Origin of the sequence: Actinomadura harenae, assembly GCF_003696215.1 — a bacterium.
Classification (GTDB): Bacteria; Actinomycetota; Actinomycetes; order Streptosporangiales; family Streptosporangiaceae; genus Spirillospora; species Spirillospora harenae.
In genome coordinates, this window is sequence record NZ_RFFG01000019.1 from 1 (window position 1) to 57671 (window position 57671).

General features: G+C 73.5%; 35 protein-coding genes (1 of these 35 running past the window's edge). 18 read left to right on the top strand and 17 right to left on the bottom strand.

Translation table 11 applies throughout. The features are described 5' to 3' along the window. The 7 genes from EBO15_RS13055 to EBO15_RS13085 all read left to right on the top strand — a co-directional run. Nucleotides 1-1039, top strand: a 1039-nt coding sequence (locus EBO15_RS13055) for an AMP-binding protein (protein ID WP_122194631.1), incomplete at its 5' end; no start/stop codon positions are given. A 455-nt stretch (nt 1040-1494) separates the two neighbouring features. Then, on the top strand, nt 1495-12471 hold the full coding sequence (locus tag EBO15_RS13060) for a non-ribosomal peptide synthetase (RefSeq protein ID WP_122194632.1): 10977 nt from the start codon (nt 1495-1497) through the stop codon (nt 12469-12471). Then, complete coding sequence (locus tag EBO15_RS13065) at nt 12468-20129, top strand: non-ribosomal peptide synthetase (protein ID WP_122194633.1); 7662 nt, start codon at nt 12468-12470, stop codon at nt 20127-20129. Before EBO15_RS13060 ends, EBO15_RS13065 begins: the two co-directional genes overlap by 4 nt. Beyond that, nucleotides 20126-24094, top strand: coding sequence for a non-ribosomal peptide synthetase (locus EBO15_RS13070; protein ID WP_122194634.1), 3969 nt, complete (start codon nt 20126-20128; stop codon nt 24092-24094). The genes EBO15_RS13065 and EBO15_RS13070 overlap by 4 nt, the downstream gene beginning before the upstream one ends. Then, nucleotides 24091-24300 carry an MbtH family protein gene (locus EBO15_RS13075; protein WP_122194635.1) on the top strand — a complete coding sequence of 70 codons (210 nt, stop codon included), beginning with the start codon at nt 24091-24093 and terminating at the stop codon, nt 24298-24300. The genes EBO15_RS13070 and EBO15_RS13075 overlap by 4 nt, the downstream gene beginning before the upstream one ends. Beyond that, complete coding sequence (locus EBO15_RS13080) at nt 24293-24928, top strand: GNAT family N-acetyltransferase (protein WP_233616155.1); 636 nt, start codon at nt 24293-24295, stop codon at nt 24926-24928. Before EBO15_RS13075 ends, EBO15_RS13080 begins: the two co-directional genes overlap by 8 nt. Continuing rightward, nucleotides 24925-25668 (top strand): thioesterase II family protein, encoded by a 744-nt coding sequence (locus tag EBO15_RS13085; RefSeq protein ID WP_122194636.1) that lies wholly within the window; start codon nt 24925-24927, stop codon nt 25666-25668. The genes EBO15_RS13080 and EBO15_RS13085 overlap by 4 nt, the downstream gene beginning before the upstream one ends. Before the next feature lie 83 nt (nt 25669-25751). Here EBO15_RS13085 and EBO15_RS13090 read toward each other — a convergent pair whose 3' ends face one another. After that, nucleotides 25752-26816 carry a S1 family peptidase gene (locus EBO15_RS13090; protein ID WP_122194637.1) on the bottom strand — a complete coding sequence of 355 codons (1065 nt, stop codon included), beginning with the start codon at nt 26814-26816 and terminating at the stop codon, nt 25752-25754. Nucleotides 26817-27159: 343 nt separating this feature from the next. On the opposite strand from EBO15_RS13090, the gene EBO15_RS13095 reads away from it, so the two are divergent. From EBO15_RS13095 to EBO15_RS13105, 3 genes are all read left to right on the top strand, one after another. Next, nucleotides 27160-28152 (top strand): ABC transporter ATP-binding protein, encoded by a 993-nt coding sequence (locus EBO15_RS13095; protein WP_122194638.1) that lies wholly within the window; start codon nt 27160-27162, stop codon nt 28150-28152. A gap of 26 nt (nt 28153-28178) precedes the next feature. Then, entirely contained in the window at nt 28179-29132 is a 954-nt protein-coding gene (locus EBO15_RS13100) for an ornithine cyclodeaminase family protein (protein WP_122194639.1), read from the top strand. Nucleotides 29133-29194: 62 nt separating this feature from the next. After that, a complete protein-coding gene (locus tag EBO15_RS13105; RefSeq protein WP_122194640.1) occupies nt 29195-29989 on the top strand; it encodes a patatin-like phospholipase family protein in 795 nt (264 codons plus the stop codon). A 47-nt stretch (nt 29990-30036) separates the two neighbouring features. Here EBO15_RS13105 and EBO15_RS13110 read toward each other — a convergent pair whose 3' ends face one another. After that, nucleotides 30037-30246, bottom strand: a complete 210-nt coding sequence (locus EBO15_RS13110; RefSeq protein WP_122194641.1) for a hypothetical protein — start codon at nt 30244-30246, stop codon at nt 30037-30039. A gap of 142 nt (nt 30247-30388) precedes the next feature. Between EBO15_RS13110 and EBO15_RS13115 the strand changes: the two genes are divergently transcribed. Beyond that, the gene (locus EBO15_RS13115) at nt 30389-31210 is read left to right on the top strand and encodes an SDR family oxidoreductase (protein WP_122194642.1); all 822 of its coding nucleotides are present in this window, start codon (nt 30389-30391) and stop codon (nt 31208-31210) included. Further along, nucleotides 31207-32277, top strand: coding sequence for an NAD(P)H-dependent amine dehydrogenase family protein (locus tag EBO15_RS13120; RefSeq protein WP_122194643.1), 1071 nt, complete (start codon nt 31207-31209; stop codon nt 32275-32277). The genes EBO15_RS13115 and EBO15_RS13120 overlap by 4 nt, the downstream gene beginning before the upstream one ends. A gap of 171 nt (nt 32278-32448) precedes the next feature. On the opposite strand, the gene EBO15_RS47050 is transcribed toward EBO15_RS13120, so the two are convergent. Further along, nucleotides 32449-35415 (bottom strand): helix-turn-helix transcriptional regulator, encoded by a 2967-nt coding sequence (locus tag EBO15_RS47050; RefSeq protein WP_325051904.1) that lies wholly within the window; start codon nt 35413-35415, stop codon nt 32449-32451. A gap of 188 nt (nt 35416-35603) precedes the next feature. Then, complete coding sequence (locus EBO15_RS13130) at nt 35604-36884, bottom strand: glycosyltransferase (RefSeq protein ID WP_233616156.1); 1281 nt, start codon at nt 36882-36884, stop codon at nt 35604-35606. Between the two features lie 347 nt (nt 36885-37231). Here EBO15_RS13130 and EBO15_RS13135 point away from each other — a divergent pair, with 347 nt between their 5' ends. From EBO15_RS13135 to EBO15_RS13145, 3 genes are read left to right on the top strand one after another with little or no spacing between them, the layout of a single operon-like run. Next, nucleotides 37232-38479: a serpin family protein gene (locus EBO15_RS13135; RefSeq protein WP_122194646.1), complete on the top strand. Its 1248-nt coding sequence runs from the start codon at nt 37232-37234 to the stop codon at nt 38477-38479. Nucleotides 38480-38486: 7 nt separating this feature from the next. Then, a complete protein-coding gene (locus EBO15_RS13140; protein ID WP_122194647.1) occupies nt 38487-39068 on the top strand; it encodes a histone deacetylase in 582 nt (193 codons plus the stop codon). Next, the gene (locus EBO15_RS13145) at nt 39065-39514 is read left to right on the top strand and encodes a peroxiredoxin (protein WP_122194648.1); all 450 of its coding nucleotides are present in this window, start codon (nt 39065-39067) and stop codon (nt 39512-39514) included. Before EBO15_RS13140 ends, EBO15_RS13145 begins: the two co-directional genes overlap by 4 nt. 435 nt (nt 39515-39949) lie before the next feature. Here the strand turns inward: EBO15_RS13145 and EBO15_RS13150 are convergent, their stop codons facing one another. Next, nucleotides 39950-41587 (bottom strand): CocE/NonD family hydrolase, encoded by a 1638-nt coding sequence (locus tag EBO15_RS13150; RefSeq protein WP_325051905.1) that lies wholly within the window; start codon nt 41585-41587, stop codon nt 39950-39952. 152 nt (nt 41588-41739) lie between these two features. Between EBO15_RS13150 and EBO15_RS13155 the strand changes: the two genes are divergently transcribed. Then, complete coding sequence (locus EBO15_RS13155) at nt 41740-42801, top strand: mechanosensitive ion channel family protein (protein WP_122194650.1); 1062 nt, start codon at nt 41740-41742, stop codon at nt 42799-42801. 101 nt (nt 42802-42902) lie between these two features. On the opposite strand, the gene EBO15_RS13160 is transcribed toward EBO15_RS13155, so the two are convergent. Further along, on the bottom strand, nt 42903-43481 hold the full coding sequence (locus tag EBO15_RS13160) for a TetR/AcrR family transcriptional regulator (protein ID WP_158628213.1): 579 nt from the start codon (nt 43479-43481) through the stop codon (nt 42903-42905). 189 nt (nt 43482-43670) lie between these two features. Here EBO15_RS13160 and EBO15_RS13165 point away from each other — a divergent pair, with 189 nt between their 5' ends. Further along, nucleotides 43671-45128, top strand: a complete 1458-nt coding sequence (locus EBO15_RS13165) for an MFS transporter (protein WP_233616157.1) — start codon at nt 43671-43673, stop codon at nt 45126-45128. Nucleotides 45129-45430: 302 nt separating this feature from the next. Here the strand turns inward: EBO15_RS13165 and EBO15_RS13170 are convergent, their stop codons facing one another. From EBO15_RS13170 to EBO15_RS13210, 9 genes are all read right to left on the bottom strand, one after another. Next, nucleotides 45431-45931, bottom strand: coding sequence for an ATP-binding protein (locus tag EBO15_RS13170; protein ID WP_158628214.1), 501 nt, complete (start codon nt 45929-45931; stop codon nt 45431-45433). 153 nt (nt 45932-46084) lie between these two features. After that, on the bottom strand, nt 46085-46681 hold the full coding sequence (locus tag EBO15_RS13175; RefSeq protein ID WP_122194653.1) for a 3'-5' exonuclease: 597 nt from the start codon (nt 46679-46681) through the stop codon (nt 46085-46087). Between the two features lie 98 nt (nt 46682-46779). Continuing rightward, complete coding sequence (locus tag EBO15_RS13180) at nt 46780-47457, bottom strand: lysophospholipid acyltransferase family protein (protein ID WP_122194654.1); 678 nt, start codon at nt 47455-47457, stop codon at nt 46780-46782. Nucleotides 47458-47780: 323 nt separating this feature from the next. Next, entirely contained in the window at nt 47781-48413 is a 633-nt protein-coding gene (locus EBO15_RS13185) for a GOLPH3/VPS74 family protein (protein WP_122194655.1), read from the bottom strand. 12 nt (nt 48414-48425) lie between these two features. Further along, complete coding sequence (locus tag EBO15_RS13190) at nt 48426-48686, bottom strand: hypothetical protein (RefSeq protein ID WP_122194656.1); 261 nt, start codon at nt 48684-48686, stop codon at nt 48426-48428. Between the two features lie 3 nt (nt 48687-48689). Beyond that, nucleotides 48690-49595, bottom strand: a complete 906-nt coding sequence (locus EBO15_RS13195; protein WP_122194657.1) for an SPFH domain-containing protein — start codon at nt 49593-49595, stop codon at nt 48690-48692. Nucleotides 49596-49702: 107 nt separating this feature from the next. Continuing rightward, nucleotides 49703-51262: an MFS transporter gene (locus tag EBO15_RS13200; RefSeq protein WP_122194658.1), complete on the bottom strand. Its 1560-nt coding sequence runs from the start codon at nt 51260-51262 to the stop codon at nt 49703-49705. Nucleotides 51263-51352: 90 nt separating this feature from the next. Beyond that, nucleotides 51353-54499: a BTAD domain-containing putative transcriptional regulator gene (locus EBO15_RS13205; protein ID WP_122194659.1), complete on the bottom strand. Its 3147-nt coding sequence runs from the start codon at nt 54497-54499 to the stop codon at nt 51353-51355. 29 nt (nt 54500-54528) lie between these two features. Beyond that, a complete protein-coding gene (locus EBO15_RS13210) occupies nt 54529-55722 on the bottom strand; it encodes an MFS transporter (RefSeq protein ID WP_122194705.1) in 1194 nt (397 codons plus the stop codon). Between the two features lie 49 nt (nt 55723-55771). Between EBO15_RS13210 and EBO15_RS13215 the strand changes: the two genes are divergently transcribed. Next, nucleotides 55772-56128 (top strand): MerR family transcriptional regulator, encoded by a 357-nt coding sequence (locus tag EBO15_RS13215; protein WP_199744511.1) that lies wholly within the window; start codon nt 55772-55774, stop codon nt 56126-56128. A gap of 15 nt (nt 56129-56143) precedes the next feature. Here the strand turns inward: EBO15_RS13215 and EBO15_RS13220 are convergent, their stop codons facing one another. Together EBO15_RS13220 and EBO15_RS13225 are read right to left on the bottom strand one after the other, a co-directional pair. Further along, nucleotides 56144-56680 carry an aromatic-ring-hydroxylating dioxygenase subunit beta gene (locus EBO15_RS13220; RefSeq protein ID WP_122194660.1) on the bottom strand — a complete coding sequence of 179 codons (537 nt, stop codon included), beginning with the start codon at nt 56678-56680 and terminating at the stop codon, nt 56144-56146. After that, a protein-coding gene (locus EBO15_RS13225; protein ID WP_122194661.1) for an aromatic ring-hydroxylating oxygenase subunit alpha crosses the window boundary here: on the bottom strand, nt 56677-57671 show its 3' portion. 352 nt of this gene lie beyond the right edge of the window; 995 of the gene's 1347 nt are visible here — the last part of the coding sequence; the start codon falls outside the window, past its right edge — the gene reads right to left on this strand; its stop codon occupies nt 56677-56679. Before EBO15_RS13225 ends, EBO15_RS13220 begins: the two co-directional genes overlap by 4 nt.

The following is a 57671-nucleotide window of genomic DNA, read 5'->3' on the forward strand; positions in this document are numbered from 1 at the left end:
GCTGCGCGAGGGCGCCGAGGCCGCGGGCTGCCGCACCGTCCCGGCGGGCGGGGCGCGGGACTGCGCGCCGTGGCGGGGGGAGCCGCGGCTGGAGTCGCCCGACCAGCCCCGGTACGTCCTGTTCACCTCGGGGTCCACCGGCCGGCCCAAGGGGGCGGTCGTGGAGCACCGGGGGATGGTCAACCACCTCTGGGGCAAGATCGTCGACCTGGGCATGACCGGGGACGACGTGCTCGCGATGACCTCGCCGCTCGGCTTCGACATCTCGGTCTGGCAGATGGTCTGCCCGCTGCTGCTCGGCGGCCGGGCCGAGATCGTCCCGGACCGGGTGGCGCACGACCAGGTCGCCTTCGCCCGCGCCGTGGACGAGCGGGGCATCACGGTCGTCGAGCTCGTGCCGACCATGGTCCGGCACCTGCTGGACGACCTGCCCGACGCCCCCGCGGGCTCGCTCGGCGGCCTCCGCTGGATGATCGCGACCGGCGAGGAACTGCCCGCCGAGCTGTCCCGGCGCTGGCTGGAGGCGATGCCGCACGCCGGCCTGCTCAACGCCTACGGCCCGACCGAGTGCTCCGACGACGTCACCCACCACGCCGTCACGGCCCCTGACCTGGAACTCCTCCGGCTGCCGATCGGGTCGCCGATCGTGAACTCGCGGCTGTACGTGCTGCGCGCGACCGACGACGGCTCCTGGGCGGCGTGCGACGTCGACGAGGTCGGCGAGCTGTTCGTCGGCGGGATCTGCGTCGGGCGCGGCTACCTCGGCGACCCCGACCGCACCCGCGCCGCGTTCTTCCGCGACCCCTTCGAGAACTCGCCCACCGGGCGCCTCTACCGGACCGGCGACGCCGTCCGGCTGCTGCCCGCGGGCGCCGGCGGCGAGGACCGGCCCGTCCTGCAGTACCTCGGCCGGGTCGACCGGCAGGTCAAGATCGCCGGTGTGCGGATGGAACTGGGCGAGATCGAGGCGGTCCTGCAGCGGCATCCGGGGGTCGGCGCGGCGGCCGTCGTGGTCCACGAGTTCGACCACGCACGGTAACCGGACCGGCGCGCTGTGATCGGGCGGCGGTCCGCGCGTCCCGCCTCCCGGCGCTCGTGGAGCCGACGTTCAGGCCTGCGGATTTGTCACCTTCGTTAGTGATTGCTGAGGTCAAGTTCTACTTTCGGGGGGATTGCGGGGCATGTGGCGGGCTGGTTAACTGAGCCCCGCTACTACCCAGTAGAGGTGCGGGTCGAGGGAACCTCGGCATCGGGCGAAAGCAGCGGCCTCCCGTCTCGAGACGCGGCCGGGAACCCCCGGTGACGTGCGTGTCCCGCAACGGCCGGGCGCGCGGCCGGGCGAGACCTTATGAAGGGCTCGAAGAAAGGGGAACGGCGCAACCCGACGGTTTTCGTGTTCATGGCTTTTCGCATTTCGCGTGGCTTCCCGGCACGGGCGTGCGCCCGTGCCGCCCGGGGAGCGCCGACCCCCTTCGACCGGGAAAGTTCCACTTGATGTCGCCCACCGAGTTCGTCCCTCTTTCGGCCGCGCAGCGGAGCGTCTGGTACGCCCAGCAGCTCTACCCCGAAGTGCCGATCTGCATCGCGCAGTACATCGAGATCGAGGGGCCGCTCAGGCCGGAACTGTTCGACCGCATCGCGACGATCGCCAACCACGAGGTACCGAGCCTCCAGATCCGGCTCGTCGAACGCGACGGCGTTCCCTACCAGGGCCTCGGCGCCGTCCCCGACGCGCACATCCCCCTGCTCGACTTCTCGGGCGAAGCCGACCCGCGCGCCGCCGCCGACGCCTGGGTCCGCGCCGACATGGCCACCCCCATGGACATGTACGGCGACCGCCTCTACACGATGCGGGTCCTGCGCCTCGGCCCGGAACACCACCGCTGGTACCTGCGCGCGCACCACATCGCCGTCGACGGCTTCGCCGGGGCGATGTTCAACGCGGGCGTCGCCGAGCTCTACACCCGCCTCGCCGCGGGCGGCGAGTACGAGCCGCAGGAGCACGGCGACTTCCGGGCGCTGCTCGCCGAGGAGGCCGAGTACCGCGCGTCCGACCGGTTCGCGAAGGACCGCGCCTACTGGACCGAGCGGTTCGCCGACCTCCCCGAGGTCGTCACGTTCACCGCGCGGACCGTGCCGCCGACCATGGACTTCGTCCGGGCCTCCACCACGCTCGCGGCCCCGGACTCCGCCGGGCTGGCCGTCGCCGCCCGCCGCCTGCGCACCGCCACGCCCGGAATGGCGATCGCCGCGACCGCCGCCTACATGGCCCGCGTCACCGGCGCCGAGGAGGTCGTCCTCGGCCTCGCCGTCACCGGCCGCACCACCGAGCTGGCCCGCGAGACCCCGACGATGATGTCCAACATCGTCCCGCTGCGGGTCACCGTCGACCCGGACCTGAGCATCGAGGAACTGACCCGCGCGGTGTCCCGGGCGACCGTCCGCGCGCTGCGGCACCAGCGCTACCGCGTCGAGGACCTGCGCCGCGACCTCGGCCTGCTCACCGACGGGCGGCGGCTGTACGGCGCGATCGTCAACATCATGCCGTTCGACTACAGCGCGGACTTCGGCGGCTCCCCTGCCACCGCGCACGCCCTCGCCCTCGGCCTCACCGAGGACCTCGCGTTCAACATCTACGACGGCCTGGACGGCCGCGGCACCCGCATCGACCTGGACGGCCACCCCGCGCTGTACTCCGCCGAGGAGATCGCCGCGCACCATGAGCGGCACGTCCGGTTCCTGCGGGCGCTGGCCGCCGCCGACCCCTCGACCCGGGTCGGGGACCTGCCGCTCATGCCGGACGACGAGCGCGCCGACGTCCTGACCCGCTGGAACGGCGCCGAGTCCGGACGTCCCGCCGCGACCGTCACCGAGGTGTTCGCCCGGCACGTCGCCGCGACGCCGGACGCGCCCGCGCTGGAGACCGCCGACGGCGCGCTCCGCCTCACCTACGCCGAGCTGGACGCCCGCGCCGACCGGCTCGCCCACCGCCTCGCCGCCCTGGGCGCCGGCCCCGAGACGCCCGTCGCGACGCTGCTGGAGCGGTCGCCCGACATCGTCGTGACGTCCCTGGCGATCCTCAAGACCGGGGGACACTACGTCCCGGTCCACCACTCCTACCCGGCGGACCGGGTCGCCTGGCTGATGCGCGACGTCGGCGCGTCCGTGCTGGTCACCGACCGGGCGATGCTGGAGCGCAACCCCTGGCTCGCCGACGCGCCGCAGGGCGGGGTCGCCCTCCTCGTCGTGGACGAACCGGCCCCCGAAGCGGCCCACGACGCGGCGGCGGTCGCCTTCGCGCCGGTCCACCCGGAGCAGCTCGCGTACGGGATCTTCACCTCCGGGTCCACCGGCCTGCCCAAGGGCGTCGGCGTCGACCACCGGTCCGTGGTCGACTTCGCCACCGACTCCCGCACCCGCCTCGCGCCCGGCGACCGGATGCTGCTGCACTCGGCGCACGCGTTCGACGCGTCCACGCTGGAGCTGTGGCGGCCGCTGCTCGCGGGCGCGACCGTCGTCGTCGCCCCGCCCGGCCCGATCGACGCCGACCTCCTGGAACAGGCGGTCAAGGGCGCGGGCGTCACCCACATGTTCGCCACGACGTCCCTGTTCAACCTGGTCGCGGCCGACCGGCCGACCGTGTTCGCGCCGGTGCGCGTCCTCGACCTGGGCGGCGAGGCGGCCTCGGCGGCCGCGCTCGCGCGCGTCCTCGACGCCTGCCCGGACACCGACGTCCGCAACGCCTACGGCCCGACCGAGACCACCACCTACACGACGCTGTACTCGGCGCGCGGCCAGGTCACGGCGGACGACCCGTCCGTCCCGATCGGCTCGGCGCTCGACGACACCCGCCTGTACGTGCTGGACCGGGCGCTGCGTCCCGTCCCCGTCGGAGTGCCCGGCGAGCTGTACGTGGCGGGCGCGGGCGTCGCGCGCGGCTACCTGAACCGGCCCGGGCTGACCGCCGCCGCGTTCGTCGCCTGCCCGTTCGGGCCGCCCGGCGAGCGCATGTACCGCACCGGCGACCTGGTCCGGCTCCGTCCCGCCGGAGGCGAGGACGAGGCGGCGCGCGGCCAGCGGCACACCCTGGAGTACCTGGACCGCGTCGACCAGCAGGTCAAGATCCGCGGGTTCCGGATCGAGCTGGGCGAGGTCGAGGCCGCGCTGACCCGGCACCCGGACGTCGCGCACGCCGCCGTCGTCGCCCGCGAGGACCGGCCCGGTGTCAAGCGCCTGGTCGCCTACGTCGTCGCCGCGCCCGGGACCGCGCCCGACCCGGCCGGGCTGCGCCTGTTCCTCACGGGCGCGCTGCCCGAGTACATGGTCCCGTCCGCCGTCCTGGTGCTGCCGACGCTGCCGCTCACCGGCAGCGGCAAGCTCGACGTGCGCGCCCTGCCCGCGCCCGACCCGGCCACGGGCGACCGCCCGTTCCGGGCGCCGCGCACCGACGCCGAGGCCGTCCTCGCCGCGCTGTTCGCCGAGGTCCTGGAGGTGGAACGGGTCGGCCTGGACGACGGGTTCTTCGACCTCGGAGGCGACTCGATCATCGCGATGCGGCTGGTGTCGCGGGCCCGCGCCGCCGGGCTCGCGCTGTCCCCGCGCGACGTGTTCCAGCGGCCGACCGTGGAGGAGCTCGCCGCCGTCGCGGGCGTCGCCGACACCGCGGTGACCGAGGCCGCCGACCCGGTCGGCGACGTCCCGGCGACCCCGATCGTCCACTGGCTGCGGGACCTCGGCGGCCCGGTCTCCGGGTTCCACCAGAGCATCCTGCTGCGCACCCCGCCCCGGCTCGGCGCCGACGCCCTCACGCGCGCCCTCGGCGTCCTGCTCACCCGGCACGACGCGCTGCGGCTGACCCTCGGCGACGGCGGAGCCCTGGAGATCCCGGCCACCGGACCCGACCCCGCCGGCCTCGTCCTCCGCGTCGACGTCGAGGGCCGTGACCCGGACGAGACCGCCGCGACCGAGCTGACCGCCGCCCGCGACCGGCTCGACCCGGCGTCCGGCGTGAACGTCCAGCTGGTCTGGCTGGACGCCGGGGACGACCCCGGACGGCTCCTCGTCGTCGTCCACCACCTGGTCGTGGACGGCGTGTCCTGGCGCATCCTGCTGCCCGACCTCGTCGCCGCCTGGGCAGGGGCGGACCTCGACCCCATCGGGACGCCGTTCCGCGACTGGGCCCGCCGCCTCACCGCCGAGGCCTCCGCCCGCACCGGCGAGCTGCCCCTGTGGCGCGGCATCCTCGGCGGCCCGGACGTCCCGCTCGGCGCCCGCCCGCTCGACCCCGCCCGCGACACCCACGGCACCGCGCGCTCCCTCACCGTCGAGCTGGACGCGGCGACCACCCGCGCCGTCCTGACGACCGTGCCCGCCGCGATCCACGGCCGCCCGACCGACGTGCTGCTCACCGGGCTCGCCCGCGCCGTCGCCGCCTGGCGCGGCGACGCCAGCCCCGTCCTGGTCGACCTGGAGGGCCACGGCCGCGAGGACCTGTTCCCCGGCGTCGACCTGTCCCGCACGGTCGGCTGGTTCACCAGCAAGTACCCGGTGCGGCTCGACGCGGCCGCCGACCTGCGCGAGACCAAGGAGCGGCTGCGCGCGATCCCGGACAACGGCATCGGCTACGGCCTGCTCCGCCACCTGGACCCCGGCGCCGGGGCCGAGCTCGCCGCGCTGCCCGTCCCGGAGATCGTCTTCAACTACCTCGGCCGGATGGAGACCGGCGACGGCGACTGGAGCGTCTCGTCGGTGGCGGGCGGCGCCGACGACGCGATGCCGCTCGGCCACGCCCTGGCCATCGACGCCATCGTCCCCGCCGCGTTCGGCGCGCTGTCGGTCACCTGGACCTGGGCGGACGGCGTGCTCACCGAGGCCGACGTCCGCGAGCTCGCGGCCGCCTGGTTCACCGCCCTCCGCGACCTCGCCGCCGCCGGGGACGCCGGGCACACCCCGTCCGACTTCCCGCTCGTCGCCCTGGACCGCGCCGACGTCACCGACCTCGACCGGACCTTCCCCGACCTCACCGACGTCTGGCCGCTCGCGCCGCTCCAGCAGGGCCTGTACTTCCACGCGCTGCTCGGCGCGTCCGCGACCGACGTCTACACCGGCCAGCTCGTCCTCGACTTCGACGGCGACCTGGACGCGGCGGGACTGCGCGACGCCGCGTTCGAGCTGACCGCGCGGCACCCGTCGCTGCGGACCGCGTTCACCCAGACCGTCTCCGGGGACCCCGTCCAGGTCGTCCTCGGGGCGCCGCCCTGCGACGAGCTGTGGCATGAGATCCTCGCGGACGAGGACGCGCTGCCCGCGCTGATGACGGCCGAGCGGACCCGCCGGTTTGACCTCACCCGGCCGCCGTTCCTGCGGTTCCTGCTGGTCAGGGTGGGGGAGCGCCGGTACCGGCTGCTGCTCACCTTCCACCACATCGTCCTGGACGGCTGGTCGATGCCGTCCCTGGCCGGCGAGCTGCTCGCCCTGTACACCGGCCAGCTCCCGCCGCGCGCCCCCGACTACCGGGACCACCTCGGCTGGCTGTCCCGGCAGGACCGGGCCGAGGCCGAAGCAGCCTGGGGCGCGGCCCTCGCCGGGCTGCCCGCCGGGACGCTCGTCGCGCCCGGAGCCCCGGACGCGCCCCCCGGGCTGCCCGAGAAGATCCGCGTCCCGCTCGGTCCCGAACTCTCGGACGCCGTCGGGGCGACCGCCCGCCGCCTGGGCGTCACCGCGAACACCGTCGTCCAGGCCGCCTGGGGCCTGCTGCTCGCCCGCCTGCTCGGACGCGACGACGTGGTGTTCGGCGCGACCGTGTCGGGCCGCCCGATGGACCTGCCGGGCGTCGAGCGGATGGTCGGCCTGTTCATCAACACGCTGCCCGTCCGCGTCCGCCTGGACGCCGCCGAATCGGCGGCCGGACTCCTCACGCGGCTCCAGGCCGAGCAGGCCGAACTGATCCCCTTCCACCACCACGGGCTCGGTGACCTGCACAGACTCGCCGGACTGCCCGCGCTCTTCGACACCATGACGGTGTTCGAGAACTACCCGCTCGACGCGTCGCTGCTCGGCGCCGAGATCGGCGACGGGACCCGCCTCGCGGGCGCCGACCTGCTCGACTCCACGCACTACCCGCTCACGCTGGACGCCGTCCCGGGCGCCGAGCTCCAGCTCCGGCTCGGCTACCGCACCGACGTCCTCGACCGCGCGACCGCCGACCGGCTCGTCCGGGGGCTCGTCGCGTTCGTCCGGATGCTGACCGGGACGCCGGACGCGCCGGTCGCGGAGCTCGACCTGACCGGTGACGACGCGGGCCCGCTGCGCGCGGCGTTCGCGGCCCTCGCCGCGCAGGGACCGTCCCCGGCGCTCGCCGCCGCGTCCCGCTCGGCCGCCGCGCCCGTCAAGAAGCTCGTCGCCTACGTCGTGGCCGCGCCCGGCGCGATCCTCGACCCGGAGGAGCTGCGCGCGCACGTCCGCGAGCACCTGCCCGAGCAGATGGTCCCCACCGCCGTGGTGATCATGGACGAGCTGCCGCTCACCCCGAACGGCAAGGTCGACACCAAGGCGCTGCCCAGGCCCGTGCTGACCGTCCCGCTGCGCGAGTACCGCGCGCCGCGCGACGAGCGCGAGACCGCCGTCGCCGCGATCTACGCCGAGCTCCTCGGCGTGGACCGCGCCGGGATCGACGACGACTTCTTCGATCTCGGCGGCGACTCGCTGGTCGCGATGCGCGTCGTCAGCCGGGTGCGGCGGGCCCTCGGCGTCGAGCTGCCCGTCCGGGCGCTGTTCGAGGCCCCGGCCGTCGCGGCGCTCGCCGCCCGGATCGCCGTGCTGTCCGGCGTGGAGCCCGCCCGGCCCGTCCTCGCCCGCCGCGAGCGGCCCGCGGCCGTGCCGCTCTCCCACGGGCAGCGGCGGCTGTGGTTCCTGAACCGGTTCGAGGGGCCGTCCGCGACGTACAACATGCCGGTCGCGCTGCGGATCCGCGGCGCGCTCGACGAGCCGGCGCTGCGCGCCGCGATCGCCGACGTCTCCGCCCGGCACGAGTCGCTGCGGACCGTCCTGCCCGACGTCGACGGCGTCCCGCACCAGCGCGTCCTCTCCCCGGAGGACGCCGCGCCCGAACTGCTCGTCGCCGAGACGACCGAGGCCGAGCTGCCGCTGCGGCTGGCCATGGCCGCCGGGCACGCCTTCGACGTCTCCGCCGAGCCGCCGCTGCGGGCGTCCCTGTTCCGGCTCGCCGCCGACGAGCACGTGGTGCTGCTGCTGATGCACCACATCGCGGGCGACGGCTGGTCGATGGCGCCGCTCGCGCGCGACGTCCTGACCGCGTACATGGCGCGGGTCTCCGGTGACGCGCCCACGTGGACGCCGCTGCCCGTGCAGTACGCCGACTACACGCTCTGGACGCGGGAGCTTCTCGGCTCCGAGGACGACCCGTCGTCGCTGGTCTCCGAGCAGATCGCCTACTGGACGTCCGCGCTGGACGGGCTTCCGGAGGAGCTGGCGCTTCCCGTCGACCGTCCGCGTCCGGCGGAGGCGTCCTACCGGGGTGGCACGGCCCGCTTCACGCTGTCGCCCGCCACGCACGAGGCCCTCCTCGCGGTGGCCCGCGAAACCGGCGCGAGCCCGTTCATGGTCGCCCAGGCCGCGTTCGCCGCGTTGCTGACGCGTCTGGGCGCCGGGACGGACGTCCCGATCGGTTCGCCCATCGCGGGTCGTACCGATGAGGCCCTGGACGACCTCGTCGGCATGTTCGTCAACATGCTCGTCTTCCGGACCGACACGTCCGGGAACCCGACGTTCCGCGAGCTGGTCGCCCGCGTCCGCGAGACCGACCTCGCCGCGTACGCCCACCAGGACGTCCCCTTCGAGCGGCTCGTCGAGGTCCTGAACCCGCCGCGCCACCTCGGCCGCCATCCGCTGTTCCAGGTCGGCCTGACCTTCCAGAACAACCCGGAGGCCCGGCTCGACGTGCCCGGCTTCAGCGCCGAACCCGAGACGCTCGACGCCGGGGTCGCCCGGTTCGACCTGCTCATGGTGCTGACCGAACGCACCGGAGCGGACGGCTCCCCGGCCGGACTGGACGGCGAGCTGGAGTTCGCCCTCGACCTCTACGACCCGGCGACCGCCGCCGGCCTCGCCGCCCGCTTCGAACGGCTCCTCACCGCCGTCCTCGCCGCGCCGGACGCGCGCGTCGGCGAGATCGACGTGCTCGACCCGGCCGAACGCCGCACGATCCTGGACGACTGGTCGGGCGGCTCGGCCCCGGTGGTCGAGCGGACGACGATTCCGGCGTTGTTCGAGGCGCAGGTGGTGCTACGTCCGTCGGCGGTGGCGGTGTCGTTCGAGGGGCGTTCGTGGACGTATGCGGAGGTCAACGCGTCCGCGAACCGTCTCGCCCGTCACCTGGCCGCGCAGGGCGTCGGACCGGGGCGGAACGTCGGACTGCTGCTCCCGCGCTCGGCCGACATGGTGATCGCGGTCCTGGCCGTGCTGAAGACGGGCGCCGCGTACGTCCCGATGGACCCGGACTACCCGGCCGACCGCATCGCCTTCATGACCGAGGACGCCGCACCCGTCCTGACCCTGACGGACATCGAGTGCGACGACGACCACTCCTCCGAGAACCTCGACGTCGAGGTCTCCCCGGACGACCCGGCGTATGTCATCTACACGTCCGGGTCGACGGGGCGTCCGAAGGGCGTCGTCGTCCCGCACCAGAACGTGGTCCGCCTGCTGCGTTCCACGGACCCCTGGTTCTCCTTCGGCCCGGATGACGTCTGGACGCTGTTCCACTCTTACGCGTTCGACTTCTCCGTGTGGGAGTTGTGGGGTCCGCTGCTGAACGGCGGCCGTCTTGTGGTGGTCCCGTTCCTGACGTCGCGTTCGCCTGAGGAGTTCTTGAAGCTTCTGTCGGCGGAGCGGGTCACGGTTCTGAACCAGACGCCGTCGGCGTTCTACCAGCTCATGGCCGCCGACCGGGAGAACCCGGGCATCGACCTTGCGCTCCGGTACGTCGTTTTCGGTGGTGAGGCGCTTGAGCTCGGGCGTTTGGACGACTGGTACAGCCGTCACGCCGATGACGCTCCGACGCTGGTCAACATGTACGGGATCACCGAGACGACGGTCCATGTCTCGTATGTCGCGCTCGACCGGGCGTATGCGGCGACCGCGCCGGGCAGCATCATCGGTGTCGGGATCCCTGACCTGCGCGTCTACGTGCTGGACGAGCGGCTTCAGCCCGTTGCGGCGGGTGTGGTCGGTGAGTTGTACGTCGCGGGGGCGGGGCTTGCCCACGGCTACCTGAACCGGCCGGGTCTGACCGCCGAGCGGTTCGTGGCCGATCCGTTCGGCGGCAGGCCGGGTGCGCGCATGTACCGGACGGGCGACCTCGGCCGCTGGCTGGCCGATGGTCGGCTCGAATACCTCGGGCGTTCCGACCAGCAGGTTCAGCTGCGTGGTTTCCGGATCGAGCCGGGTGAGATCGAGTCCGCCCTCGTCCGTCACGAGACCGTGGCCGACGCGGCCGTGGTCCTCCGCGACGACAAACTGATCGCCTACGCCGTCCCCTCCACGCCCGGCACCGAGCTCGACGCCTCTGACCTGCGGCGATTCGTGAACTCGACGCTTCCCGACCACATGGTCCCGGCGGGCGTCGTCACGCTCGACGCGCTCCCGCTGACCGTCAACGGGAAGCTGGACCGCAAGGCGCTCCCCGCGCCCGACTTCCAGGCCAGGGCCGGCTCCCGCGCTCCCCGGACACCGGAGGAGGAGACCCTCGCCGGGCTGTACGCCGAGGTCCTCAACCTGGCGGATGTCGGCATCGACGACGGGTTCTTCGACCTCGGCGGCGACTCGATCATCGCGATCCAGCTCGTCTCCCGCGCCCGCCAGCACGGCCTCGTGATCTCCCCCCGCGACGTCTTCCAGCACCAGACCGTCGCGGAGCTGGCCGCCGTCGCCCAGGCGGCGGGCGAGGACGAGCGGGTCGAGATCGAGGAGCCCGGGACGGGCACCGGGCCGGTCCCGGTGACGCCGGTCGTCGGGTGGCTGCGCGAGCGGGTCGGCGGCGACGCCGGGCTGATCGCCGGGTTCCACCAGGCCACCCTGCTGATCACGCCGCCCGGTCTCGACCTCGCCGGGCTCACCCGCGCGGTCGGGCGCGTCCTGGACCACCACGACATGCTCCGCCTCACGCTCGACGTGGACGGCGGCGAGTGGCGTCCGGTCGTCCGGGACGCCGGGAGCGTCCCGGCGGACGGCCTGGTGTCCCGCGTGGACGTCGCGGGCCTGTCCGCCGACAAGCTGCGGCAGGTCGTCGCCGACCAGGTGACGGCCGCCCGCGCCGCCCTCGACCCGGTGCGCGGCGAGGTCGCGCGGGTCGTCTGGCTGGACGCGGGACAGGAGCGCGGACGGCTCCTGGTGGTCCTGCACCACCTGGTCGTGGACGGCGTGACCTGGCGTATCGTCCTGCCCGACCTCGTCGCGGCCTGGGCCGGCGCCGAACTCGAACCCGTCCCGACCTCCTTCCGGCGCTGGGCGCAGAAGCTCACCGGCGCGGCGTCCGACAAGGCCGTGACCGGCGACCTGGACGACTGGCTCGACATCGTCGACGGCCCGAAACAGGATCTCGCGGACCGCCCGCTCGACCCGCGCGTCGACATCGCCGCGCGCGTCGCGTCGGTCCGGCTCACGCTGCCCGCCGACGTGACGAAGCCGCTGCTCAGCGACGTCCCGGCCGCCTACCACGGGCGCGTGAACGACGTCCTGCTGACCGGCCTCGCGCTCGCCGTGACGCACTGGCGCAAGGGACGCGGCGGGCGCACGACCGGCGGCGTCCTCATCGACCTCGAAGGGCACGGGCGCGAGGACGTCGTCCCGGGCGTCGACCTGTCCCGGACGGCGGGCTGGTTCACCGCGATCCACCCCGTCCGGCTCGACCCGGGCACCACCGACTGGGCCGAGATCGAACGCGGCGGGCCGGTCGTCGGGACGGCGCTGAAGAGGGTGAAGGAGCAGCTCCGCGCGGTCCCCGGCGGCAGCGGACTCGGCTACGGCCTGCTGCGCCACGGCGGCGACGCGGACGCGGCCGCCGAACTCGCCGGGGTTCCGGCCGCGCAGATCGCGTTCAACTACCTGGGCCGGGTCGGCGCGGGCGGCGACGGCGACTGGGAGATCGCGCCCGAGGAGCTGCCCGCCGGGGAGGACCCGCGGATGCCGGTGGCGCACGTCCTGGAGGTCAACGCCGTGACCCGCGACCTGCCGTCCGGGCCGGAGCTGACCGCCGTGTGGTCGTTCCCGGACGGCCTGCTCGCCGAGGACGACGTCCGTGACCTCGCGACCGCGTGGTTCGCGGCGCTGCGCGGCCTGGTCGCGCACGCGGCGTCCGGCGAGGCGGGCGGGTTCACCGCGTCCGACCTGCTGGTGGAGCTGGACCAGAACGAGATCGACAGGCTGCAGGACGCGTGGAGGAACAGGCAGTGAACCGGGGGGACCTCGAGGACATCCTGCCGCTGTCACCGCTGCAGCAGGGGTTCTTCTTCCACGCCGTCTTCGACGACGCCGCCGCCGACGTGTACACGGCGCAGCTCGTCCTCGACCTGGACGGTCCGCTCGACGCGGCCGCGCTGCGCCGGTCCGCGGAGGCGCTGCTGCGCCGCCACGCGAACCTGCGGGCCGCGTTCTGGCACGAGGACCTGTCCAAGCCCGTCCAGGTGATCCCGCGCTCGGTCGCCCTGCCGTGGGAGGAGACGGACGCGGCGGACGACGCGGAGGCGGACGCGGTCGTCGCCCGTGAGCGGCTGCGGCCGTTCGCGCTGACCGAGCCGCCGCTGCTGCGGTTCGTCCTGGTGCGGCGCGGTCCGGAGCGGCACCGGCTGATCCTGACGAACCACCACATCCTGCTGGACGGCTGGTCCACGCCCGTCCTCGCGACCGAGCTGTTCCTGCTGTACACGCAGGGCGGCGACGACGCCGGGTTCCCGCGCGTCACCCCGTACAAGAACCACCTGGCCTGGCTCGCGAAGCAGGACCGCGGCGCCGCCGAGGTCGCCTGGCAGAAGGCCCTGTCCGGCCTGGACGAGCCGTGCCTCGTCGCGCCCGAGGCGGCCGGGCTCCGGCCCGTCCCGCCCGGCCGCGCCGTCACCGAGCTGGAGGAGCGCTTCACGCGGCGGCTGACGCGGGTCGCGCGCCGCCATGACGCCACGCTCAACACCGTCCTCCAGGCCGCGTGGGGTGTCGTCCTCGGCCGCCTGCTCGGACGCGACGACGTGGCGTTCGGCGCGACCGTCTCGGGCCGCCCGGCGGACCTTCCGGGCGTCGAGCAGATGATCGGCCTGTTCATCAACACGCTGCCCGTGCGCGTCCGGTTCCGCCAGGACGAGCCGTTCGGCGCGCTCGTCGAGCGGCTCCAGGAGGAGCAGACCGAGCTGCTCCCGCACCATCACCTCGGCCTCACCGACCTCCAGCGCGCGGCCGGGCACGGCGGCGCGCTCTTCGACACCATGACGGTGCTGGAGAACTACCCGTTCGACCCGGCGAGCATGGACGGGTCGCTGAACGGCGTCCGGATCACCGGCGCGGACTCCTACGACGCGACGCACTTCCCGCTGTCGCTCGTCGCCGCGCCCGGCCCGGACCGCATGGAGCTGCGCCTGCACCACCGTCCCGACGTGTACTCAGGGGAGGTCGCGGAGGCGCTGCTCGGGCGCGTCCGGCGCGTCCTGGAGCAGTTCGCGGACGACCCGGACCGCCCGATCGGCGCGCTCGCCCCCGCCGGGGACGACGAGCTGGCCCGGTTCGCCGCCTGGAACGACACGGCCGTGACGCCGCGCCCCGGCACGGTCGTCGACCTCTTCGAGGCCCGTGCCGCCCGCACCCCGGACGCGACCGCCCTGGTCAGCGAAGGGGAGACCCTCACCTACGCGGAGCTGAACGCCCGCGCGAACCGCCTCGCGCACGAGCTGATCGCCCGCGGTGTCGGCCCGGAGGACCGCGTCGCGCTCGTCCTGCCCCGGACGCCCGAGATCATCATCGCGATCCTCGGTGTCCTGAAGGCGGGCGCCGCGTACGTCCCGGTCGACCCCGAATACCCCGACGACCGCATCGCCTCCATGCTGGACGACGCGGACCCGATCCTCACCCTCACGCGCGCGCACGAGGCGTTCACCGCCGACCGCCCGTCGACCGACCCCGGACGGCCGGTCTCCCCGGCGAACGCCGCCTACGTCATCTACACCTCCGGTTCGACCGGCCGCCCCAAGGGCGTCGTCGTCCCGCACGAGGGCCTGCTGAACTACTACGACGCGCACCGCGTCCGGTTCTTCGAACCCGTGGAGGCCGAGACCGGCGGACGGCGGCTGCGGTTCGCGCACCTCGCGTCGTTCTCGTTCGACACGTCCTGGATGGGCCTGCTGTGGATGATCCACGGCCACGAGCTGCACCTGATCGGCGACGCCGTCCGGCGCGACGTGGAGGCGTTCGCGGCCCACATCGCGTCCCGGCGGATCGACCTGGTCAACACGACGCCCTCCCACTTCCAGGCCCTGCGCGAGGCCGGGCTGCTCACCTCCGATGAGCACCGGCTGACGCAGCTGCTCATCGGCGGCGAGGCGATCGGCGACGCCCTCTGGGACGACCTGCGCGCCCTCGACGGCGTGACCGTCCGGAACTTCTACGGGCCGACCGAGGCGACCATCGACACCATGAGCGTCGTCGTCGCGGACGCCGCCCGCCCCACCGTCGGCGGCCCGCACCCTGGCGCGCGCGCCCACGTGCTCGACGCCGCGCTCCAGCCCGCCCCCGTCGGCGTCCCGGGCGAGCTGTACCTCGCGGGCGTCCAGGTCGCGCGCGGCTACCTCGGCCGCGCGGCCCTCACCGCCGAGCGTTTCGTCGCCGACCCCTTCTCCACCGAACCCGGCGCGCGCATGTACCGGACCGGCGACCTCGCCCGCTGGACCACCGGCGGCACCCTGGAGTTCCTCGGCCGCGCCGACGACCAGGTGAAGATCCGCGGGTTCCGCGTGGAACCCGGCGAGATCGAGAACGTGCTGGCCCGCTTCGACGGCGTCGGCCAGGCCGTCGTGACCGTCCGCGAGGACGCCCGCGGCGAGAAGCGCCTCGCCGCGTACGTCGTGCCCGCGACCGTGGACCCCGCCGCCCTCCGCCGCCACGCCGCCGCGCACCTGCCGGACCACATGGTGCCGTCCGTGACCGTCCTCGACGTGCTCCCGCTGACCGTCAACGGCAAGGTCGACAAGCGCGCCCTGCCCGAACCCGACGCGGCCGCCCCCGGGGCCGGTCGCGCGCCGCGCTCGCCGCAGGAGGAGATCCTCTGCGGGCTGTTCGCCGAGGTCCTCGGCGTCGCCCGGATCGGCGTGGACGACGGGTTCTTCGAGCTCGGCGGCGACTCGCTCACCGCGACCCGCCTGGTCAGCCGCGTCCGGTCGGCGCTCGACGTCGAACTGCCCGTCCGGGCGCTGTTCGAGGCCCCGACCGTCGCCGGGCTGTCGGCGCGGCTCGCCTCGGCCGCCGGCGCGACGCGTCCCGCGCTCGTCCCCGCCGCCCGTCCGGGCGTCCTGCCGCTGTCGCACGCGCAGCAGCGCCTCTGGTTCCTCAACCGCTTCGACGGGCCGTCCGCGACGTTCAACCTGCCCGTCGCGCTGCGGCTGAACGGCCCGCTCGACCCGTCCGCGCTGGAGGCCGCGCTCGCCGACGTCGTCGCCCGGCACGAGTCCCTGCGCACGATCTTCCCGGACGTCTCGGGCACGCCCCGCCAGCTCGTCCTGGACCCGTCCGCCGCCCGCCCCCGCCTGCCGGTCACCGAGACCGGCGCGGACGCCCTGCCGCTCGCGGTCGCGTCCCTCGCCGGGCAGGGCTTCGACCTGTCGGCCGAGCCGCCGCTGCGCGCCGCCCTGTTCCGGCTCGCCGCCGACGAGCACGTGATCCTGCTGGTCATGCACCACATCGCGGGCGACGGCTGGTCGATGGCGCCGCTCGCGCGCGACGTCCTGACCGCGTACGTGGCCCGGGTCGCCGGGGACGCGCCGGCCTGGGCCCCGCTGCCGGTGCAGTACGCCGACTACACGCTCTGGCAGCGCTCCCTGCTCGGCTCCGAGGACGACCCGTCGTCGCTGGTCTCCGAGCAGATCGCCTACTGGACGTCCGCGCTCGACGGCCTCCCGGACGAACTCGCGCTTCCCGCCGACCGTCCGCGTCCGGCGGAGGCGTCCTACCGGGGCGGCACGTTCACGTTCGACCTCGACGCCGGACTTCACGCCGCGCTGCTCGGAATCGCCCGCGAATCCGGCGCGAGCCTGTTCATGGTCATGCAGGCCGCGTTCGCCGCGCTGCTGACGCGCCTGGGCGCCGGGACGGACATCCCGATCGGTTCGCCCATCGCGGGCCGTACCGATGAGGCCCTGGACGACCTCGTCGGCATGTTCGTCAACATGCTCGTACTGCGCACCGATACGTCAGGGAACCCGTCCTTCCGGGAACTCATCGCGCGCGTGCGCGAGGCCGACCTCGCCGCGTACGCCCACCAGGACGTCCCGTTCGAGCGCCTCGTGGAGGTGCTGAACCCGGCGCGCTCCATGGCCCGGCACCCGCTCTTCCAGGTCGCCCTGTCGTTCCAGAACAACCCCGAGGCCACCCTCGAACTCGACGGGCTCACCGGCGGCCCGGTGGACCTCCCGCACGGCACCGCCAAGTACGACCTCTCGCTTTACCTGCAAGAACGCGCCGACGACTCCGGTTCCCCGGCCGGGATATCGGCGGGGCTGGAGTACGCGCTCGACCTGTTCGACGCGGACACCGCCACCGGACTCGCCGCCCGTTTCGAGCGGTTCCTCCGCGAGGTCGTGGACGCCCCGGACGAGCCGGTCTCCACCGCCGAGATCCTCACCCGAGCGGAGCGCCGCACCCTGCTCCGCACCTGGGCGGGCGGCTCGGCCCCGGTGGTCGAGCGGACGACGATTCCGGCGTTGTTCGAGGCGCAGGTGGTGCTGCGTCCGTCGGCGGTGGCGGTGTCGTTCGAGGGGCGTTCGTGGACGTATGCGGAGGTCAACGCGTCCGCGAATCGTCTCGCCCGTCACCTGGCCGCGCAGGGCGCGGGCCCGGGGACCTTCGTCGCCTTGGAACTGCCCCGGTCGGCCGACCTGGTCATCGGGGTCCTCGCTGTCCTGAAGACCGGCGCCGCGTACGTCCCGATCGACCCGGACTACCCCGCCGACCGCATCGCCCACATGATCGGGGACGCCGCTCCCGTCCTCACCGTGACCAGCGTCGACGTGGACGCCACGTACTCCTCCGAGAACCTCGGCGTCGAGATCTCGCCGGACGCCGCGGCATACGTGATCTACACGTCGGGTTCGACGGGTCGTCCGAAGGGCGTCGTCGTCCCGCATCAGAACGTCGTGCGTCTGCTCCGCTCGACCGAGCAGTGGTTCTCCTTCGGCCCGGACGATGTCTGGACGCTGTTCCACTCTTACGCGTTCGACTTCTCCGTGTGGGAGCTGTGGGGCCCGCTGCTGAACGGCGGCCGTCTCGTGGTCGTCCCGTTCCTGACGTCGCGTTCGCCTGAGGAGTTCCTGAAGCTCCTGGCGGCGGAGCGGGTCACGGTCCTGAATCAGACGCCGTCGGCGTTCTACCAGCTCATGGCCGCCGACCGGGAGAACCCGGGCACGGATCTGTCCTTGCGTTATGTCATCTTCGGTGGCGAAGCCCTCGAACTCGGACGCCTCGATGGCTGGTACAGCCGTCACGCCGATGACGCTCCGACGCTGGTCAACATGTACGGCATCACCGAGACGACCGTTCACGTCTCCTACGTGGCGCTCGATCGGGCCTACGCCGCGACAGCCTCGGGCAGCGTCATCGGCGTCGGTATCCCTGACCTGCGCGTTTCCGTGCTGGACGAGCGACTCCAGCCCGTCCCGGCCGGTGTGGTCGGCGAGATGTACGTCGCGGGCGCGGGACTCGCTCGCGGCTACCTCAACCGGCCCGCCCTGACCGCTGACCGGTTCGTGGCGGACCCGTTCGGGGCGTCCGGCGAGCGCATGTACCGCACGGGTGACCTGGGGCGCTGGCGTAAGGACGGCACCCTCGAATACCTCGGGCGTTCCGACCAGCAGGTTCAGCTCCGTGGCTTCCGGATCGAGCCGGGCGAGATCGAGTCCGCGCTCGCCCGCCACGAGACCGTCGCGGACGCGGCGGTCGTGCTTCGTGACGAGAGGCTGATCGCCTACGCCGTCCCGGCCACGCCCGGAACCGAGCTCGATGCGTCCGACCTGCGGCGATTCGTCGGTGAGACGCTGCCGACCCACATGGTCCCCGCGACCGTCGTCACGCTCGACGTCCTGCCGCTGACCTCCAACGGGAAGCTCGACCGCAAGGCGCTCCCCGCACCGGACTTCCAGGCCAGGGCCGATTCCCGCGCGCCCCGGACGTCCGAGGAGGAGACCCTCGCCGGGCTGTACGCGGAGGTGCTCGGCCTGGAGAAGGCCGGGATCGACGACGGGTTCTTCGACTTGGGCGGCGACTCGATCATCGCGATCCAGCTCGTCTCCCGCGCCCGCCAGCAAGGGCTCGTGATCTCCCCCCGCGACGTCTTCCAGTTCCAGACCGTCGCGGAGCTGGCCGCCGTCGCCCGACCGGCCGGAGAAGCCGAGCAGGCCGAGCTCGAAGCGCCCGGCGCGGCGCTCGGGCCGATCCCGGCGACGCCGATCATGCGGTGGTTCGGCGGGCTGAACGGCCCGACCGGCGACTACAGCCAGCGGATGCTCCTGGTCACCCCGCCCGGCCTCGGCGTCGACCGGCTGGCGGCGGCGCTCCAGCGCGTCCTCGACCACCACGACATGCTCCGCCTCCGGAGCACCCCGGACGGCGGCTTCGAGGTGCCCGAACCCGGGTCCGTCGACGCGTCGCGGCTGCTCCTGCGCGTGGACGTCGCGGGGCTGGACGACGCCGCGCTCAGGAAGGTCCTCGGACAGGAGTCCCTGAACGCGCGCCGCAGGCTCGTCCCCGCGGACGGCGTCATGGTCCAGGCCGTCTGGTTCGACGCCGGGCCCGGCCGGCGCGGACGCCTCCTCGTCACGGCCCACCACCTGGTCGTGGACGGCGTGTCCTGGCGTATCGTCCTGCCGGACCTCGTCGCGGCCTGGGCCGGCGCCGAACTCGAACCCGTCCCGACCTCCTTCCGGCGCTGGGCGCAGAAGCTCACCGCCGAGGCCGCGGACCCGGAGCGCGCCGCCGAGGCGTCCCTCTGGCGGGAGATCGAGGACACGCCGGACCCGGCGCTGGCGTCCCGCGCGCTCGACCCGGCCGCCGACACGTTCGGCACCGCCCGCCACCTCACCGTCGAGCTGCCCGCCGACGTGACCGGGCCGCTGCTCACCGACGTGCCCGCCGCGTTCCACGCCCGGGTCAACGACGTGCTGCTCACCGCGCTCGCCGTCGCCGTCGCCGGCTGGCGCGGCGCCCCGGGCACGGCCGTCCTCGTCGACCTCGAAGGACACGGACGCGAGGAGATCGTGCCGGGCGTCGACCTGTCCCGGACGGTCGGCTGGTTCACCTCGGTCTTCCCCGTCGCGCTCGACGCGGGCGACGTCGCCCGAACCGAGGTCGAGACCGGCGGCGAGGCCGCGGGGACCGCGCTGAAGAAGGTCAAGGAGCAGCTGCGCCGCGTCCCGGACAACGGCATCGGCCACGGTCTCCTCACCGCCCCGGACGCGTCGCGCCGCACCCCGCAGATCGCCTTCAACTACCTCGGCCGCACGCCCGCCGCCGAGGACGCCGACTGGTCGCCCGCGGGCCCGGCCGACGACGCCGCGCTCGCCGGGGGCCAGGACGGCGCGCTCGGCCTCGTCCACGCGGTCGAGGTCAACGCGCACACCCGCGACCTGCCGTCCGGGCCGGTCCTGTCCGCGACCTGGACGTACGCGGGCGGCCTGTTCGAGGAGGACCGGATCCGCGCGCTGGCCGGCGCCTGGACCGCCGCGCTGCGCGGCCTGGTCGTCCATGTGACCGAGGGCGCGGGCGGCGGGTTCACCCCGTCCGACCTGGCCCTCGTCGAGATCGACCAGGACGAGATCGACGAGCTCGCCGCCGAATTCGACGACCTGTCCGACTGGGAGCTCGATTGACCACCGCCGCTGAGACCCCCCGCAAGGCGGAGCCGAGGAAGCCGTCGCAGCTCCAGGACGTCTGGCCGCTGTCGCCGCTCCAGCAGGGCCTGTTCTTCCACGCGCGCTACGCGGGGGCGTCCGCCGACGTGTACACCGCGCAGGCCGTGGTCGAACTGCGAGGGCCGCTCGACACCGCCGCGCTGAAGGCCGCCGCCGCGGCGCTGCTGCGGCGGCACGCGAACCTGCGGGCGGCGTTCCGGCAGCGCAAGGAGGGCACGCCCGTCCAGGTGATCGTCCGCGAGGTGCGGACGCCGTGGGAGGAGATCGACCTCTCCGCGCACCCGGACGCCGAGGCCGAGGCGGCGCGTGTCGCGGACCGCGAGCGCGCGCGCCCGTTCGACCTGGCCAAGCCGCCGCTGGTCCGGTTCGTCCTGCTCCGGATGGCGGACGACCGGCACCGCCTGGTCTTCACGAACCACCACATCCTGCTGGACGGCTGGTCCACCCCGATCCTCCAGACCGAGCTGTTCGCGCTGTACCTGACCAGGGGCGACGACAGCGGCCTGCCGCGCGTCACCCCGTACAAGAACTACCTGGCCTGGCTCGCGCAGCAGGACCGCGAGGCCGCCGAGACCGCCTGGCGCGACGCGCTGGCGGGAGTCGACGAGCCGACGCTCGTCGCGCCGGGCGCGCCCGAGCCGCCCGCCGACGCCGAACCCGGACGCGTCCGCCGCGAACTGGACGCCGGGCTGACGCGCGCGCTGACCGACCGGGCGCGCGCGCACAACGTCACGCTCAACACCGTCCTCCAGCTGGCGTGGGGCGTCCTGCTCGGACGGCTCACCGGACGCCGCGACGTCACATTCGGCGCGGCCGTGTCGGGCCGTCCGCCCGAGCTGCCGGGCGTCGAGCAGATGATCGGCCTGTTCATCAACACGCTCCCCGTCCGCGTCACGGCGCGCCCGGGGGACACGGTCGCCCAGGCGCTCACCGGCCTCCAGGGACGGCAGGCCGACCTGCTGCCGCACCACCACGTCGGCCTGACCGACATCCAGCGGATCTCCGGCGTCGGCACCCTCTTCGACACGATGACCGTCCTGGAGAACTACCCGTTCGACCCCGAGGCCGCCGGAGCCGACCTCGGCGGGCTGACGATGCGCGACGTCGGCGGCTACGACGCGTCCCACTACCCCCTGGCCCTCGCCGCCGTCCCGGGGGAGCGGCTGTTGCTGCGGCTCGACCACCGCACCGACCTGTTCACCGCCGCCCAGGCCGAGCGGATCATGGACCGGCTGGAACGCGTCCTCCACGCGATCGCGCACGAACCGGACGTCCCGCTGGCCCACGTCGACGTGCTCTCCGACGACGAACGCCGACGGCTCATCGAGGACTGGCAGGGCGAGACGGCCGGACGCGTTCCGGAGACGATCACCGCGCGTTTCGCGGCCGTCGCCGACGTGGACCCCGGCCGGGAAGCCCTCCGCACGCCCGACGGAAGTCTCACCTATGGCGAGCTGAACAAGCGCGCCAACCGGCTCGCCCACCTCCTGCGCGCGCGAGGCGTCGAGCGGGAGACCCGCGTCGCGATGCTCCTCGAACGGTCACCGGACGTCGTCGTCGCGACCCTCGGCATCCTCAAGGCGGGCGGAGCGTACGCGCCGATCCACCACGGCTACCCGCAGGAACGCGTCCGGTGGGCCGTCGCCGAGGTCGAGGCACCCGTCCTCCTCGTCGACCGGACCACGCACCATCGCGTCGCCGGCCTCGACCTCGACGCCGACATCATCGTCATCGACGAAGTCGAGACGGCCGCCGACGACACCGACCCCGGGACGGATGTCCACCCCGAGCAGCTCGCCTACGTCATGTTCACGTCCGGTTCGACCGGGCTGCCCAAGGGCGCGATGCTCACCCACCGGAACGTCGTCGACCTCGCCACCGACCCGGCCCTGCGGGACGGCGCGCACGACCGGGTGCTCGTCCACTCGCCGCACGCGTTCGACGCGTCCACCTACGAGCTGTGGGTTCCGCTGCTCGCGGGCGGCACCGCCGTGATCGCCCCGCCCGGACGCGTCGACGCCGCCGAGATCGAACGCCTCGTCGTGGACGGCGGGCTCACCGGCCTGTTCCTCACGACCGCCCTGTTCAACCTGGTCGCCGAGGAGCGGCCCGAGGCGTTCGCCGGGCTGCGCGAGGTCCTGACCGGCGGTGAGTCCGGCTCGGCGGTTGCCATGCGGAAGGTCCTCGCGGCCTGCCCGGACACCCGGCTCGGCCACGTCTACGGCCCGACCGAGGCCACCACCTACGCCACCGACGCCGACATGCGGACGGCCCTCGCGGACCCGTCCGAGACCACGCCCGTCCTGGGCCGTCCGATGGCCGATATGCGGGTGTACGTCCTGGACGAGGCGCTGCGTCCCGTCCCGGCCGGCGTCACGGGTGAGGCGTACATCGCCGGATCCGGCGTCGGGCGCGGCTACCTGAACCGGCCCGCGCTGACCGCCGAACGCTGGGTCGCCGACCCGTTCGGCCCGCCCGGCACCCGCATGTACCGCACGGGCGACCTGATGCGCCGCCGCGAGGACGGCGCCCTCGAGTACGTCGACCGCGCCGACTTCCAGGTGAAGATCCGCGGCTTCCGGATCGAGCTGGGCGAGATCGAGGCCGCCCTGGCCGCGCTGGACGGCGTCGCGCACGCCGCCGTCCTCGTCCACCGGGACGCCGCCGTGACGCGGCTGGTCGCCTACGCCGTTCCGTCCGCCGGGTCCGTCCTCGACACGGCGGCGCTGCGCGCTGCGCTCGCCCGGCGGCTGCCCGAGTACATGGTGCCGTCCGCGATCGTCGGGCTCGACGCCCTGCCGCTCGGCCCGACCGGCAAGGTCGACCGGCGGGCGCTGCCCGTCCCGGACCTCGCCGCGGCCGCCGCCGGACGCGCCCCCGAGAACCCCGGGGAGGAGGTCCTCTGCGCGGTGTTCGCCGAGGTCCTCGGCCTGGACGAGGTCGGCGCGGACGTGTCGTTCTTCGACCTCGGCGGCGACAGCGTCACCGCGCTCCGGCTGGCCGGCCGGGCCGCGCAGGCGGGCGTCGAGCTGACCCCGCGCGACGTGTTCACCCACCAGACCGTGGAGCGGCTCGTCCGGCGGACCGACGCCGACGCCGACCTCGGCCTCGAGCCGCTGCTGCGGATCCGCGACACCGGGACGCGCCCGCCGCTGTTCTTCGTCCACCCGGCGGGCGGCCTGGCCTGGGGCTACCTGCAGTTCCAGGCTCACCTTCCCGCCGACCAGCCCGTCTACGGGCTCCAGTCGCGCGTGTTCACCGGCGCGGAACCGGCCGCCGACGTCGCCTCGATGGCCGCCGACTACGTCGATCTGATCCGGACCGTCCGGCCGCACGGCCCCTACCACCTCGCGGGCTGGTCGCTCGGCGGGCTCATCGCCTACGAGATGGCCTGCCTGCTCCAGGCCGAGGGCGAGGAGGTCGGGCTGCTCGCGCTGATCGACTCCTACCACGGGCAGGACCTCGGTTCCGCCGAACGCGACGTCCTGCCCGAGGTGCTCGGCGCGATCGGCATGGACCCCGCCGAGGTCGCCCCGGGTGGCGAGCCCGACGTCCCGAAGATCATGGAGCGGCTCGCCGCGCGCGGCGACGGCCTGTCGACCCTGGACTCGGGCGACCTCGTCCGGGTGTTCCGCGCCTACCAGGCGGGCATCCGGCAGGCCGAGACCTACGTGCCCGGCGCCTACCGCGGGGACCTGCTCTACTTCACCGCGCTGCGGAACCGCCCCGCCGGCGCCCCCGTGCCCGCCGAGCACTGGGGCGCCGTCATGACCGGACGCGTCGCCGAGCATCCCGTGGACGCCGAGCACCACGCCCTGATGGAGCCCGGACCGGTCGCGGTGATGGGGCCGGTGCTGGCCACCGAGCTGGACAAACAACACGCTAATCTGACAAACCCCCAGGCCGGAAGGACCGCCCGATGACCAACCCGTTCGAGGACCCCGACGGCACGTTCCTCGTGCTGCGCAACGACGCGGGCCAGTACTCGCTCTGGCCGTCGTTCGCCGAGGTCCCCGCAGGCTGGACGGTCGCCAAGACCGCCGACACCCGGGCCGCGTGCGCCGAGTACGTCGAGACGCACTGGACCGACATGCGCCCGGCCGGCCTGGTGGAGGCCATGGGTGGCTGACCCGGTCGAGATCCCGGCGGTCACCGAGTGGACGATGGAGATGCGCGACCCCGCCGACCTCCGTCCCGCGCCGCTCCCGTCCGTCGAGATGACCTTCAGCCTCGCGCGGGTGCCGTCCCCGGACGTCAACCGCGCGCTCTACGCGGCGGTCGGCGCCCGCGTCTGCTGGACCGACCGGTTCACCTGGACGCACGCCGACTGGACGCGCTGGGTCGACCGCCCCGAGCTGTCCACCTGGATCGCCATGGCCGAGGGCACCCTCGCCGGCTACTTCGAGATCGAGGCGCAGCCCGGCGGCGACACCGAGATCCACCTCGTCGGCCTCACCCCGGCGTTCGTCGGCCGCCGCTACGGCGGCTACCTCGTCGAGCAGTGCACCCGCCGCGCCTGGCAGCGCGGCGGCCTGTGGGCCGACCTCGCGGGCCCGGCCACCCGCGTCTGGCTGCGCACCAGCTCCCTCGACCACCCCAACGCGATCGGCAACTACCGCCGCCGCGGCTTCACCGTCGCCGCCGAGTCCACCTCGCCCAAGCGCGTCCCGGACCCCAGCCTGGCCCCCTGGCCCCTCCCGACCGACCCCCGAACGACCCGCCCCGTCCACGAGGAAGTCGAGGATCTCGTCCTATGACCTGGTTCCGGTGCACGGTCGCGCGGCCCTGGGCCCCGCTGCGGATGTTCTGCTTCCCGCACGCGGGCGGGTCGGCGGTGTTCTTCCGCAGCTGGGCCGAGGCCGTCGGCCCGGCCGTCGAGGTGCACGCCGTCCAGTACCCCGGACGCGCGGACCGGATGCGGGAGGCGCTCGTCCCGGACGCGCGCGCCCTCGCGCGGCTCATCGCCGGGGCGATCGCGCAGCACGCGGACCGTCCGGCGGTCCTGTTCGGGCACAGCATGGGATCGGTGGTCGCCTACGAGACCGCCCGGATCATGCGGGAACGCGACCTGCCCGTGGCGCACCTGTTCGCGTCCGGCGCGCGGGCCCCGCACGACTGGGGCGAGCGGCGCCTCATCTCCCGGATGGACGACGACGGGGTGGTGGCCGAGCTGGACGCGCTCGGCGGCACGGACACCGCCGCGCTCAAGGACCCCGAGCTGCGCGAACTCGTCCTGCCGTACGTGCGGAACGACTTCGGGATCGTCGAGTCGTACGCGCCGGAGGACGGGCCCCGGCTGGACGTCCCGGTCACCGCGCTCGTCGGCGACGGGGACAGGGACGTGTCGGTGGAGCAGGCCGGACGGTGGCGCGACGCGACGTCCGCGGACTTCGCCCTGAAGGTGCTGCCCGGCGGCCACTTCTACCTGCAGGACCAGCGGGACGCCGTGATCCGCGAGGTGCTGGGACGGCTCCAGGTCCCCACGTCGGGGCACTGACCCCGGAAGCCCCCGGCCGGACGGTCGGACCGTCCGGCCGGGGGACCCCGACCGGGGGACGGGATCGGGGTGGGGGAGCGGGCCTAGTAGATGGACGCGCCGAACGCGCTCAGCGCCGCGGTGACGGGCTGGAAGAACGTCGTCCCGCCCGAGGAGCAGTCACCGCTGCCGCCCGAGGTCAGGCCCAGGGCCGTGCTGCCGGAGTAGAGGGATCCGCCGCTGTCGCCGGGCTCGGCGCAGACGGTCGTCCGGATCAGGCCCTTGACGGTGCCCTCGGCGTAGTTGACGGTCTGGTTGAGCGCGGTGACCGTCCCGGAGTGGACGTGCGTGGTGCTGCCGCTGCGGTACACGGTCTGCCCCACGGCCGGGGTGCCCGACGAGGTGATGTCGCGCGTGCCCGGATAGGTGTCGACGACGCCGGTCGTGTCGGACGGTGTCGACGAGTACTTCACGATGCCGTAGTCATGGCCCGGGAAGTTGCTGCCCGCCGTCGTCCCGAGCACGGACGTCTGGCCCGAGTTGGAGTACCAGGTGCTGCCGAGGTTCGTGCAGTGCCCGGCGGTGAGGAAGTAGTACGCGCCGCCCTTCTTCACGTTGAAGCCGAGGGAGCAGCGGTAGCCGCCGGTGTAGATCGCGTCCCCGCCCGCCGTGAGCACGCGGAACGCCCCGGAGACCCGCTCGGTGCGGACGGCCGCCCCGAGCCTCGCGGCGGCCTTGGTCACCTTGGCGAGCCTCGCGCCGGAGACGGTGCCGTCGACGGACAGGACGACCTGGTCGGTTCTCGGATCGGCCGCCCACGCGGTGCCGGGGACGGTCGCGTCGCGCTTCAGCGCGGCCATGACCCGGTCGAGGTCGGCGCCGGACCGGGCGACGGTGCGCGGCTGCGCGCCCGCCGCGCGGACGGTGCCGGCGCTCGCGGCGTCCGACACGGTCACGACGAGCCGGCCGGACGCGTCGACGTAGGATCCGGCGCTGCGGTCGCCGAGGGTGTGCGCGAGCGCGTCGGCGAGCCGGGCCTGCCGGTCCTGAACAGGGGCGGGGGACGGGGGCGCGGCATGGGCGGCGGGGGCGGACAGGGCGGCGGTGAGGAGCGCGGCGGCCGAGCCGACGAGGGCGGCGCGGCCGATCCGCGGGTGCGGGGTACGCACGGGGAGCCTCCAGGGGAACACGGGCGTCCGGATGACGCACCGGAGGTTCTGCCGAGCATCCGCCGCCCGGGACCCGCCCGCCTAGGGACGATCATGCTTATCTCGACCCCGCCGAGTTGGCGGAAAACGTCCGGGATATTCGCGGGCGAACGGGCATGATTGCCGGTTTGACACGTGTAGTCGACGAGAGTGCGGCACCCGGACAGGACGTCCGGAGGGTGTCCGGCAGCGGTCCCGGACCGGGCCTCCCCGGCGTGTCCGGGCGGACGTATCGTCGGAGGGGCGGGGGCGGCACCAGGTCACGGGAACCACCCCGCCCCGGCCTCCGCCCGTTGGAGTCGCCATGGGCATCGAGATCCGGGTGGAAGGGCTGAAGAAGTCGTTCGGGCGGCAGGTCGTCTGGGAGGACGTGACGCTCACGATCCCCGCCGGTGAGATCTCCGCGCTGCTCGGGCCGTCCGGCACCGGCAAGTCGGTCTTCCTGAAGAACCTGGTGGGGCTGCTGCGCCCGGACCGCGGCCACGTCTACGTGGACGGCCGCGACGTGCCCCGCGTCCGCGAGAACGAGCTGTACGAGGTGCGCCGCCGGTTCGGCGTGCTGTTCCAGGACGGCGCCCTGTTCGGCTCGATGAACATCTTCGACAACATCGCGTTCCCGCTGCGCGAGCACACGCGCAAGAGCGAGTCGGAGATCCGCCGGATCGTCCTGGAGAAGATGGAGATGGTCGGGCTCACCGGCTCCGGCGACAAGCTGCCGGGGGAGATCTCCGGCGGGATGAAGAAGCGCGCCGGGCTCGCCCGCGCGCTCGTCCTCGACCCCGAGGTGATCCTCGCGGACGAGCCGGACTCCGGTCTCGACCCGGTCCGGACGGCCTACCTGAACCAGCTGTTCGTCGACCTGAACACCGAGATGGGCGCGACGTTCCTCATCGTCACGCACGACATCGGCACCGCCCGCGTCCTGCCGGACAACCTCGGCCTGCTGTTCCGCCGCGGCCTGGTGATGTTCGGGCCGCGCGAGATGATCCTGTCCAGCACGCACCCGGCCGTGAACCAGTTCTTCAACGCCCGCCGCGAGGGCCCGATCGGCATGGCCGAGGAGAAGGACACCGCCGAGCTCGCCGCCGAGGGCCCGGCCCCGCGGACGCTGCCCGCGCCGATCCTGCCGCAGCTCATGCCGAGCGACGGCGGCGTCCGGCCGTCGATGCGGCGCCCGGGGGAGTGGCTCGCCGCCCACCACGTCCAGCCGCCGCCCGGGTCGTTCGTCGACGAGGTCGGACGGGACTGGCTGCGGGACTGGGATTCCCTCACCTCCGCGCGGCGGAGTCCCGAGTAGCGGCGGGCGATTGCGACAATCGGGACGTGACGTTGCTGCTGAACCGCTCCGACCTGGAACGCCTCCTCGACCCGCCGGCGATCATCGCGGCCCTGCGCGCCGGGTTCACCGCCGAACCCGGCGAGACCGCCGCGCGCCGGGTGGTGACCGCGCTGCCCGGACCGGGCACCGCGACCGCCCTGATCCCGGGCCTCGTCGCGGGCGTCCCGGCGTACACGGTCAAGGTCAACGCGAAGTTCCCGGACTCCCGGCCCGCGCTGCGCGGCGTCGTCTGCCTCCACGACCTGGAGTCCGGCGAGCTGCTCGCGCTGCTCGACTCGGCGACCGTCACCGCCTGGCGCACCGGGCTCGCCGCCGCGCTCGGCACCGACGCGCTCGCCCGGCGCGGCGGCGGGCACGTCGCGGTCATCGGCGCGGGCGCCCAGTCCGACCTCGTGCTGCGCGGGCTCGGCGCGCTCCGCGACATCACCGGCCTCACCGTCACCGACCTGGACGCCGACCGCGCCGCCGCGTTCGCCGAACGGCACGGCGAGCGGCTCGGCGTCCCGCACGGGACCGCCGCCGGGGCGCCCGCCGCCGTCCGGGGCGCGGACATCGTGATCGCCGCGACCTGGGCCCGGCATCCGCTGCTGCACGCCGCCGACATCGCCCCCGGCACCCACCTCACCTCGCTCGGCGCGGACGAGCGCGGCAAGACCGAACTGGCCCCCGACCTGCTCGAACGCGCCCGCGTCGTGGTCGACGACATGCCCCTCGCGATGGAGATGGGCGTGCTCGCGGCGGCGGGCCTGTCGGTGCGGCACGCCGCCGGGACGCTCGGCGACCTGCTGCGCGGCGAGGTCCCCGGCCGCGTCCGGGACGAGGAGGTCACCGTCTACGCCCCGGTCGGCCTGCCCTGGCAGGATCTCGCGTTCTCCTGGGCGGCCTACCGTGCCGCCCGCGAGGCGGGCGCGGGCACGTCCTTCGACTTCCTCGACTGAGACCTCCGTCCCGCGTCCAAGGACCGATGGCGCAGGCCAGAGGCACTGTCTAGGGTCGGTTCATGACGACTTCCACTGACATCGCGCTCGTCCTCGGCCCGGGCGGCCCGGTCGGGACGGCCTGGCTGATCGGCCTCGGGAACGGGCTGCGCCGCGCGGGCGCCGACCTCGCCCGCGCGGACCTCGTCGTCGGCACGTCGGCGGGCGCGATCGCGGGCGCCGCGTTCACGAGCGGCCGCGACCTGGACGACCTGGCCGAGATCCCGCCGGGCGAGCGGGTCGGCGACCGGTCCGTGATGCCGCGCGCCCTGGAGATCATGAACACCCCCGGCACGGACCCCCGCGACGCGCTGCGCAAGGTCGCCGCACTGGCCCGCGCGGCGGACGCCATGCCGCCCGAGGAGCACATGGCGCACATGGAACGGACCATCGGCACCCGCGCATGGCCGGACGCCCGGCTGCTCGTCACCGCCGTGGACGCCGAGGCGGGCGAACCCGTCGTCTGGACGCGCGACAGCGGCGTCCCGCTCCACGCGGCCGTGGCGTCGAGCAGCGCGGCCCCCGGCGCGGTCCGCCCGGTCGAGATCGGCGGCCGCGACTACATCGACGGCGCGTTCGGCGGCGGATCGCACGTCCACCTCGCCGAGGGCGCGGGCACGCTGATCCTCATCGAGCCGCTCGGCCACCTCATGCCCGGCCCGGACGGCGGAGCCGCCCTGCGCGTCCGCCCGGACGCGGCGTCCGTCGAGGCGTACGGCCCGGACCTCGGCGACCGCTCCCGCTGGAACGCCGTCTACCGGGAGGGCCTGCGCCAGGCCGCAGGCCTCGTCGAACCCGTCGCCGACCTGCTGCGCTGAACGAACCACCGCGCTGAACGAACCACCGCGCTGGCCGAGCCGCCGTGTCAGCCGTTCACGCGCGGGTGCTGCGACGTCAGGTGCCAGCCCGAACAGGCCGGGCACCGATAGGCCCTGGCCTCGGCCTTGTCCCGGTCCTGACGGCCCTGGCGCTGGATCGTCGCCAGCGCCAGGGTGGCGGCGATGCGGTCCCGGAAGCGGACCTTGCCCGTCGGGCAGCGGCCCGGATTCCGATTCGGGGTTCGGCGACGGGTCATCGGAACCACCTCCGGCGCATCAGGGGGAGATGATTCCGGTGTATAACAACTCGGAGACAAAGTCCCGACTTCATCTGGCAAATGGCCGGAAGGCCCCGCGTTCCGCATTGAACCCTCTTCACTTTCATGTTGGGGTGAAGAGGTGATCTGGGACCGCTTCCGTATCGACGGCCGCGTCGCCGTCGTCACCGGCGCCGGGCGCGGCATCGGCGCCGCCTCCGCCGTCGCACTCGCGCAGGCGGGCGCCGACGTGGTGCTCGCCGCCCGCACCGAGGCGCAGCTGCGCAAGGTCGCCGCCGAGGTCGAGGCCGCCGGGCGCCGCGCGCTCGTCGTCCCGTCCGACCTGGCCGATCCCGCCGCCTGCGCCGACCTGGCCGCCCGCGCCGCCGGGGAGTTCGGGCGGATCGACATCGTCGTCAACAACGTCGGCGGCGCCTTCCCCCGGGCCTTCCTCGACACCGGGCCGGAGCACCTCGAAGAGGCGTTCCGGTTCAACGTCTCCGGCGCGCACGCCCTGACCGGCGCCGCCGTCCCGCACATGCTCGCGGCGGGCGGCGGAGCGGTCGTCAACATCGCGTCCGCGATGGGACGCATGGCCGGACGCGGCTACCTCGCCTACGGGACGGCCAAGGCGGCGCTCGCCCACTACACCCGCCTCGCCGCCTGCGACCTCGCGCCGCGCATCCGCGTCAACGCGATCGCCGTCGGCTCGGTCGCGACGTCCGCGCTTGACATCGTCATGACCGACGACGGCCTGCGGACGCAGATGGAGGCGAACACGCCGCTGCGCCGCATCGGCGACCCGGAGGAGGTGGCCGCGTCCGTCCTCTACCTCGCCTCGCCCGCCGCCGGATACGTCACCGGGACCCTCCTGCGCGTGGACGGCGGCACCGACGTCCCCAACCTCGACCTCGGCCTGCCCGACCTCGTCGCCGACGACCCTGACCTGGAGGAACGACCATGACGTACCGCGTCGCGCTGTGGGGCACCGGCAACGTCGGGCGGCACGCCCTCGCCGGGATCGTGGCCCGCCCCGACCTCGAACTCGCCGGCGTCTGGACGTCCACCCCGGCCAAGGCCGGCCGCGACGCCGGGGAGCTGTGCGGACTCCCCCCGGTCGGCGTCGCCGCGTCCACCGACGAGGCCGAGATCCTCGCGCGCGGCGTCGACTGCGTCGTCTACACCTGCATGGCCGACGTCCGCCTCCAGGAGGCCCTGGACGACCTCGCCCGCCTGCTCCGCACCGGCGTGGACGTCGTGTCGGCCAGCCCGGTGTTCCTCCAGTTCCCCGACCAGGTGATCCCGGACGCGATGAGCGCGCCGATCCGCGCGGCGGCGGCCGAGGGCGGCGCGTCGCTGTTCGTGAACGGCATCGACCCCGGCTTCGCCAACGACGTCCTGCCGATCGCGCTGTCCGGGATCAGCGAGCGCATCGACCAGATCCGCTGCATGGAGATCCTCAACTACGCCACCTACGACCAGGCCACCGTCCTGTTCGACATCATGGGCTTCGGCCGCCCGCTCGACGAGACGCCGATGCTGCTGCTCCCCGGCGTCCTGACCATGGGCTGGGGAAGCGTCGTCCGGCAGCTCGCCGCGGCCCTCGCCGTCGACCTCGACGGAATCGAGGAGCACCACGTCCGGCTGCCCGCGCCCGAGACGTTCGGGATCGCGTCCGGGACGATCGAGAAGGGCACGGCCGCGGCGCTGCGCTTCGAACTGCGCGGCATGTCCGGCGGACGGCCCGTCATCGTCCTGGAGCACGTGACCCGGCTGCGCGACGACCTCGCGCCGGACTGGCCCCGGCCGTCCGGGCAGGGCTGCTACCGCGTCGAGCTCACCGGCGAGCCGAACTACACCCTCGACCTGCGGCTGCTCGGCTCCGACGGCGACCACAACACCGCCGGGCTGAAGGCGACCGCGATGCGGCTGGTCAACGCCGTCCCGGCGGTCGTCGCGTCCCCGCCCGGCCTGCTCACCGCCCTCGACCTCCCCCTGATCCCCGGCCGCGGCCTGGTCACCGGCACCTGACTCGCACGACCTGGCCGCCCAAAAGATCCGACATGCCGCCCATCTGCATGGCTGGACGCGGACCGGCGGGGCACCAGGCCGGACGCGGCCCGCCAGGGCATCAGGCCCGGACACGACCCACCAGGACATCAGGCCGGACGCGACACAGGGCATCAGGCCCGGGCGCGGCCCCTACAGGTTCTCGCGGTGCGCGAGGGCGGCGGCCTGCGTGCGGCTCGTGACGTTCAGCTTGGCCAGGATGTTCGACACGTGCACGCTCGCGGTCTTGGGCGAGATGAACAGCGTCGCCGCGATCTCCTTGTTGCCCATGCCCGTCGCGACCAGCTTCAGCACCTCGCGCTCGCGCGACGTCAGGCCGCTGAGCGGACCGCGGTCGTGCCCCCCGCCGCCGTCCTGGCGGGACCGGTCGTCGGAGAGCCGCGCCCGCGAGCCCAGGTCGCGCAGCACCCGCAGCAGCGGGCACGCGCCGAGCCGCTCCGCGGCCGTGACGGCGGCCCGCCACTCGTCCGCCGCGGCGTCCCGGTCGCCGTGCTCGGCCAGCGACTCCGCCAGCCGCCACCGCGACCGCGCGACCTCGTAGACGAAGCCGTAGTCGAAGATGTCCCGGACCGTCCGCCAGTGCTCCGGCTCGTCCGTGCCGTGCGCGCGCCGCCACTCGGCCTCGGCGCGCGCCAGCCAGGCCCGTCCCTCGGCGCCCATCCACGCGTCGTGCCGTCCGTCGAGGCTGTGGGTCGCCGCGAACCGGGCCGTCTTCACCAGCTCGTCGGCGGCGGCGCGGGCGGCGGCCTCGGCGGCGGCGTCCTTGGTGCGCCGCGCCCGGACGGCCCGGTCGGCGTGCGCCCAGAGGCCCACCGCCGCGATCCGGATCAGCCCGGTGTCGGTCGGACTGCTCGTCCCCAGCGCCGCGGTGACGTACTTCAGCGCCCCGGGTTCGTCGCCCTCCCACATCCGGTGCTCGGCGGCGAGCCCGCCCGCGATGTAGGTGAGCCACTGGTCGCCGTCCCACAGTGGTTCGATCCACTGGAGCCGGTGCTCGGCCCGCGGGCCTCCCCGCCCCACGTCCAGGAACAGCGCGTACGAGGAGACGACCGCCTCCACGTCGCGCGCCACCCGGATGCCGAACCCGTCGGCGATCTCGGACGCCCGGTCCCAGTCGCCGTCGGTGTAGGCGATGAGGAACTGGAGGAACCGCAGGTTGATGCCATAGGTCGACCAGGCGAGCCCGTTGTCGAGAGTGAACCGGACGGCCTCGTCCGCCAGCGGGCGTGCGCGCGCGAGGTCTCCCGTCTCGTACGGCAGATGCGCCTGGACGTACAGCGCGCGCAGCATCACCTGGAGGTTGCCGGAGGTCCGCGCCAGCCGCACCGCGTCGGAGTAGGCGCGCGTCTCCTCCGGCCCCGGCCCGAGCGTCGCCTCGGTGTACTGCCCCAGCGAGATCAGCGCGGCGGCCTCGGCGGACGGCACGTCCGCCTCACGCGCCACGCGCAGCGCCTCGGCCGCCATCGCCGGAACCTCGTCGTACCGCTCGGGCGTGGCCAGCAGCGACCGCACATAGGTCGCCAGGACGCGCGCCCGCGCGGGAGTCGGCGGGTCGACGGGCGTGAGGTCGAGCGCCTCCTGCGCCCACTTGCGGGACTCGTCCAGCTGGTCGGCCTCGTGCAGGTAGTACGCCAGGCGTTCGCGCACCTCCGCACCGAGCGCCTTGTCGTCCGGGTCGATCACGGCCAGCAGGCGCCGCAGCCGCTGCACCGCCCGGCGCACGTCCCCGGCCCGCGCGGACGACCGGACGGCCGCCCACTCCAGCTCGACCCGGTTCATACCGGCCGACCCGTCCGGCTCCGGAACGCTGTCCCACAGCGACAGCGCCTGGTCGTAGTGCTCGTACGCCTCGTCCGGGGCGCCCATGCGCTCGGCGTCCAGGCCCGCCCGCACGGACGCGGCGAACGCCGTCGGCAGGTCGTGCGCCGCCATCGAGTGGTAGGCGAGCTCGGCGGCCGCGCGCGGGTGCCGGTTCGTCGCGGGGACCGCCTCCTCGCCCGGCTCGACGGCTCGGCCGAACTCGGCCGCGAACGCCCGGTGCAACCGGGTGCGCTCGCCGGGCAGCAGGTCGGCGTAGACGGCCTCGCGGAGCAGCGCGTGCCGGAACGTGTACCCGGCCGCGCCGCTCGGGACCAGAATCTGGTGCGACACCACCTCGCGCAGCGCCTCGCCCGCCGCGTCCTCCGACAGGCCGGACACGCGGCGCAGCAGCTCGTCGTCCGCCCGGCGCCCGGCGACGGCCGCGACCCGCACGACGTGCTGGGCGTCCTCGGTCAGCCGCTCTATCCGCGCGAGTAGCAGGTCGGCCAGCGCCGACGGCAGCCCCCGGTCGTCCGCCGCCGCGAACAGCTCGCCCGCGTAGAACGGGTTCCCCTCGGATCTCCGGTGGACGCGTTCGACCAGGTCGGCGGGCGGTTCCTCATCCGTCCCGGCCAGCGACGCCAGGAACTCGGCCGTCTCACCCGGCCGGAACGGCTGGAGCTCGACCGCCGTCACGTTCGGCAGCCGCAGCAGCTCGGCGACGACCGGCCGCAGCGGATGCCGCCGGTGCAGGTCATCGGTCCGGTAGGTGCCGACCAGGCAGACCCGCTCGCGCTGCAGCACCCGGCTCAGGAAGACCAGCAGGTTGCGGGTGGAACGGTCCGCCCAGTGCAGGTCCTCGAGGACCAGCAGCACCGGACGCTGCCCGCCCAGCTCGCCCAGCAGCCCGAGCGTCGCGCCGAGCAGCTGCTGGCGGCCCAGGTCGGACGCCTCGTCCGGCGCGCCGTCGCCGTCGGGCAGCAGCCTGCGCAGCACCGGACGCTCCGCCAGGGCCTTCTCCAGCGCCTCCCGCTCGTCCTCGGTGGAGTGCGGATCGCGCAGCGCCGTCCACAGGGCGTCCGCCAGCGGCAGGTAGGGCATCGACTCGCCGAGCGCGGCGCACTGCCCGGTCAGCACGGCGAACCCGCGCTCCCGCGCGGTCGTGGTGAGCGCGCCGACCAGATGCGACTTGCCGACCCCGGCGTCCCCGCCGACCAGGACGACTCCGGCATGACCGGCGGCGGCCCGGTCCAACGCCGCGGTGAGCGCGGCGAACTGCGCCTTCCTGCCGATCAGCACCCTTGTCAGCACCTCCAGAAGAGTTGCCTCAGTATGCCATCGGACCAGGACAATCCAGCCAGCCCGAACCCCGGCCCCGCCCGGCCCGGCCCTCCACCCCGGAACGGACCCCGGCCCCCGATCCTGTACGGACCGGGGGCCGGGGCCGGAGCCGGGCCGCCGAACGGGAGAAAGGACGGCCCGGCAGGTCAGATCAGCGACCCCACAAGATCGCTGTCGCTCTCGTCCCCGACACGGGCGACCACCGGCGCGGGCTCCTCCGGCAGGGCCTCGGGCGCCTCCGCCTCCGCCGCCTCCGCCTCCAGCTCCGGCTCGGGGACGAGCCTCTGGTACTGCCGCTCGGTCTCGTCGGCGATCCGGTCCCAGCCGTGCCGGGACCGGGCCCGGTCGGCCGCGGCGATCGCGTAGCCGCGCCGCGTGGTCTCCTCGGCGAGCAGCCCCCGGACGGCGAGCCCGATCTGGCGCGGGCGCCCCGCCGGGACGTGCAGCCCGGTGACCCCGTCGAGCACCGCGTCCGCGTTCGTCCCGACCGGCGTCACGACCGCCGGGACGCCGCAGGCCATCGCCTCGAGCGCGGCCGTCGGGGCGGGCTGCGCCGGGGCCAGGTTCAGCGCGAGCCGGGTGGTCCGCAGCAGCCGGGGCAGCGACCGGCGCGGCACCCGGCCGAGGAAGATCACCCGGTCCGCGACGTGCAGCTCCTTGGCCAGCAGGGTCAGCCGGTGCACCGACGCGTCGTTCTCGAGCTCCTCCCGGTCCGGGCCGCCCGCGACGGCGAGCTCGGCGTCCGGGACGTGCCGCAGCGCCCGCAGCGCCGTCTCGGCCGCGCCGTCCGCCAGGTTCCGCGCCACCACCGTGAGCCGCTCCCGGTCGCCGTGCGGCATCGCGGGTCCGGCCTCGGAGAACCGCTCAGCGTCCACGCCCGGCGGGACGATCCGGACGGCGTCGCGCGAGACGCCCATCCGCACGGCGACCGCGGCCTCGTCGGTGCAGCGGGCGAGGACGGCGCCGGCCTCGCGTCCGATGGCCCGTTCCAGCCGGGCCCGCGCCGGGTGGACGGTCCGTCCGGCGCGGGCCTCGGTCGCGGCCAGGCCGTGGAAGGTCTGCGCGAACGGGATCTCCAGCTCACCGGCGACCGCGCAGGCCGCGAGCCCGCCGATCCACCCGTGCGCGTGCACCACGTCCGGGCGTCCCGCCCCGGACCAGCGGCGCCGCAGCTCGTCGGCCAGCTCGCGGACGTGCTCCAGCAGCAGGTCGTCCGGCAGCGGACGGGCCGGGCCCGCGGTCAGGTTGAACAGCGTCGCCCCGGACGCGAGCCGGGTGCGTCCGTGCGCGTCGGGGGAGCAGCGGCGGCCGTAGACCGAGACGCGGTGCCCCGCCCCGCCCTCGTCCCCGGGACGGCCGAGGGCGCGGGCGAGCTCGCGGACATGGGACGCCTGGGAGCGGTCGCCGCCGAAGTCGGAAGCGGACACGAGAGCGATGTTCAGGGACCGGCGCATGGGGGGACCTCCGGGTCGGCACACGGGTGACCGGGAGGTATCTGCGTCGTAGACACCTGTTGCGAGAAGCGCGAACGACCAGCGAGAACGTGCCCGGCGGGGCGGGCTTCGGGCGGGGGGAGTTCTGTCCCCACCCGGGTTCAGGCGGCCACGGTGACCTTAGTCCCCGACCATCGACCCGGGCAAACGTGACGGTGGTGGGCGTCACAGAGAAAGGTGGCCGATCGGCTCAACCGGTATCACCCTCAGGTGAGGGACATTCGCCATCGAAACAGGTGTGTGCGAGGGAACCGTGGCGTTCGGGACACCGTCCTACGGGCATGCCGACTCATCGCTCACTCGCCGCCGTGGCCTGCGCGGTGGCGCTCACCACCGGCGTCGCGGCCTGCGGCGGCCAGGGGCCGAAGGTCCAGGAGCTGCGCGGCGCCGTGATCAAGGTCCCGCCCGGCGACCCCCGCCCCCTCGGACGCGCCGACACCGCGTTCGGCTTCGGACTGCTCTCCGCCTGGTGCGACGCCGAACCGAACGCCAACATCGTGCTGTCGCCGAGCAGCGTCGCGTCCAGCCTCGGCATGATGCTCCAGGGCGCGCGCGGCCGGACCGCCACCACGATGACCCGCGCCCTGCACCTGCCGCCCGGCGACCTGCTGCCCGGCCTCCACGCGCGCACGAGCGACCTGCGCTCACTCGGCACCAAGAAGGTGTCCGTCAGGGTCTCCGACCAGATCTGGGCGAACACCGGCGTCCCGACCGACAAGGGCTACCTCGACAAGCTCGCCACCGGCTACGACGCGGGTCTGAAGACCCTCGACATCACGAAGCGGCCCGAGGACGCCCGCAAGACGATCAACGCCCAGATCAAGAAGGACACCGGCGGGAAGATCCCCGAACTGCTCCAGAAGGGCCAGATCACCTCCTACATCGGCTGGGTCCTCACCGACGCCGTCTACCTCAAGGCCGAATGGAGGACCAGGTTCGCGCACGGCACCCCCGGCCGCTTCACCACCTCCGACGGCCACACCGTCCAGGCGGGACTCATGGACGCCAAGAGCCACTTCGGCTACGCCCACACCGCCGGATGGACGGCCGTCGACCTCCCCTACTCCGGCGGCAGGCTCAGCATGACCGCGCTCCTCCCGGACGCCACCGCGCACGGCTGCCCGACCCTGACCGGCCCCACGTTCGACCGGCTCACCGGATCCCTCGGCACCGGCGACGACGTGCAGGTCCGCCTGCCGAAGACCGACCTCTCGTCCCACCGCGAACTCACCCCGCTGCTCACCCGCCTCGGCCTGGGCGTCGCGCTCTCCGACCAGGCCGACTTCCGCGGCGTCTCACCGCGCGCGGGCAGGGTCGCCTTCGTCCAGCACGCCGCCACCCTCAAGGTCGACGAGAAGGGCACCGAGGGGGCCGCGGCCACCGGCGGCGGCATGGAGGCGACCGCCATGCCCGCGCCCACCAAGAAGATCGAGGTCGTCTTCGACCGTCCCTACGTCATGGTCGTCCGCGACGCGAAAACCGGAGAGCCCCTCTTCATGGCCCGCGTCGCCGACCCCACCCGACAATGACCGGGTGATGCTCTGGTACGTCGCCTACGGCTCCAACCTGCACCGCGACCGGTTCCTGTGCTACCTGGAGGGCGGCCGTCCGGCGGGCGGCGCGCGCACCTACACCGGCTGCCGCGACCCGCGCCCGCCCATGGCCGACCGCCCCGTCCTGCTGCCGGGCGGCGTCTACTTCGCCCGCCGGTCCCAGGTCTGGGGCGGGGGCATGGCCTTCTACGACCCCGCCCTGGACGGCGAGGCCCCGGCCCGCGCCTACCTGCTGACCAGCGGCCAGTTCTGCGACGTCCTCGCCCAGGAGATGCGCCGCGACATCGGCGTCGACATCGACCTCACTCCCGCCCTCGCCACCGGCCGCCTGACCCTCGGCCCGGGCCACTACGACACCATCCTGAACACCGGTGACCTGGGCGGACAGCCCATGCTCACCTTCACCTCGCCCCTCGGCGCCGCCGAGGCCGACCTCAACCCGCCGTCCGCCGCCTACCTCGCCGTCCTCTCCTCGGGCCTGCGCGAGTCCCATGGCTGGACACCCGAACGGATCAGCACCTACCTGATGTCACGCCCCGGCGCGCTTGGTACCGTTCGGCCATGAACGTCGGCGACGTGGTGGACGACTTCGAGCTCCCCGACGAGACCGGCGCGCCCCGCCGCCTCAGCGACCTGCTGGCGGACGGCCCGGTCGTGCTGTTCTTCTATCCCGCGGCGCTCTCACCCGGCTGCACCGCCGAGGCGTGCCATTTCCGCGACGTCGCCGAGGAACTCGCCGACCTCGGCGCCCGCCCCGTCGGCATCAGCGGCGACGCCCCCGCCAAGCAGCACGAGTTCACCGAGCGGCACTCCCTCGGCTACCCGCTCCTCTCCGATCCCGACGGCACCGTCCGGGCCCGCTTCGGCGTCAAACGCGGCTTCGCCCTGGCCCCCACCCGCCGCCAGACCTTCGTCATAGCCCAGGACCGGCGCGTCCTCGAGATCATCAAGTCCGAGGTCCGCATGAACGTCCACGCCGACCGGGCCCTGGCCACCCTCCGCAACCTCTGACCCTCACCGACACCACCACACCCACGCGACCGAGCCCGCGCCCTCTCACGCTTTCATCGCGGCCCGCAATCACCCACGAGCACAACGGCGCACACACGGCACGCGAGGCCCACACGCACCCCGGGGCGCACGCGGCGTGCGAGGCGCACATGGCATGCGGGCCGCACGCGCCGCCGGGACGTGCGCGGGATGCAGGCGTGCGCGCGGCGTGGCACACATGGCATGCGGGGCGCACGTGGCATGCGGGGCGCACGTGGCATGCGGGGCGCACGTGGCATGCCAGGCGTGCGCGGGGCGAGGCGCCATCGAGCCGGCGGCGCCGGGGCAGGGTTGCTCCAGCGCGTGAGCGGAGTGGCCGGGACCCCAGCGTGCTCGTGCGACGCGTCGCAGGTCCGGCCCGGTGTTCATGCGCCCAGGGTTCGTCGTGGGTGGGGGTCAGACCCGGGGGAGGAGGATGGCGGAGGGGCGGTCCGGGGCGTGGAAGATCTCCTGGTCGGCGGTCAGGTGGTCGGTGGCGGTGCCGATGGGGGCGCCGGTGCCGGGGTTGCGGGAGAAGCGGGGGTAGGCGCCGCTGCAGACCTGGACGCGGACGCGGTGGCCGGCGCGGAACCGGTGCCCGACGGGCCAGAGCTCGACCGTGATGCGGCGGACGCCGTCGTCGCCGGTGTCGGGGTCGCCGGGGACGAGGCGGCGCAGGCCCTCACAGAGGTTGACCGACACGCCCTCCTCGTCGACGTCACAGAGGCGGACGACGAAGTCGGTGTGCCCCCGGTCGGAGCGGACGAACAGGTCGGCGGAGACCGGGCCGATGATCTCGAGGTCGTCGTCCAGCTCGGGTGAGGTGAAGGTGAGGACGTCGCGACGGCGCTCGAGTTTCGCCTGGTCGGCGACGGGATGGTTGTCGCCGAGCAGCGTCGGGCCGCCGAGGAACGGCGTCGGGTGCTCGGGGTCGTACCGGTAGCGGTCGGGCTCGGACACGGGCGGCGCGTCGGTGGACAGGACGCCGTCCGGATGCAGGTGCCAGCGCTCCTCGCGCATGCCCGGAACGGGCCAGTCGGGGAAGTCGCGCCACTCGTTCGCGCCCGTGACGTACAGCCGGACGGGCATCTCCCGCAGCTCGGACGGGTCGTCGAGCAGGAACGCGCGGAACCAGGCCAGCGACTCGCCGACCGAGCCGCGCATCATCCGGCCGTCGGCGTGGAACCACGGCCCGATGGTCAGGTAGGGGCGGCGCCCGCCCGCGCGCAGCGCCGCGTAGTCCTTGATCTGCCAGGGCAGGAAGATGTCGTACCAGCCGCCGATCATGTTGACCGGCGCGGACACCTCCGACACCGTCGTGGTGAAGTCGCGGCGATCCCAGAACGGGGTGTCGGGGCCGTGGGTCAGCAGGTCCTGGAAGAACTGCTGCTGCTCACCGGTCGCGAGGACGTCCAGCTCGGCGAGCGGCTTGCCGGACAGCGCCGCGCGGCGGGCGCGCCGCGGCGACATGATCCCGGTGGTCACCCCGGACAGGGGATGCTTCATGCGGGCGGTGAGGTCGACCCAGGTCAGCGCCGCCTCGAGCGCGAACGTGCCGCCGACGTTCACCGCGTCGCGGAAGGACGACGCGGTGACCTGCATCGACAGCGCGCGCAGCTCCGGCCCGGCCTCGGCGGCGACGGCCCACTGCACGTAGCCGAGGTAGCTGGGGCCGTGCATCGCGAACGTCCCGCCGAACCAGGGCTGCCGCTTCAGCCACTCGATGGTGGCGAGCCCGTCCTCGCGTTCGTCGAGCGGCTCGAACACCCCGCCCGACCCGAACCCGCCGCGCACGCTCTGCACGACGGCCTGGAACCCGTGCGAGGCGAACGTCTGCCCGCACATCAACCCGAACGGCCCGCGCCGCCCGTACGGCGAGCGGACGAGAATGGTCGGCGGACGTTCGACGTCCACCGGCGCGTAGTGGTCGGCGAGCAGCGCCACGCCGTCAGCGGTCGGGACCTCGACGTCCCTGGTGACCTCGACCCGGTGGGGTCCGTTCCTCAGCCCGAGCGCCGTGACCCCCAGGCGGCGCAGCATCCCCGTTCCTACCACCCGCCCGATCGTAAACCCCCGCACCGACATTCCCGTCATGCCCCCTCACCCTGTCCGGACGCGCTGTCCCATTGGCCCCGACCCGGCCGCGCGACCGGACTACGATCGATGTTTTGTCTTGAAGGTCTGTCATTTCTGGAGGATGCCGAAGCATGCCTGAATGGCCCGGTTGGGAACCGATCATCATCGCCGCCGCCATCATGGTGGTGGCCCTCGTGGCGGCCGTCGCGCTCCGCATGTTCGCGAAGCGGCTGACGGCCCGCGCCGAGGACACCCGCTGGGCGTGGGACGACCTGGCCGCGCGTCTCCTGTACGACCTGGCGCTCCCGCTCAGCGTGCTCGGCGGCGCCTGGCTCGCGGCGAACGCGCTGCCCCTCCACCACGGGACGATGGTCGCGACGGGACGCGTCCTGACCGCCGCGACCGTCTTCGTCGTGTCGCTGGCGCTGGCCCGCCTGGTCGCCGGCATCATCGCCTCGGTCGCGCTGATCCGCCAGGGCACCGCCGCGAACGTCACCATCTTCACCAACATCAGCAAGGTCCTCGTGCTCGGCGTCGGCGTCCTGGTGATGCTGCAGAGCCTCGGCGTCTCCATCACGCCCCTGCTCGGCGCCCTGGGCGTCGGTGGTCTGGCCGTCGCGCTCGCCTTGCAGGACACCCTGGCCAACCTGTTCGCCGGCGTCCACGTCCTGGCGTCCAGGACGATGGAACCGGGCGACTACATCAAGCTCAGCAGCGGCCAGGAGGGCTACGTCGTCGACATCAACTGGCGCAACACCTCCATCCGCACCCTCTCGGACAACATCGAGGTCATCCCGAACGCCACCTTCTCCAAGACCATCCTCACCAACTACCACCGCCCCGCGCAGGACATGTCCCTGCTCATCCAGGCGAGCTGCGCGTACGACGCCGACCTGGACCACGTCGAGAAGGTGGTCATCGAGGTCGGCCACGAGGTCATGGCCGAGGTCGAGGGCGGAGTGAAGGACGCCCTGCCGGTCGTCCGCTTCCACACCTTCGACGACTCCCGCATCCACTTCACCGTCATCCTCCGCACCGTCGAGTTCGGCGACCAGTTCCGGATCAAGCACGAGTTCGTGAAGCGCCTGCACCGCCGCTTCCGCCTGGAGGGCATCGAGATGCCCCCGCCCACCCGCAAGATCCTCCTCCCCGACTCCTTCCCCCGGCCGACCTCCACCCACCAGTCCGACTAGCCCCCACGGCGGGGCAGAAGCCCCCTCACCTGCATGCGCGCACGCAGGTGGACGGGGCTTGGTCGTGAGCGCCTCCGCGGGGACGCCGGGTGGGCCTGGGGTCAGGGCCGGACGGCGGGGACGAGGATGTTGTCGACGAGTTCGATGAGGAACTCGTCGGTGAGGCCTTCCGAGTCGAGGGTGCAGCGGTACATCACCATGGCGGGCCCGACCTCGGCGCACATGGACGTGGCGGCGGACGCGCGGACGTCGCCGCGTTCCACGCCGCGTTCCAGCGCGGTGAGGAGTTGTCGCTTGAGCGGGTTGATGACTCGTTCCCGGACGACGTCGCGCATCAGGTCCTTGGACTGCTCTCCGTCCTGTTTGAGCATCTGGAAGGCCGTGCCCCGGGTGGCGTCGACGATGCGCTGGTAGCAGCGCATCAATTCCAGGAGGTCGTCGCGGACGTTGTCGTGGACGGGCACGTCCGCGGGCACCGGCAGGACGTGCTCGAGCGCGTCCGCGATCAGCTCCTCCTTGCCGGACCATCGGCGGTAGAGCGCGGCCTTGCCCGTGTGCGCCGCGGCCGCGACCCCCTCCATGGTCAGCCGGAGGTAGCCGACCTCGGCCAGCTGGTCGAGCGCGGCGTTCAGGATCGCGCTCTCCAGGGCCTCACCACGCCGACGCGTCGGAGTGCTCACCGTTCCCACCTTCCGATTCGCTTCGCGGCCGATGGTACGGCCCGCCACACGGGCACCGGGCCGGGCGGTGCGGGGTGAGAACGGGGAACGGAAATAGTGAACGCGAGCGTTCCCTTTGAGGGGCGCGGGTGGTACGTTCGGCGCATAGTGAACATTGCCGTTCCTTAATTCTGGCCCTTGGAGGTCGTTGTGTCGACTGCTCCGGGCGGACGGGTGGAGGCCGGGGAGGACCCGAAGGTCTCCTCGCCGCATCCGTCGCCCGACACCCCCCATCATCCCGGACTCGTTCTCGCGGTGATCGTCGGCTGCCAGCTCATGGTCGGGGTCGACACCTCGGTCGTCACCATCGCCCTGCCGGACATCCGCGGCGCGCTCGACCTGTCCACCGGTGGTCTCGCCTGGGTGCAGAACGCCTACACGCTCGCGTTCGGCGGACTCCTGCTGCTCGGCGGGCGGTCGGGCGACATCATGGGCCGCCGCCGCGCGTTCGTCGCCGGGATCGGGCTCTTCACGCTGGCCTCGCTGCTCGGCGGCGTCGCGACGAACGGCCCGGTGCTGATCGCCGCCCGGGCGACGCAGGGCGTCGGTGCGGCGCTCGCCGCGCCCAGCGCCATGGCGCTGATCGCCACGCTGTTCACCGGCGCCGCCCGCGTGCGCGCCCTCGGCATCTCGTCGGCGGTGACCGGGGTGGGCGGCGCGCTGGGCATGCTCCTCGGCGGCCTGCTCACGGACCTGTCCTCGTGGCGGCTGGTGTTCTTCATCAACCTTCCCATCGGAGTGCTCATCGCGTTGGCGGCGCCCCGGGTGCTCACCGAGACCCCGCGCCGCGCCGTCGGGATCGACATCGCCGGCGCGGTGACCGGCACGGTCGGACTGACCGCGCTCGTGTACGGCCTCATCCGCACCGGCTCGGACGGCTGGCATGACGTCCGGGCGCTGGGCTCGTTGGGCGCGGCCGTCGTGTCGTTCGTCGTGTTCGTGCTGGTCGAGGCGCGGGTTCCGAACCCGCTCGTCCCGCTGAGGCTGCTGACCGACCGGCGGCGCGCGGGATCGTTCGCCGCGCTGGCGACGCTGGTCTCCGGAATGTTCGGCGGGTTCTTCTTCCTCACCCAGTACTTCCAGCAGAACCTCGGGTACGGGCCACTGGAGGCCGGGGTCGCGTTCCTGCCGATCGTCGGCACCCAGTTCGCGGTGGTGCGCGCCGCGCCGCGCCTGCTCGCACGGTTCGGGGCATGCGCCCTCGTGACGACCGGCACGCTTCTGGTGGCCGCCGCCCTGCTCTGGCTGACCACGCTCGACCCGCACCCGGGGTACGCGGCCGGGCTGCTCGGCCCGTTCCTGCTGTACGGCGCGGGCGGCGGTCTGTCCGTGATGCCGCTGATGGCGACCATCCTCTCCAGCGTGGCGCCCGAGGACTCGGGAGCGGCCGCCGGTGTCGCGCAGACCGTGCTGTGGTCGGGCGCCAGCCTCGGAGTGTCCGTCATGGTGACGGTCTTCGGCGCCGTGGCGAAGCACTCCGGCGGACCCGCCTCCACCGACGCGCTCTCCAAGACGTTCGGTACCGGTGCCGCCTTCGCCCTGCTCGCGTCGCTCATCGCCTACTCCACCCTCCGCTCGGCACGGCCGTCGAGCCGGCCCGACACCTGATCGGACCGGCACCGGCGCCCCACCAGGAACGCGCCGGTGCCTCCATCGTGCCGACCCCGGCCCGTCGGGAGAAAGCCGAACCGCGTTCTGTGGACAACCCGCTCGCGCGGCAACTATCGAACGCTCTGACCTGCGCGGACGTGCCCGGGAGTTCAGGCTCCCGGCTCGGGTGATGAGTCAGGGCTTCGCGGGGTGTCGCCGGAGTCGGAGTCGAATTCGAGGTGCGGAGGTGCTCATGCGCGCGGGGCGGAGGTGCTCATGCGCGCGGGGCGGAGGTGCTCATGCGCGCGGGGCGGAGGTGCTCATGCGCGCGGGTCGCGGCCGTTCGGAGGACGGTCCGCGGGGCCGCTCGTGGACAGGTCCGGCGTCGTCATGCGGCTGCCGATGCTGTCCTTCCGGTAGCTCAGGTGCTTCTCCAGGGCCACGAGGGAACCGCGGTCGGGGAAGGTGTGGAAGCGCACGTCGTCGGCCAGGGCGCGCATGATCTGGAGGCCGCGTCCCGACTCGGCGGTGAGCTCCGCGGGGGCGCCCGCCGCTTCGAGGGCCTGCGCGTCCACGCCCTGCCCGGAGTCGATCACCCGGATCTCGCAGCGCTCGTCCACGATGGTCGCGCGCACCGTGTAGTCGTCGCCCGCGCGGGCGTGCCGGATCACGTTGGTGCACGCCTCGGTCAGCATCAGCTCGATGTCGCCGCAGATCGTCTCGTCCACGCCGAGGGCGGCCAGCGACGCGTCGAGCAGGCGCCGGGCCGCCGGAACGCTCGTGCTGTCCCCGGGCAGCCGCAGCTCAAGGGTGATCTCCACGTCCTTCAACGCCTCCCGCGCGCCGGCTGGACGTATCGGTTGTCCTGGGCCTGCCCTGTGCGCGGGCCCCAAACCTGTCCCAGCGTCCACACAGTCCATACGGTCCCATCAGAAGGACACCGCATGGGGGACCGCCACTCCGGAACGGGGTCGTCAGGACGAACGCGTGGACGGCGCCCCCGGGCGCGGTCCGGTAGGCCAGTCACCCCGTTCGACCAGGCGGAGCACGAGTGCGGCGATGTTCCAGGCGTCGTCGGCACCGCTGTGGTGCCGTCCTTCCAGGGGGAGCTTGGCGTGCTTGAGCGCGCCCGCCATGCCGAGCTTCTGCGGCAGGCGATGCGATTCGGACCACAGGGCCTTGGTGTTCACATGGCGCCGACCGAACGGGTAGCGGACGCCGACCGCCGCCGTCTGCCGCTCGAACTGCTTCCGGTCGTAGTCGCCCCAGCTGGCCCACGCGCGCGTGTGAGTGAGGTGCTCGCGTTCCAGCAGCGCGCATGCCTCGCGGAACGAGATGCCGGTGTTGACCTCGTCCTGGGTGAGGCCGGTCAGCTGGGTGCAGAACTCGCTCACGCGCGAACGCTCGGGCCGGACCAGGATCCGGTGCTTCTCGACGCGCTCGCGGGTGAGGAGGTCCACGACGGACAGGCCGACCTCGATGATCTCGTTGACCTGGTCTTTCGGCCGGGTGCCCTCCCAGCAGGTGGCCTCGATGTCGACCACGTTCAAGAAGCGTCCGAAATCCTCCATGCGCGGCACCGTAACGGGGGTGAATGCCCTTCGCGACCGGTTTATCTGCGTCGTGCGATCACACCGCGGTGGTCATGTGGTCGCCGCGACGGAATCGTTCAGCCGCGCAGCCGCATCGGTGCGTACGACTCGACGTACTCCTGCCCGGACAGCTTCTGGATCGCCTGCATGACCTGGTCGGTCGCGAACCGGACGTCCTCGCGGTTCCGTTCCGTGCCGGTGAACTCCAGCGGCTCGCCGAACCGGACCTCGACGCGGCCCGGCTTCGGAAGCTTCTGCCCGCGCGGCTGGACGCGATCGGTGCCGAGGATGCCGACCGGGACGACAGGGGCGCCCGTCCGCAGCGCGAGCCGTCCGACGCCGGTGTGGCCCCGGTAGAGGCGTCCGTCGGGGGAGCGCGTGCCCTCGGGGTGCAGGGCGAACACCTCCCCGCGCCGCAGGACGTCCGCGGACGCGTCCATCGCCGCCACCGCGGCCCGCCCGCCCGCGCGGTCCACGGCGATCGCCCCGACGCCGCGGAAGCACGCCGCCTGCGCCCGTCCCAGCCTGCCCGGACGCGTGAAGTACTCGTGTTTGCCCAGGAAGAACACCTGTCGCGGGACGACCAGGGGCAGCACGAGCGAGTCCCACACCGCCAGATGGTTGGCCGCCAGGATGACCGGTCCGGACCGCGGCACATGGTGCAACCCCGTCACCTGTGGCCGGAACGCGACCCGCAGGGCGGGTCCGAGAAGAACGTGCTTCGCGAGCGGGTAGACAAGGCGTTCGGGGTCCATGCCCGAAACGCTAGGTTCTGTCCGCGAGGCCCTGCCCTGGCGGTGGCTTACAAGTCGACAGCGGGTGTTTTTGTACGTTTCAACACTTGCGTGCGCCTGTTCGTGGAAGAACGCCCGGTAGCCGCCTCGAACGTGACACCTGAGGAGAAGCTGAACGCCGCCATCGAGCGGCCCCGGCCACCAGAACCAGGCTGCGCCGACCGCGAAATCCAGGCAGACAACGAATGCGAAGACCGAGTCGGTGCGCATGTCCTCGGCCATGCGCACCGACTCGGTCCCTGGTTCACCACACGTGCTCGCCTCGTGCACGCCCGCGCGATGGTTCAGACCCCGGCGCTGGCCCTGTTGGCGCGTTGCTGGCGGATGGCCTTGCGGAGTCCCGGGGCAGCCGGTCCGCTGCGGGCGGTCAGCTCGGCGATCCGGGCTCGGCGTCGCCGGTTCTCCGCCCTCGGGACGACCGTCCGGACCTCGCCCGCCGCGGCCAGCGCGACCGCCGCCGCGTCCAGGCTGTTCACGTGGGCGACCGGGGTGCCGCGCAGCGCCGAGTTCGTGCCGCCCGACAGCGCTTTCAGCACGCGCGGGTCGCGGAGTTCGATCCCCGTGGTGGGGAAGACCAGCAGTGTGCGGCGCGGACGCAGCCGGATCCAGCCGCCGCTCTCCAGCTCGTCCCGGACGGTCCGGACCATCGCGCGCGCGTCCTTGCGCACCCAGTGATGCCACGGCCGCGGCCGGGTGGCGCCGATCTGCGCGACGACGCCGTACGGGTCCGGTCCGGGCGTCCCGGGGACGGGCCTGCCGCGCTCCTCGCCGAGCCGTCCGTCCAGGTAGAGCTCGGTGAGCGCGGCGGCCCGCAGGACGAAGCCGAGGTGTTCGCCGCGCCGTGCGAGGCGCTGCTTGCGCGTGTCGTAGGCCAGCAGGAACATCCGCTGGGGCAGGGATTCCGGGATCTCGACCATCTGACTCGACCTCTACTCTCCGGCCGGGTCCCCCGAGGGTTCCCCGGCCGTCTCGGCGGTGTCCTCACCGCCGTCGTCGTCCTTGGCCGGGCGTCCCGGCCTCCGCATCCGCCCCGCGTCCTTCGGCATCCGGCCCGCGTCCAGGAGGGCGCGGCGGAGCAGGAACTCGATCTGGGCGTTGGTGCTGCGCAACTCGTCCGCCGCCCACCGCGTCAGCGCGTCGTGCACGGCGGGATCGAGCCGCAGGAGGATCTTCTTGCGCTCGGTGGCCACGGGTTACTGGTACAGGGAGCCGGTGTTCACGACCGGCTGGGCGTCGCGGTCGGCGCACAGCACGACCAGCAGGTTGCTGACCATCGCGGCCTTGCGCTCCTCGTCCAGCTCGACCACGTGCTCCTCGTCGAGCTTGGTCAGCGCCTGCCGGACCATGCCGACCGCTCCCTCGACGATCCGCTGCCGGGCCGCGACGACCGCGCCGGCCTGCTGGCGGCGGAGCATGGCCTGGGCGATCTCCGGGGCGTACGCGAGCCGCGTGATCCGGGACTCGACGATCTTCACTCCGGCGGACGACACCCGCAGCGCGATCTCCTGCGACAGCTGCCCGGTGATCTCGTCGGCGTTCTCGCGCAGCGAGGTGCGGTCGGACGCGTCGTAGGGGAAGGCGCCCGCGATGTGCCGGACGGCGGCCTCGGTCTGGAACGCCACGAACTCGACGAAGTCGTCCACCTCGAACACGGCGCGCGCGGTGTCCTCGACCTGCCAGACGACGACCGCCGAGATGTCGATGGGGTTGCCGTCCAGGTCGTTGACCTTGGCCAGGCCGGTCTCGTGGTTGCGGATCCGGGTGGAGACCCGGCGGCGCGCGGTGATCGGGTTCACCCAGCGCAGGCCGTCGGTGCGGACCGTCCCGCTGTAGCGGCCGAGCACCTGCAGCACCCGCGCCTCGCCCGGTGCGACCGGCGTCAGGCCCGCCGCGATCACCAGGCCCGCGAGGAGGACCAGGATCCCGGCGGCGGCCGCGATCACCGATCCCGTGCCCTGGGAGGCGACCCCGCCGGCGAACGCGCCGGCCCCGGCCAGGATCACCACCAGGGCGAGCCCTGCCATCGGCCATCCGTTCATGTCGCGGGCCGGCCGCTCGGCGACCTTCGGGCGGGGCATCTCGACCTGTGCTGTTTCCATCGCTCCTCCTTGGCTATGGCATCAATCTAGCAAAGTGATATCACTTTTCCAAGTGGAGGAGGCGCCGACGGCCCGCCGAAGCGGGCCGGACGAGCGGTCTCACCAGGTCAGCGGGCCGTCTCGAGCTCCGCCTCGGCCCCCCCGCCGTCACCGGCGTCCTCCTCGATGACCTTCGGGACGGACCGCAGCGTCACCAGCGCGGCCGCCGCGACGAGCGCCGCGAACCCGGCGCTGCACGCCAGGGCGGCGTGCATGCCGTCGCTGTAGGCGCCCCGCGCCAGGTCCGTGACCTGCGCGCCGAGCCGCGCCGGGAGGGAGGCCGCGACGTGCAGCGCGGCGGGCAGCGAGTCGCGGACGGCGTGCGCGGCCGGGGCGGAGAGCCCGTCCGGGACGGCGATCCGGTCGCGGTACACCGCGGTCAGGACGCTGCCCAGGATCGCCATCCCGAGCGCCCCGCCCAGCTCGGTCGCCGTCTCGGAGATCGCGGACGCGGCCCCCGACCGCTCCTTCGGCACGGACGCGAGGACGGTGTCGCCGGTGACCGTCAGCGCCATGCCCATCCCGACCCCGGACATCGCCATCGGCAGGATCAGCACCCAGTAGGACGTTCCGGCGTCGACCAGCGTGAACGAGGCGAACGCCGCGGCCGCAACCGCCAGCCCGACGGCCACCGTCCGGGCCCGTCCGGCCGCGTTGATGAGCGGCGGGGCCAGCACCGCGCCGCCGACCATCGCGGCGGCCGCGCCGGGCAGCCCGGCGAGCCCGGACCGCAGCGGCGACCAGCCGAACACCATCTGGAAGAAGATCGAGAAGATGAGGCTCTGCGCGATCAGGGCGAACATCGCGAACATGTTCGTCACGATCGCCCCGGTGAACGCCGGGCGGCGGAACAGGCGCATGTCGATCAGCGGGTGCGCGACGGTCAGCTGGCGCCGGACGAACAGGCCCAGGGCCACCAGGCCGACGGCCAGCGCGACGCCGATGCGGGCGTGCGCGATCCCGTGCGCGGCCGCCTCCTTGATCGCGTACACCGGCCCGAGGACGCCGATCACCGACAGGGGGACGCTCGGCAGGTCCGGCCGCCCCGGGTTCGGGTTCCGCGACTCCGGCAGGATCAGCAGGCCCGCGACCAGCGCCACGAGCATCACCGGCACGTTGATCAGGAACACCGACCCCCACCAGAAGTGGTTCAGCAGCGCCCCGCCGAGCAGCGGACCGAGCCCGACCGCCAGGCCGCCGACGCCCATGAACATGCCGACGGCCATCGTCCGCTCCTTCGGCTGGACGAACACGCGCCGCACCAGCGACAGCCCGGACGGCATCAGCGTCGCCCCGGCCGCGCCCAGCACCGCCCGCGCCGCGATCAGCCACTCGGCGGACGGCGCGTACGCGGTCGCGGCGGACGCGGCGGCGAACAGCGCGACGCCGCTCATGAGCACCCGCTTGTGCCCGAGCCGGTCACCGAGGACGCCCATCGTGACGAGCAGGCCGGCCAGCGCGAACCCGTACGCGTCCGCGATCCAGAGGATCTGCGTGGACGACGGGCGCAGGTCCTCGGACAGCTTCGGAACCGCCTGGTTCAGCGCCGTCATGTCGATGTTGGGCACGAGGGCCATGAGGGCGCAGACCCCGAACGTGCCCCACTTGCGTGCGTTGGTGATTTCCATGGCCGAACCTTCGGCCGCGGCCCTCACCACGCGCGCACCATCCACGCACCGTCCGCGCACCGTTCCGGCGCGCGCGCTCGGCTCGGGCGGCTAGTCGGCCAGTGCGGTGGTCCTGGCGTCCTCGGGGGACAGGGCGGCGCCTCGCTGGTAAAGCCTCTCGAACGCCTCGTCCCCGATGGCCGCGCGGACACCGGCCTCGATACGGATCAGGTCAGGGTCGCCGGCCGCCCGCACACCGGCCAGTGACGTGGACGTCCCGACCAGCAACGCCGCGCCCTCGGCGTCCCCTTCTGCGAGGGCGACCCCTGCCAGACCGAGCGCGGCGCCCGCCCGGTGCATGAAGATCGGATGGTCGAACGACAGGGACAACGCCTCGCGGTGCAGTTCCCGCGCGCGCACGAGGTCGCACTCGCTTTCGGCGATCCAGCCCAGGCCCGACTTCGCGGCGGCCTTCGTCGCAATGGCGATGAAACGTTCGGACACGAATCCGTTCAGCGCCGTTTCGAACAGCCTCCGTGCCTCGGCAAGGTCGCCGCTCAGGCGCGCCACCTGCCCGAGGCCATGGAACGCGGCGGCGGTCTTGTCCGGAGTCCCGGCGCGCTGGCTGAGCTCGCGCGCGCTCTCCAGGTCGGCGTGCGCCGCGGCGAGGTCGCCGCTGTGCAGGTGCACCTCGCCGCGCCGGGACAGCAGATCGGACGTGTCCTCCAACGCGCCGAGGTCCCGGGTCATGGTCAGAGCCTCGTTCAGCAGTCCCAGCGCCCGCTCGCGGTCACCGAGCCGGTCGGCGATGAACGCCTGCGGGTCCAGGGAGTTCGCGACGCCCCAGCGGTCACCGAGCGCGCGGAACCCGTCGACGGCCGCCGCACAGGCGGCCTCGGCCGCGACCAGCTCGCCGCGGAACTGCAGCATGTACCCGTCGCTCATCTTGACCAGCGCCAACGTCCACGGTTCGTCCCCGACCCAGTCGGCGTACGGAGGCAGGGCGTCCGGATCGGGGCCCGCGGTCAGCGCCCACAACACCATCAAGGACGGCCACCGCAGCCGGTGGCGGATGCTGTTGACCAGCGTCGTCGCCCTTTCCAGCCAGACCGCCGTGCGCGGGCCGGAAGCCCCTGCCGTCACCGCGTTGGCGACGCACAGGACGTACTCCTCGTCCAAGTCGGACGGGACGTCCGAGCCGATCTGGTCCAGAAGCTCCTCGATCAGAGGTGCGGCGTCCACCCGGCCGCGGAGCCACCAGTACCAGGACAGGGCCGCGGTCAGGTGCATCGCGCATTGGCGATCGTCCCGAACCGCCTGCCGCAGGGCGGCATGCAGGTTGCCGTGCTCGTCGCTCAGGCGCGCCAACCATTCCAGCTGGTCGTGCCCGCGCAGTTCGGTGTCGGCGCGCTTGGCCAGGTCGAGGAAGTAACGAAGGTGCGAAGCCCGGATCCCGGACGTCTCGCCGGCCTCGTCCAGCCGCTCGACGCAGAACGCCCGGATCGTCTCGAGCATCTGGAACCGCACGCCGTCGGACGTCCGGACCAGCGACTTCTCGGCGAGCCCCTCGAGCAGCCACTCGGCGTCCGGGACGTCGCAGACCGCCTCCGCCGTCTCCCGCGTCCAGCCGCCGGAGAAGACCGACAGCCGCCGCGCGAGAGTGCGCTCGTCGTCGTCCAGCAGGTCCCAGCTCCACCCGACGACGGCGCGGAGCGTCTGGTGCCGGGGCGCGGCGGCCCGGTTCCCGCGCGACAGCAGCCGGAAACGGTCGTCCAGCCGCGCCGCGACCTCGGCCACAGGCAGCGCCCGCAGCCGTGCCGCCGCGAGTTCGATCGCCAGCGGCAGGCCGTCCAGTGCGGCGCAGATCCGGCGGACGTCGCCCGCGTTCTCCTCGTCCACCACGAAGCCCGGACGGACCGCCTCCGCCCGTTCCATGAAGAGCCGCACGGCTGCGAAGTCGGTCGCCTCGTGCGCGTGCGCGTCCTCAGGAGGCAACGGCAGCGGCGGAATCGGGCACAACACCTCGCCGGTCACCCCGAGCGCCTCACGACTGGTCGTCAGCACCCGAAGCTCCGGGCAGGACGTCAGCAGCAGGTGCGCCAGCCGTGCCACCTCCTCCACGACCTGCTCACAGTTGTCCAGGACGAGCAGGACGCGTCGTGCCGCCAGCCCCGCCACCAGCCGCTCGACAGGGTCGGAGACCTGGTCGTCCCGTCGCATCCCGAGCGCGCCGACCAGCGCCGGAGCCACTTCCTTGTCCATCCCGGACGTGGCCAGCTCGACGAAGCAGACCTCGCCCTCCTGCCGCGTGGCCGCTTCCACGGCGAGACGCGTCTTGCCCGCGCCGCCGGGCCCGAGCAGCGTCACCAGCCGTCCGCTCGCGAGCATCTCCCCGATGCGCCGCAGTTCGTCGTCCCTGCCCACGAAGCTGGTCAGCTGCGAAGGGATCGTTCTGACGGGCGCAGGCAGTTCGACCTTGGCCGCCACCGGCGCGTCCCTCGGGGCGGTGCTCGGAGCGGGCTTTTCGAGGTCGCCGCGCAAGATCGCCACATGCAGGTCAGCCAGTTCGCCGGACGGATCGGCCCCCAGCTCCTCGGCCAAGACCTGCCGTGCGTTCTCGTAGACCTCGAGTGCCTCGGCCTGCCGCCCGGTTCCGTAGAGCGCGCGCATGAGCAGCCCTCGTGCGCGCTCGCGAAGCGGAGACGTCTCGACGACCTGCCGAAGCCGCTCCACAGCCGCCCCCGGCATGCCCGCCGCGACCTGAGCGTCCGCCAGGTCCTCGACGGCGGCGACGCGCGCCTCCTCCAGCCGCGCCGCCTGCCCCTCGGCGAAAGGCGAGTCCCGGACGTCGGCGAGAGCGGGTCCGCGCCACAGACCGAGTGCCTCCTCCAGCAGCTCGGCGGCCCGGGCCGCCTCACCGCCGCCGAGCGCACGCCGTCCGTCCCGGGCCAGCTCGGCGAACCGCGACGCGTCCACCTGCGCGCCGGGGACATTCAGCCGGTACCCCGCCGGATGCCCCTCGACCAGGGACGCGTCCCGCAGTCCGCGCCGCAGCCGCGACACCTGCGACTGCAGCGCGTTGACCGCCCCGGCGGGCGCGTCCTCGCCGTACAGGCCGTCGATCAGGTGCTCGGCCGTGACGACGCGTCCGGCCGAAAGGGCCAGCATCGCCAGTAGCGCGCGCACACGAGGCCCGCCTACGGCCACGCTCTCCTCGCCGAGCCGAGCCTCGACCGGCCCCAGGACACCGAACTCCATACGGGCAAGTCTCCCGTATCGGACGCGTGCTAGGGAGCGACCTCGACTTCCGAAACCGGCTGTGCCACCTCCAGGGGGCGAACTCGATGCCGGGGGAGCGCCAGATAGGACAACCCGAGACCGGCGATGCTGAGCACCGCTCCCGCGAGCCCGGTCCAACGCGGCCCAATATCTGAGACGACGAGCCCGCCGACCACCGATCCCAAAGCGATTCCGATGTTGAACGCCGCGACGTTCACCGAGATGGCCAGCGTGGGCGCCTTGCCCGCGTGCTTCAGCAACAGGCTCTGCAGAGTCGGCGTGGTGGACGAGGCCAACAGCCCGAACACCAGCACAGCCGCCACCGCACCGACCTTCCACGGCAGCGCCAGCGCCACCACCACCAGCGCGACGGCCAGCCCGCCGAACGTCCCGCGCACCGTCATCGCCAGAGACCGGTCAGCGAACCGTCCAGCGGCCAGCCCTCCCACCAGGCTGCCGAGGCCGTACACGACCAGCAGCCCCGAAACGGCCGCCGCGCCGAACCCGGTGACCTCCCGCAACGACGGCGCCAGATAGGTGAACACGCTCGACACGGCCGCCATCCCGACCGCCGTCGTGGCCACCACCAGCAGAACCGGCCGCGAGACCACCGTCCGGACCTCGTCCCGGACCCGTGTCCCGCCGCTCTCGCCACGCGGCAGCAGAACCCCCAGCGCGACCGCCATGACCAGCGCCAGGCCCGCGAGCAGCGCGAACGGGGCCCGCCACCCGGCGCCCTCCCCGATCAGCACCCCGAGCGGGACCCCCAGCAAGGTCGCGACCGAGAACCCGGCCGCCACCCCCGCGATCGCCGACCCGACCCGCTCGGGCCGCACGACCCGGGTGGTCAGCATCAACGCCAGCGTCAGGAACGCCGCGTGGCTCAGCGACGCCACCACCCGTCCCACGATCAGCACCCAGTAGGACGGCGCGACCGCGCACAACGCGTTCCCCGCCGCGAACACCACCAGCAACCCGACCGCCAGCACCCGCCGCGGGACCCGCACCGTCGCCGCGGTCAGCAGCGGACCGCCCAGAACGACGCCCAGCGCGTAGGCCGTCACCGCCTGACCGGCCGCCGCCACCGAGACTCCCAGGTCGGAGGCCATCTGCGGCAGCAACCCCGCCACCAGGTACTCCGACGTCCCCACCACGAAAACGCTCGCGCCCAAGGCCGCGAGCAGCACGAAGATCCTGCTCATGCCTCGGAAGGTAGAGTCTGACACCCATGTGAGAGTCAAGGGAGCGTCCATGCGCATCGGCGAGCTGTCCCGCCGCACCGAGGTCCCCGTCCGCCTGCTCCGCTACTACGAGGAGCAGGGCCTTCTGACCCCCACCCGCCTCCCCAGCGGCTACCGCGAGTACGACCCGCAGGACGTCCAGGCCGTCCGCCGCATCCGCTCCTTGCTGGCCGCCGGCCTCAACACGGCGACCATCGCCACCGTCCTGCCCTGCCTGGAGGGCGACCCCGACCGCCTCGTCCCGATCTGCGACGACCTCGTCGCCGACCTCCTCCGCGAACGGGCCCGCATGACCTCCGCCATCGAGGCCCTCGAAATCTCCCGGCACCTCCTCGACACCGTCATCACCGCCGCCGGCCCCGCCTGACCAGGCCCGACCGCGTCAGAACAGCACGCCCAGGTTCTTGGAGAGCACGACCGACTGGTTCAGCATGATCCTGCGCTCGAAGATCCGGAGCCCGTCGCTCGTGCGCCGGAACCGGTCGGCCCGGCTGCCCGCGTAGGTGTCCTCCTCGTCCTCGTGCCTGTTGCGGTTGAGCAGGAAGCGCGACGTCACCGCGAAATCCCCGGTCTCCGGGTCGGGTGCTCCGACCATCACGTTGGTGACCAGCCGCACCGTCCGTGACGGCGGTTCCTCCGCCCACGCCGACCCCGTCCGCAGCTTGCGGACGCGCGCCTCGAGGAACGGCTTGTCGTCGTCGAACAGGGCCAGGGCCTGCTCCGACTCCCGTGTCTCGCCGTCCTTCGACGGCAGGTTGAGGCGGATCGGCATGACGTACCGCAGGTCGTCGGCGAACAACTCCAGCCACGCGTCGAACTCGTGCCGGTCGAGCAGGTCGGCCTCCCGAAAGAGGAACTGCTCGACCTCGTGCTGGAGGAGCAGCCGGTCGAGCGCGGCCTCCGGAAGCAGCGTCGTCATGGCGCCACCACCTGCGCGTCGACCGAGCCTCCTGCCGTCCCGATCCCGGGACGCGCGCCGTCCCGGAACTCGGCCGGATGCGGCACCGCCATCAACTCCGACCACCTCTCGTAGAAGCAGCGCTGGTTGGCCTCGCTGTACACGTCGTCGACGCTCCCGGGGAAATCCGGAAACGACGCCTGAGGGACGCGCTCGTGGCCCATCCGGTAGTGCAGCGGCAGCCCTCGCGCGATGAAGCCGTCACCGGAACCGGCGCTGTAGTGCCACTGCTCCCCGTCGTCCTGCTCCCACGTTCCGGACGGGCCGAAATGACGCTGGTAGTCCAGGAGCAGGGCGCGCCGGACGGCCGGAGGGGCGCTCGCGGGAACGACCGCCCAGGAGTACACCTCCATCGCGTCCGGCCCCTTGGGATGCCAGATCCGCAGGTTGGACCGGATGAACAGCAGGGACAGGTTGGGGAAGACGTTGCCGTGGAAGAACACGGCGTCCCTGGCCCGGGGCCTGCCGAGATGCCGCTCGGCGCGGTCGGCCAGCCCGGCCATCCACTCGCAGACCTCCTCCGAGAACCCGGCGGTGCGCCAGTAGTCGAACCCGTCGAGTCCGCCGATCCCGTGCCCACCGGACATGGCCACCTGGAACCCGGTCGTGGGCATCGGAGCCTCATCGCTGCGGCCCGGCTCGGCGAGCACGGCCGACAGGTGCGTGGAGGCGACGTGGTAGGTGTCCCCGGCGAACTGCTCGGCGGCCAGCTTCCAGTTGCCGCGCATCCGCCACTTGTGGACGCCGGGAACCATCACGGCGCCCTGCCCGTCCGGATCGAGCAGGACGTCGAGGAAGTAGGTCACGTCGCCGAGATACTCGCGCAGAGGCGGAATCTCGGTGTCCCACGTCCCGAAGACCAGCCCTTTGTAGGTCTCCACCCGCGGGACCGCCGCCAGCCCCCATTCCGAACGGTCAAGTCGCTCCCCGTAGGCGGCCCTCTCCTCGGGCA

What these genes read in the sequence shown, in the direction of transcription:
- EBO15_RS13095 (WP_122194638.1), top strand. Translation starts at nt 27,160, where the DNA reads ATGGGCATCGAGATCCGGGTGGAAGGGCTGAAGAAGTCGTTCGGGCGG.
- EBO15_RS13120 (WP_122194643.1), top strand. Translation starts at nt 31,207, where the DNA reads ATGACGTACCGCGTCGCGCTGTGGGGCACCGGCAACGTCGGGCGGCAC.
- EBO15_RS13110 (WP_122194641.1), bottom strand. Translation starts at nt 30,246, where the DNA reads ATGACCCGTCGCCGAACCCCGAATCGGAATCCGGGCCGCTGCCCGACG.
- EBO15_RS13105 (WP_122194640.1), top strand. Translation starts at nt 29,195, where the DNA reads ATGACGACTTCCACTGACATCGCGCTCGTCCTCGGCCCGGGCGGCCCG.
- EBO15_RS13200 (WP_122194658.1), bottom strand. Translation starts at nt 51,262, where the DNA reads ATGGAAATCACCAACGCACGCAAGTGGGGCACGTTCGGGGTCTGCGCC.
- EBO15_RS13075 (WP_122194635.1), top strand. Translation starts at nt 24,091, where the DNA reads ATGACCAACCCGTTCGAGGACCCCGACGGCACGTTCCTCGTGCTGCGC.
- EBO15_RS13060 (WP_122194632.1), top strand. Translation starts at nt 1,495, where the DNA reads ATGTCGCCCACCGAGTTCGTCCCTCTTTCGGCCGCGCAGCGGAGCGTC.
- EBO15_RS13210 (WP_122194705.1), bottom strand. Translation starts at nt 55,722, where the DNA reads ATGAGCAGGATCTTCGTGCTGCTCGCGGCCTTGGGCGCGAGCGTTTTC.
- EBO15_RS13180 (WP_122194654.1), bottom strand. Translation starts at nt 47,457, where the DNA reads ATGGACCCCGAACGCCTTGTCTACCCGCTCGCGAAGCACGTTCTTCTC.
- EBO15_RS13085 (WP_122194636.1), top strand. Translation starts at nt 24,925, where the DNA reads ATGACCTGGTTCCGGTGCACGGTCGCGCGGCCCTGGGCCCCGCTGCGG.
- EBO15_RS13145 (WP_122194648.1), top strand. Translation starts at nt 39,065, where the DNA reads ATGAACGTCGGCGACGTGGTGGACGACTTCGAGCTCCCCGACGAGACC.
- EBO15_RS13185 (WP_122194655.1), bottom strand. Translation starts at nt 48,413, where the DNA reads ATGGTCGAGATCCCGGAATCCCTGCCCCAGCGGATGTTCCTGCTGGCC.
- EBO15_RS13195 (WP_122194657.1), bottom strand. Translation starts at nt 49,595, where the DNA reads ATGGAAACAGCACAGGTCGAGATGCCCCGCCCGAAGGTCGCCGAGCGG.
- EBO15_RS13220 (WP_122194660.1), bottom strand. Translation starts at nt 56,680, where the DNA reads ATGACGACGCTGCTTCCGGAGGCCGCGCTCGACCGGCTGCTCCTCCAG.
- EBO15_RS13140 (WP_122194647.1), top strand. Translation starts at nt 38,487, where the DNA reads ATGCTCTGGTACGTCGCCTACGGCTCCAACCTGCACCGCGACCGGTTC.
- EBO15_RS13175 (WP_122194653.1), bottom strand. Translation starts at nt 46,681, where the DNA reads ATGGAGGATTTCGGACGCTTCTTGAACGTGGTCGACATCGAGGCCACC.
- EBO15_RS13135 (WP_122194646.1), top strand. Translation starts at nt 37,232, where the DNA reads ATGCCGACTCATCGCTCACTCGCCGCCGTGGCCTGCGCGGTGGCGCTC.
- EBO15_RS13155 (WP_122194650.1), top strand. Translation starts at nt 41,740, where the DNA reads ATGCCTGAATGGCCCGGTTGGGAACCGATCATCATCGCCGCCGCCATC.
- EBO15_RS13215 (WP_199744511.1), top strand. Translation starts at nt 55,772, where the DNA reads ATGCGCATCGGCGAGCTGTCCCGCCGCACCGAGGTCCCCGTCCGCCTG.
- EBO15_RS13205 (WP_122194659.1), bottom strand. Translation starts at nt 54,499, where the DNA reads ATGGAGTTCGGTGTCCTGGGGCCGGTCGAGGCTCGGCTCGGCGAGGAG.